This is a genomic window from Streptomyces antarcticus (assembly GCF_026627255.1).
GTDB lineage: Bacteria > Actinomycetota > Actinomycetes > Streptomycetales > Streptomycetaceae > Streptomyces > Streptomyces antarcticus.
This window is the reverse complement of record NZ_JAPNLM010000033.1, coordinates 1-55,253: the sequence shown is the minus strand read 5'-3', so window position 1 is coordinate 55,253 and position 55,253 is coordinate 1. Positions and strand designations below refer to the sequence as shown.

At 72.0% G+C, this 55,253-nt stretch carries 55 protein-coding genes and 4 pseudogenes; 33 read left to right on the top strand and 26 right to left on the bottom strand.

The window, feature by feature from the left end; translation table 11 throughout:
• Positions 1-471: 471 nt before the first annotated feature.
• Both OTB16_RS33760 and OTB16_RS33755 read left to right on the top strand, forming a co-directional pair.
• Positions 472-2,007, top strand: coding sequence for a glutamate-cysteine ligase family protein (locus tag OTB16_RS33760; protein WP_267725975.1), 1,536 nt, complete (start codon positions 472-474; stop codon positions 2,005-2,007).
• 88 nt (positions 2,008-2,095) lie between these two features.
• The gene (locus OTB16_RS33755; protein WP_420717849.1) at positions 2,096-2,917 is read left to right on the top strand and encodes a CPBP family intramembrane glutamic endopeptidase; all 822 of its coding nucleotides are present in this window, start codon (positions 2,096-2,098) and stop codon (positions 2,915-2,917) included.
• A 124-nt stretch (positions 2,918-3,041) separates the two neighbouring features.
• Here the strand turns inward: OTB16_RS33755 and OTB16_RS33750 are convergent, their stop codons facing one another.
• Both OTB16_RS33750 and OTB16_RS33745 read right to left on the bottom strand, forming a co-directional pair.
• A complete protein-coding gene (locus OTB16_RS33750) occupies positions 3,042-3,863 on the bottom strand; it encodes a PhzF family phenazine biosynthesis protein (RefSeq protein ID WP_267725972.1) in 822 nt (273 codons plus the stop codon).
• A 243-nt stretch (positions 3,864-4,106) separates the two neighbouring features.
• Positions 4,107-5,153 (bottom strand): S66 family peptidase, encoded by a 1,047-nt coding sequence (locus tag OTB16_RS33745; protein ID WP_267725971.1) that lies wholly within the window; start codon positions 5,151-5,153, stop codon positions 4,107-4,109.
• A 216-nt stretch (positions 5,154-5,369) separates the two neighbouring features.
• Here OTB16_RS33745 and OTB16_RS33740 point away from each other — a divergent pair, with 216 nt between their 5' ends.
• Positions 5,370-5,993, top strand: a complete 624-nt coding sequence (locus tag OTB16_RS33740) for a PadR family transcriptional regulator (RefSeq protein WP_267725969.1) — start codon at positions 5,370-5,372, stop codon at positions 5,991-5,993.
• Between the two features lie 120 nt (positions 5,994-6,113).
• Here the strand turns inward: OTB16_RS33740 and OTB16_RS33735 are convergent, their stop codons facing one another.
• Positions 6,114-6,542 (bottom strand): type II toxin-antitoxin system Rv0910 family toxin, encoded by a 429-nt coding sequence (locus OTB16_RS33735; protein ID WP_267725968.1) that lies wholly within the window; start codon positions 6,540-6,542, stop codon positions 6,114-6,116.
• A gap of 173 nt (positions 6,543-6,715) precedes the next feature.
• Here OTB16_RS33735 and OTB16_RS33730 point away from each other — a divergent pair, with 173 nt between their 5' ends.
• Positions 6,716-7,672 carry an EamA family transporter gene (locus tag OTB16_RS33730; protein ID WP_267725966.1) on the top strand — a complete coding sequence of 319 codons (957 nt, stop codon included), beginning with the start codon at positions 6,716-6,718 and terminating at the stop codon, positions 7,670-7,672.
• Positions 7,673-7,837: 165 nt separating this feature from the next.
• Complete coding sequence (locus OTB16_RS33725; protein WP_267725964.1) at positions 7,838-8,872, top strand: DMT family transporter; 1,035 nt, start codon at positions 7,838-7,840, stop codon at positions 8,870-8,872.
• Here the strand turns inward: OTB16_RS33725 and OTB16_RS33720 are convergent.
• The gene (locus OTB16_RS33720; protein ID WP_267726018.1) at positions 8,854-9,549 is read right to left on the bottom strand and encodes a pyridoxamine 5'-phosphate oxidase family protein; all 696 of its coding nucleotides are present in this window, start codon (positions 9,547-9,549) and stop codon (positions 8,854-8,856) included. The two genes, OTB16_RS33725 and OTB16_RS33720, sit on opposite strands and share 19 nt — an antisense overlap.
• A 70-nt stretch (positions 9,550-9,619) precedes the next feature.
• Between OTB16_RS33720 and OTB16_RS33715 the strand changes: the two genes are divergently transcribed.
• Complete coding sequence (locus tag OTB16_RS33715) at positions 9,620-10,954, top strand: aminotransferase class I/II-fold pyridoxal phosphate-dependent enzyme (RefSeq protein WP_267725962.1); 1,335 nt, start codon at positions 9,620-9,622, stop codon at positions 10,952-10,954.
• A 57-nt stretch (positions 10,955-11,011) separates the two neighbouring features.
• Here the strand turns inward: OTB16_RS33715 and OTB16_RS33710 are convergent, their stop codons facing one another.
• Positions 11,012-12,049: a DMT family transporter gene (locus OTB16_RS33710; RefSeq protein ID WP_267725960.1), complete on the bottom strand. Its 1,038-nt coding sequence runs from the start codon at positions 12,047-12,049 to the stop codon at positions 11,012-11,014.
• A 74-nt stretch (positions 12,050-12,123) separates the two neighbouring features.
• Here OTB16_RS33710 and OTB16_RS33705 point away from each other — a divergent pair, with 74 nt between their 5' ends.
• The gene (locus tag OTB16_RS33705; RefSeq protein WP_267725959.1) at positions 12,124-13,023 is read left to right on the top strand and encodes a LysR family transcriptional regulator; all 900 of its coding nucleotides are present in this window, start codon (positions 12,124-12,126) and stop codon (positions 13,021-13,023) included.
• Positions 13,024-13,336: 313 nt separating this feature from the next.
• Here the strand turns inward: OTB16_RS33705 and OTB16_RS33700 are convergent, their stop codons facing one another.
• The gene (locus tag OTB16_RS33700; protein ID WP_267726016.1) at positions 13,337-13,762 is read right to left on the bottom strand and encodes a pyridoxamine 5'-phosphate oxidase family protein; all 426 of its coding nucleotides are present in this window, start codon (positions 13,760-13,762) and stop codon (positions 13,337-13,339) included.
• A 172-nt stretch (positions 13,763-13,934) separates the two neighbouring features.
• On the opposite strand from OTB16_RS33700, the gene OTB16_RS33695 reads away from it, so the two are divergent.
• From OTB16_RS33695 to OTB16_RS33660, 8 genes are all read left to right on the top strand, one after another.
• On the top strand, positions 13,935-14,570 hold the full coding sequence (locus tag OTB16_RS33695; protein ID WP_267725957.1) for an isochorismatase family protein: 636 nt from the start codon (positions 13,935-13,937) through the stop codon (positions 14,568-14,570).
• 197 nt (positions 14,571-14,767) lie between these two features.
• Positions 14,768-15,607, top strand: a complete 840-nt coding sequence (locus OTB16_RS33690) for a HipA family kinase (protein ID WP_267725955.1) — start codon at positions 14,768-14,770, stop codon at positions 15,605-15,607.
• Positions 15,604-15,987: a DUF3037 domain-containing protein gene (locus OTB16_RS33685; protein WP_267725953.1), complete on the top strand. Its 384-nt coding sequence runs from the start codon at positions 15,604-15,606 to the stop codon at positions 15,985-15,987. Before OTB16_RS33690 ends, OTB16_RS33685 begins: the two co-directional genes overlap by 4 nt.
• 173 nt (positions 15,988-16,160) lie before the next feature.
• Positions 16,161-16,922: a 3-oxoacyl-ACP reductase FabG gene (fabG, locus tag OTB16_RS33680; RefSeq protein WP_267725951.1), complete on the top strand. Its 762-nt coding sequence runs from the start codon at positions 16,161-16,163 to the stop codon at positions 16,920-16,922.
• A 20-nt stretch (positions 16,923-16,942) separates the two neighbouring features.
• The gene (locus OTB16_RS33675; RefSeq protein WP_267725949.1) at positions 16,943-17,704 is read left to right on the top strand and encodes an SDR family oxidoreductase; all 762 of its coding nucleotides are present in this window, start codon (positions 16,943-16,945) and stop codon (positions 17,702-17,704) included.
• 152 nt (positions 17,705-17,856) lie between these two features.
• Positions 17,857-19,440, top strand: a complete 1,584-nt coding sequence (locus tag OTB16_RS33670) for an ABC transporter substrate-binding protein (protein WP_267725948.1) — start codon at positions 17,857-17,859, stop codon at positions 19,438-19,440.
• A gap of 134 nt (positions 19,441-19,574) precedes the next feature.
• Positions 19,575-20,243 (top strand): uracil-DNA glycosylase, encoded by a 669-nt coding sequence (ung, locus tag OTB16_RS33665; RefSeq protein ID WP_267726014.1) that lies wholly within the window; start codon positions 19,575-19,577, stop codon positions 20,241-20,243.
• Between the two features lie 95 nt (positions 20,244-20,338).
• Entirely contained in the window at positions 20,339-20,887 is a 549-nt protein-coding gene (locus OTB16_RS33660) for a hypothetical protein (RefSeq protein ID WP_267726013.1), read from the top strand.
• 40 nt (positions 20,888-20,927) lie between these two features.
• Here the strand turns inward: OTB16_RS33660 and OTB16_RS33655 are convergent, their stop codons facing one another.
• Together OTB16_RS33655 and OTB16_RS33650 are read right to left on the bottom strand one after the other, a co-directional pair.
• Complete coding sequence (locus OTB16_RS33655; RefSeq protein WP_267725946.1) at positions 20,928-21,458, bottom strand: hypothetical protein; 531 nt, start codon at positions 21,456-21,458, stop codon at positions 20,928-20,930.
• A gap of 96 nt (positions 21,459-21,554) precedes the next feature.
• The gene (locus tag OTB16_RS33650) at positions 21,555-22,076 is read right to left on the bottom strand and encodes a DinB family protein (RefSeq protein ID WP_267725944.1); all 522 of its coding nucleotides are present in this window, start codon (positions 22,074-22,076) and stop codon (positions 21,555-21,557) included.
• An 81-nt stretch (positions 22,077-22,157) separates the two neighbouring features.
• Between OTB16_RS33650 and OTB16_RS33645 the strand changes: the two genes are divergently transcribed.
• Positions 22,158-23,063, top strand: coding sequence for a Gfo/Idh/MocA family protein (locus OTB16_RS33645; protein WP_267725942.1), 906 nt, complete (start codon positions 22,158-22,160; stop codon positions 23,061-23,063).
• On the opposite strand, the gene lnt is transcribed toward OTB16_RS33645, so the two are convergent.
• From lnt to OTB16_RS33620, 5 genes are all read right to left on the bottom strand, one after another.
• On the bottom strand, positions 23,008-24,546 hold the full coding sequence (lnt, locus tag OTB16_RS33640; RefSeq protein ID WP_267725940.1) for an apolipoprotein N-acyltransferase: 1,539 nt from the start codon (positions 24,544-24,546) through the stop codon (positions 23,008-23,010). The two genes, OTB16_RS33645 and lnt, sit on opposite strands and share 56 nt — an antisense overlap.
• A gap of 57 nt (positions 24,547-24,603) precedes the next feature.
• Positions 24,604-25,071, bottom strand: a complete 468-nt coding sequence (locus OTB16_RS33635) for a nuclear transport factor 2 family protein (protein ID WP_267725938.1) — start codon at positions 25,069-25,071, stop codon at positions 24,604-24,606.
• Positions 25,072-25,141: 70 nt separating this feature from the next.
• Positions 25,142-25,318, bottom strand: a complete 177-nt coding sequence (locus OTB16_RS33630; RefSeq protein ID WP_267725936.1) for a hypothetical protein — start codon at positions 25,316-25,318, stop codon at positions 25,142-25,144.
• 113 nt (positions 25,319-25,431) lie between these two features.
• Positions 25,432-26,310, bottom strand: a complete 879-nt coding sequence (locus OTB16_RS33625) for an undecaprenyl-diphosphate phosphatase (RefSeq protein ID WP_267725934.1) — start codon at positions 26,308-26,310, stop codon at positions 25,432-25,434.
• Between the two features lie 48 nt (positions 26,311-26,358).
• Entirely contained in the window at positions 26,359-27,087 is a 729-nt protein-coding gene (locus tag OTB16_RS33620; protein ID WP_267725932.1) for a TVP38/TMEM64 family protein, read from the bottom strand.
• A gap of 49 nt (positions 27,088-27,136) precedes the next feature.
• Here OTB16_RS33620 and OTB16_RS33615 point away from each other — a divergent pair, with 49 nt between their 5' ends.
• The 4 genes from OTB16_RS33615 to OTB16_RS33600 all read left to right on the top strand — a co-directional run bounded on the left by OTB16_RS33615 (position 27,137) and on the right by OTB16_RS33600 (position 31,215).
• Positions 27,137-27,853 (top strand): DNA alkylation repair protein, encoded by a 717-nt coding sequence (locus tag OTB16_RS33615; RefSeq protein WP_267725930.1) that lies wholly within the window; start codon positions 27,137-27,139, stop codon positions 27,851-27,853.
• Between the two features lie 267 nt (positions 27,854-28,120).
• Complete coding sequence (gene tuf / locus OTB16_RS33610; protein WP_267725928.1) at positions 28,121-29,302, top strand: elongation factor Tu; 1,182 nt, start codon at positions 28,121-28,123, stop codon at positions 29,300-29,302.
• A 121-nt stretch (positions 29,303-29,423) separates the two neighbouring features.
• The gene (locus tag OTB16_RS33605; RefSeq protein WP_267725926.1) at positions 29,424-30,269 is read left to right on the top strand and encodes a patatin-like phospholipase family protein; all 846 of its coding nucleotides are present in this window, start codon (positions 29,424-29,426) and stop codon (positions 30,267-30,269) included.
• Between the two features lie 154 nt (positions 30,270-30,423).
• Positions 30,424-31,215: a spermidine synthase gene (locus OTB16_RS33600; RefSeq protein WP_267726012.1), complete on the top strand. Its 792-nt coding sequence runs from the start codon at positions 30,424-30,426 to the stop codon at positions 31,213-31,215.
• Here OTB16_RS33600 and OTB16_RS33595 read toward each other — a convergent pair.
• Entirely contained in the window at positions 31,202-32,509 is a 1,308-nt protein-coding gene (locus OTB16_RS33595) for an MFS transporter (protein ID WP_267725924.1), read from the bottom strand. The genes OTB16_RS33600 and OTB16_RS33595 overlap by 14 nt on opposite strands.
• A gap of 70 nt (positions 32,510-32,579) precedes the next feature.
• Positions 32,580-33,605 (bottom strand): DUF8017 domain-containing protein, encoded by a 1,026-nt coding sequence (locus tag OTB16_RS33590; RefSeq protein WP_267725922.1) that lies wholly within the window; start codon positions 33,603-33,605, stop codon positions 32,580-32,582.
• 111 nt (positions 33,606-33,716) lie between these two features.
• Between OTB16_RS33590 and OTB16_RS33585 the strand changes: the two genes are divergently transcribed.
• Positions 33,717-34,154, top strand: a complete 438-nt coding sequence (locus OTB16_RS33585) for a DUF4442 domain-containing protein (protein WP_267726011.1) — start codon at positions 33,717-33,719, stop codon at positions 34,152-34,154.
• A 76-nt stretch (positions 34,155-34,230) separates the two neighbouring features.
• On the opposite strand, the gene OTB16_RS33580 is transcribed toward OTB16_RS33585, so the two are convergent.
• Positions 34,231-35,118 carry a hypothetical protein gene (locus tag OTB16_RS33580; RefSeq protein ID WP_267725920.1) on the bottom strand — a complete coding sequence of 296 codons (888 nt, stop codon included), beginning with the start codon at positions 35,116-35,118 and terminating at the stop codon, positions 34,231-34,233.
• A gap of 183 nt (positions 35,119-35,301) precedes the next feature.
• Between OTB16_RS33580 and OTB16_RS33575 the strand changes: the two genes are divergently transcribed.
• The 3 genes from OTB16_RS33575 to OTB16_RS33565 all read left to right on the top strand — a co-directional run bounded on the left by OTB16_RS33575 (position 35,302) and on the right by OTB16_RS33565 (position 38,866).
• Positions 35,302-35,502 carry a type II toxin-antitoxin system VapB family antitoxin gene (locus OTB16_RS33575; RefSeq protein WP_267725918.1) on the top strand — a complete coding sequence of 67 codons (201 nt, stop codon included), beginning with the start codon at positions 35,302-35,304 and terminating at the stop codon, positions 35,500-35,502.
• A 117-nt stretch (positions 35,503-35,619) separates the two neighbouring features.
• Positions 35,620-38,142 carry a beta-glucosidase family protein gene (locus OTB16_RS33570; protein ID WP_267725916.1) on the top strand — a complete coding sequence of 841 codons (2,523 nt, stop codon included), beginning with the start codon at positions 35,620-35,622 and terminating at the stop codon, positions 38,140-38,142.
• A gap of 58 nt (positions 38,143-38,200) precedes the next feature.
• Entirely contained in the window at positions 38,201-38,866 is a 666-nt protein-coding gene (locus OTB16_RS33565) for a DedA family protein (RefSeq protein WP_267725914.1), read from the top strand.
• Between the two features lie 36 nt (positions 38,867-38,902).
• Here OTB16_RS33565 and OTB16_RS33560 read toward each other — a convergent pair whose 3' ends face one another.
• Positions 38,903-39,442: a gamma carbonic anhydrase family protein gene (locus tag OTB16_RS33560; RefSeq protein ID WP_267725912.1), complete on the bottom strand. Its 540-nt coding sequence runs from the start codon at positions 39,440-39,442 to the stop codon at positions 38,903-38,905.
• Positions 39,443-39,608: 166 nt separating this feature from the next.
• On the opposite strand from OTB16_RS33560, the gene OTB16_RS33555 reads away from it, so the two are divergent.
• Positions 39,609-40,406, top strand: a complete 798-nt coding sequence (locus tag OTB16_RS33555; protein ID WP_267725910.1) for an acyltransferase — start codon at positions 39,609-39,611, stop codon at positions 40,404-40,406.
• A 15-nt stretch (positions 40,407-40,421) separates the two neighbouring features.
• Here the strand turns inward: OTB16_RS33555 and OTB16_RS33550 are convergent, their stop codons facing one another.
• Positions 40,422-41,288, bottom strand: a complete 867-nt coding sequence (locus OTB16_RS33550; RefSeq protein ID WP_267725908.1) for a DMT family transporter — start codon at positions 41,286-41,288, stop codon at positions 40,422-40,424.
• 107 nt (positions 41,289-41,395) lie between these two features.
• On the opposite strand from OTB16_RS33550, the gene OTB16_RS33545 reads away from it, so the two are divergent.
• Positions 41,396-42,010, top strand: a complete 615-nt coding sequence (locus OTB16_RS33545; protein WP_267725907.1) for a helix-turn-helix domain-containing protein — start codon at positions 41,396-41,398, stop codon at positions 42,008-42,010.
• 101 nt (positions 42,011-42,111) lie between these two features.
• Here OTB16_RS33545 and OTB16_RS33540 read toward each other — a convergent pair whose 3' ends face one another.
• Positions 42,112-42,516 carry a CoA-binding protein gene (locus OTB16_RS33540; protein ID WP_267725905.1) on the bottom strand — a complete coding sequence of 135 codons (405 nt, stop codon included), beginning with the start codon at positions 42,514-42,516 and terminating at the stop codon, positions 42,112-42,114.
• A gap of 97 nt (positions 42,517-42,613) precedes the next feature.
• On the opposite strand from OTB16_RS33540, the gene OTB16_RS33535 reads away from it, so the two are divergent.
• The gene (locus tag OTB16_RS33535) at positions 42,614-43,240 is read left to right on the top strand and encodes a YigZ family protein (RefSeq protein WP_267725903.1); all 627 of its coding nucleotides are present in this window, start codon (positions 42,614-42,616) and stop codon (positions 43,238-43,240) included.
• A gap of 634 nt (positions 43,241-43,874) precedes the next feature.
• Here OTB16_RS33535 and OTB16_RS33530 read toward each other — a convergent pair.
• Together OTB16_RS33530 and OTB16_RS33525 are read right to left on the bottom strand one after the other, a co-directional pair.
• A pseudogene (locus OTB16_RS33530) lies at positions 43,875-44,033 on the bottom strand (undecaprenyl-diphosphatase); the annotation flags it as partial.
• Between the two features lie 41 nt (positions 44,034-44,074).
• Entirely contained in the window at positions 44,075-44,248 is a 174-nt protein-coding gene (locus OTB16_RS33525) for a hypothetical protein (RefSeq protein ID WP_267725901.1), read from the bottom strand.
• 558 nt (positions 44,249-44,806) lie between these two features.
• Between OTB16_RS33525 and OTB16_RS33520 the strand changes: the two genes are divergently transcribed.
• Together OTB16_RS33520 and OTB16_RS33515 are read left to right on the top strand one after the other, a co-directional pair.
• Positions 44,807-45,061 (top strand): hypothetical protein, encoded by a 255-nt coding sequence (locus OTB16_RS33520; protein ID WP_267725899.1) that lies wholly within the window; start codon positions 44,807-44,809, stop codon positions 45,059-45,061.
• A gap of 405 nt (positions 45,062-45,466) precedes the next feature.
• Positions 45,467-45,916, top strand: coding sequence for a hypothetical protein (locus OTB16_RS33515; RefSeq protein ID WP_267725897.1), 450 nt, complete (start codon positions 45,467-45,469; stop codon positions 45,914-45,916).
• Positions 45,917-45,998: 82 nt separating this feature from the next.
• Here OTB16_RS33515 and OTB16_RS33510 read toward each other — a convergent pair whose 3' ends face one another.
• The 5 genes and pseudogenes from OTB16_RS33510 to OTB16_RS33490 all read right to left on the bottom strand — a co-directional run bounded on the left by OTB16_RS33510 (position 45,999) and on the right by OTB16_RS33490 (position 51,846).
• Positions 45,999-46,385 carry a hypothetical protein gene (locus tag OTB16_RS33510; protein WP_267725895.1) on the bottom strand — a complete coding sequence of 129 codons (387 nt, stop codon included), beginning with the start codon at positions 46,383-46,385 and terminating at the stop codon, positions 45,999-46,001.
• A 211-nt stretch (positions 46,386-46,596) separates the two neighbouring features.
• Complete coding sequence (locus OTB16_RS33505) at positions 46,597-48,279, bottom strand: hypothetical protein (RefSeq protein WP_267725892.1); 1,683 nt, start codon at positions 48,277-48,279, stop codon at positions 46,597-46,599.
• On the bottom strand, positions 48,234-48,866 hold the full coding sequence (locus OTB16_RS33500) for a hypothetical protein (RefSeq protein WP_267725889.1): 633 nt from the start codon (positions 48,864-48,866) through the stop codon (positions 48,234-48,236). Before OTB16_RS33500 ends, OTB16_RS33505 begins: the two co-directional genes overlap by 46 nt.
• A gap of 113 nt (positions 48,867-48,979) precedes the next feature.
• Positions 48,980-49,114: a hypothetical protein gene (locus OTB16_RS33495; protein ID WP_267725886.1), complete on the bottom strand. Its 135-nt coding sequence runs from the start codon at positions 49,112-49,114 to the stop codon at positions 48,980-48,982.
• A gap of 1,596 nt (positions 49,115-50,710) precedes the next feature.
• Positions 50,711-51,846 (bottom strand): annotated as a pseudogene (locus tag OTB16_RS33490) (IS3 family transposase).
• Positions 51,847-51,923: 77 nt separating this feature from the next.
• On the opposite strand from OTB16_RS33490, the pseudogene OTB16_RS33485 reads away from it, so the two are divergent.
• The 4 genes and pseudogenes from OTB16_RS33485 to OTB16_RS33470 all read left to right on the top strand — a co-directional run.
• Positions 51,924-52,267, top strand: a pseudogene (locus tag OTB16_RS33485) (MFS transporter); the annotation flags it as partial.
• Positions 52,268-52,483: 216 nt separating this feature from the next.
• On the top strand, positions 52,484-53,545 hold the full coding sequence (locus OTB16_RS33480) for a PucR family transcriptional regulator (RefSeq protein ID WP_267725883.1): 1,062 nt from the start codon (positions 52,484-52,486) through the stop codon (positions 53,543-53,545).
• A gap of 718 nt (positions 53,546-54,263) precedes the next feature.
• Positions 54,264-54,869, top strand: coding sequence for a hypothetical protein (locus tag OTB16_RS33475; RefSeq protein WP_267725879.1), 606 nt, complete (start codon positions 54,264-54,266; stop codon positions 54,867-54,869).
• Between the two features lie 64 nt (positions 54,870-54,933).
• Positions 54,934-55,253: pseudogene (locus OTB16_RS33470) on the top strand (flotillin family protein); the annotation flags it as partial.

The following is a 55,253-nucleotide window of genomic DNA, read 5'->3' as shown; positions in this document are numbered from 1 at the left end:
AGACCGGTGGAACGGGGGCAGGTGCGGACGGCGCTGTCGCATTCTGGGGCCAGAGGGGGGCTGAGGGGCAATGGCCGCGCGCCAACTCTCTGCCTCGTTTGCGGAGTTTATACGACATGTGTTCACGCAATGTTTCGCCTAGCTGTCCCGGCTATTGCGGGCAAGTCGCTTACCGGACCCGCTGACATGGCATTCATGCCGGACGTGCGCGAACATGTCGCCCTGACCTCGGAGGTTACCGGAAGAGGGCTCGGCTGAAAAGCGCCGGTAATCCGGAACTGGCAAAGTCGACGCGGAATTTGCATACGACGACATGCCAGGTGAATGTGCCGAAGCGCCCGTCGGCCAAACCGGCGCGCGCTCCTCGCCACTCGCGCCCCCGCCGCGTTATGGATCACGCTGCCGGGGCATCATCGACCGTAACGCGGGCCGGGTGTGCCGGGCCAGGCCCACTCGAGGAGGGACGCTTTGATGGGGGAGAAGGTCGTGGCAGGCGGATTCGACCTGTCCGATCGGCAGCGGTATCGAAGGAAGCTTCACGAGTGCCTGGAGGGGCTGGAGCGGCTTCTGGCGGAGAAGAGGTTCGATCGCCCCAAGAACATGATGGGGCTGGAGATCGAACTGAATCTCGCGGGTGCCGACGGTTTGCCGAGAATGGTGAATGCGCAGGTGCTGGAGCGGATTGCGAGCCCGGATTTCCAGACGGAACTCGGAATGTTCAACCTGGAGGTGAACGTCCTTCCCCACCGTCTCGGCGGCCGGGTATTCGACCAGCTCGCAGAGGAACTCAGTGCGGGGCTGGGCTATGCCCACCGGCAGGCCGCGGAGATCGATGCGGGCGTGGTGATGATCGGAATCCTGCCGACGATCTCCCGCGCCGACCTGGTCACCGCCAACCTCTCGGCGGTGGACCGCTACTCGCTGCTGAACGAGCAGATCCTCATGATGCGCGGGGAGGACTTCACCCTCGACATCGACGGCGTCGAGCGGCTGACCTGGACCTCCGGGTCGATCGTGGCCGAAGCCGCCTGTACGTCGGTACAGCTGCACCTCCAGGTGACCCCGGGCCGGTTCGCGGACGTGTGGAACGCCGCCCAGGCGGTGGCCGCCGTACAGATAGCCGTCGGCGCGAACTCCCCCTTCCTGTTCGGGCGGGAGCTGTGGCGCGAATCGCGGCCGCCGCTCTTCCAGCAGGCCACCGACACCCGGCCGCCCGAGCTCCAGGCGCAGGGAGTGAGGCCGCGGACCTGGTTCGGGGAGCGTTGGGTGGACTCCGCGTACGAACTCTTCGCCGAGAACGTCCGCTACTTCCCCTCCCTGCTGCCGATCTGCGACGAGGAGGAGCCGCTGCGGGTGCTCGCCGAGGGCGGCGTGCCGCGGCTCCAGGAACTGGTCCTGCACAACGGGACCGTCTACCGCTGGAACCGGCCCGTGTACGGGGTCGCCGACGGCGTGCCTCACCTGCGGGTCGAGAACCGGGTCCTGCCGGCCGGGCCCACCGTCGCCGACGTCGTCGCGAACGCCGCGTTCTACTACGGGCTCGTACGCACCCTCGCCGACGAGCAGCGCCCGGTGTGGACCCGGCTGCCGTTCGCCGAGGCGGAGGCCAACTTCGAGGCGGCCTGCCGGTACGGCATCGACGCCCGGCTGCGCTGGCCGCGCCGCGGCCGCGGCGGGGGCCTGGCGAGCGTGCCCGCCGTACGGCTGGTCCTGGACGAGCTGCTGCCCATGGCGGCGGCCGGCCTGGACGCCTGGGGGATCGAGCCCGCCGACCGGGACCACTACCTCGGCATCATCGAGGAACGCTGCCGGAGGCGCGTGAACGGTGCGACCTGGCAGGTGGATACCTACCACCGGGTGCTCGCGGCCGGCCTGGAGCGCCATGAGGCGCTCGCCGCGACGACCCGGCGCTACAGCGAGCTGATGCACCGGGGCGAACCCGTGCACACCTGGCCCGTGGGGCTCGCGGAGGAGGAGGTGAGCGCCACGCTGCCGGCCGGGCGGTGAGCCCCGCGCGCCCGCGCTGCGTCCGGTGATCCCGGCACGATGATCCGCCCGGCCCGCCGAGGAGGCAGTATGGGGTGGTCGGAACGGGATGGCGGGACGGGAGTCGGGCGTGCGGGCGGAGCCGGAGCCGGTGGTCGTGGAGCTGGGCGAGGACGGGCGGCGGGGCGTGCTGCGCACCGAGACGCTGCTCGTCCTGGCGCTGTCGCTGGGCGCGAGCGGGGTGTCCGCGCTGATCAGCTTCATCGGCTCGCTCACCAAGCCCGGCGGGCTGAAGGACCAGGCCGCCACCCTGAACGGCTCGTACGCCCCCGGGCGGCCCTGGCTGGACCTGGCCTGGCAGCTGTTCGGGATCGCGAGCGCGCTCGTTCCCGTCCTGCTGGTGGCGCACCTGCTGACCCGCGAGGGCGCGCCGGGCCTGCGCGTCCTCGGCTTCGACCGCACCAGGCCCTGGTGGGACCTGGGCCGGGGAGCCCTCGTCGCGGCCGGGATCGGCAGCGCGGGGCTGGCGTTCTACCTGGGGGCGCGGGCGACCGGCTTCAACCTCACGGTGGTGCCGGAGGCGCTGCCCGACGTGTGGTGGAAGTTCCCCGTGCTGATCCTCTCCGCGGTGCAGAACTCCGTGGTGGAGGAGGTCATTGTGCTGGCCTACCTGCTGCGCCGGCTCGACCAGCTGGGCTGGTCGCCGCTGGGCGCGCTCGTGGCCAGTTCGGTGCTGCGCGGCTCCTACCACCTCTACCAGGGCATCGGCGGGTTCATCGGCAACGTGGTGATGGGCGCCGTCTTCGTGCTCGCCTACCGCCGCTGGGGCCGGGTGGGGCCGCTGGTCGTCGCGCACGCGCTGCTCGACATCGTGGCCTTCGGCGGGTACGCGCTGCTCGCGGGCAAGGTGGGCTGGCTGCCGACGCCGTGAGCGGGCGCCGTGACCCGACGCCGTGACCGGGTGCCGTGAGCGGGCGCCGTGACCGGGCGCTGGCCCGATGCTGACCAGACGCCGTGACCGGGCGGGCCCCGGCACGGCGCGCGCGGCGGTTGGCTCAGGGAGCGGTGAGGAGCTCCCCGTCGAGGACCGTCACCGCGTGACCGCCCAGCAGGGTGCGCTCGCCCGCCAGGGTGACCCGTACGAGCCCTTGGCGGGCCCCGCCCTGGAGGCCGGTCAGCTCGGTGCGGCCCAGGCGCCGTGCCCAGAAGGGGGCGAGCGCGGTGTGCGCGCTGCCGGTGACCGGGTCCTCGTCGATGCCGAACGCCGGGAAGAAGCCGCGGGAGACGAAGTCGTACCCGCGGGAGGGATCCTCGGCGGCCGCGGTGACGATCACCCCGCGCCTGGCGAAGGCCCGCAGGGCGGCGTGGTCCGGCTCCAGCTCCCGGACGGTCTTCTCGTCGGCCAGCTCGATGAGGAGGTCGCCGATGTGGGCGGCGGTGTCGTGGACGGAGAGGATCGGGGCCCCGCCGAGCGCGTGGTCCACGGAGGCCGGTGCGACGACGGGGGTCAGGGAGGACGTCGGGAAGTCCATGGTGACCGAGCCGTCCGCGGCGTTCTCGGCCGTCAGGACGCCGCAGCGGGCGGCGAACCGGATCAGCCCCGTGGCCAGCCCGCTCGACGCCAGGACGTGGGCGGTGGCGAGCGTGGCGTGGCCGCACATGTCGACCTCGGCGGCCGGGGTGAACCAGCGCAGCGCCCAGTCGGCGTCCCCGCCGGGCGGCAGGGGGTGGGCGAAGGCGGTCTCGGAGAGGTTCATCTCGGAGGCGACCTGCTGGAGCCAGGTGTCCGGGGGGAATCCCGCGTCGAGGAGCAGGACGGCCGCGGGGTTCCCGTGGAAGGGGCGGTCGGTGAAGGCGTCGACGATTCGGATGCGCATGGTCCGACGGTAGGGCTCCGTCGCGGCGGCGGACAAAGGCCAATCCGGTGTGCCTGGCCGTCCCGTCTCGGCCGATTCCAGCAGCAGCCTCCGTCCGGTGGACGCCGCGGGCCGCTGTGGGAGGCGCGACGGCTGTCCGACGGTCAGGCGGAACCCGTGTACGGGGTGGTGCGCTCGCCGCGCGAGGACTCCGGCGGGCGCTCTCCGGCGGGGGTCGGCCCGTCGGCCCGTCCGGCCGTCGCCTCAGTAGGTGACGAGGATCCGGCGGGCCGGCCCGTCCACCCGGATGCGTCCGCCGATGGGGATCACGAGCTGCGGGTCGGTGTGTCCGAGGTCGACGTCGAACACCGCCATGGTGTCGGGGGCGTACTGCTCGAGGGCCCGCAGGACGGCCTCCCGCTGGAGTCGGCGGAAGTCCGCCTTGGCCCGGGCGTCGAACCGGTTCTCGAACGACCAGCTCTTGGCGCGGCCCATGAGCAGCGCGGGGAACTGTCGCAGCAGCCCGCGCTCTCCCACGGAGCGAAGGATCCGGTAGACCTCTTCGGCACGCGGCATGTCCTCGGAGGTTTCCAGGAAGAGCACGTCGCCGGTGTAGGCGCCGGGGGGCTGAACCAGGCGGTCGGCCATCAGCAGCCAGGAGAGGACCTCCAGGTTGCCGCCCCAGCCGTTCCCTTCGACCACGCGGTCGGCGTGGTGCCAGGACCAGCCGTCGGAGGGTTCCATGGCCGGTTCGGAGGTGAGGGTGCGCGGGTCCTCCCAGGGGGCGTTGACGTCGCCGTAGGCGTCCGAGGGGGTGAGTTCGTACTCGCCCGAGGTGAACAGTGCGGCCCTCAGGGAGGCCGCGGTCGCCGGGTGCATCGCACCGGGCCGCCCGAGCTCGACCATCACCGATCCGCCGTGGTACCCGACGATGCCCAGGTTCCGCAGGAACAGCAGCAGGTTGGTGTTGTCGCTGTAGCCGAAGAACGGCTTGGGGTGGGCGCGCAGCAGATCAGGGTCGAGGTGCGGGAGCACGGTGATCTGGTCGTCACCCCCGATGCTGGCGATCACCGCCCTGATGCCGGGGTCCGCGAACGCCGCGTGGAGGTCGGCGGCCCGCTCCTCGGGGGTCGCGCCCATCTTCCGGGTCGTCGGGTACTCGACCGCTTCCAGTCCGAAGTCCTCTCGGAGCCTGCGCAGCCCCAGTTCGTACGGCAGGGGGAAGATCCCGGGCAGGCCGGACGAGGGGGACAGCACGGCGACGCGGTCTCCGGGGCGGGGCTTGGCGGGGTGGCGGGGGTGATCGGTCATCCGCTGATCGTAGAAGCCCGTTGAGCCCGGAGCCTCGGAGTTTCTGTCGCGGTCCGGCCGGCGATCTCGCGGGCCGAAGCTGTTCGGTCAGACAGTTTCCGATATATCGTTGACGCATCGCGATCGGTCAACGATAGTGGAGTCATCGAAGCGTCGAATCATCGAGTCATCCGACAGTCGATGACGACAGGGCACAGTGACGAGAGGAGCGCAGTCATGCGTTCACACGGACAGCACGGACACGACCACGGACATGAGCACGGACGGGGCCACGGCCACTGCGGGCCCGATCGTCGGGAGGAGTTCCAGGGGCACCGCGCCGCCTTCGGACCGTTCGGGCCGCCCTTCGCCGGCGGGCCCTTCGGGGGCCGGGGCGGCGGACGCGGCGGACCGCGGGGCCGGGCCCGGCGCGGTGACGTGCGCGCCTCGATCCTGGCGTTGCTCGCCGACCGGCCGATGCACGGCTACGAGATGATCCAGGAGATCGGCGAGCGCAGCGGCGGGGCCTGGAAGCCCAGCCCGGGGTCGGTGTACCCGACCTTGCAGCTGCTGGAGGACGAGGGCCTCATCACGGCGGAGAGCGAGGGCGGCAAGAAGCTGTTCACGCTCACCGACGCGGGCCGCACCGAGGCCGAGTCGGGACCGGACGCCCCTTGGGCGGATGCCGGGCGCGGCTTCGACTTCGAGGCGATGCAGGAGGTCCGGACGGCCGGTGTCGGCCTGATGGAAGCCTTCGGGCAGGTCTTCAAGACCGGCTCGCCCGAGCAGCGCGAGAAGGCCGTCGCGGTTGTCAACGACGCCCGCAAGAAGCTCTACCTGATCCTGGCCGACGAGCACTGACCGGCCGGCTCCCGCACGGAGCCGTGCCGTACGTGCCATACGCGCCGCACGCGCGGCGGAGCGCCCCGCGAGTCCTCTCGCGGGGTGCTCCGCCGTATCCGCGGGCGGGTCCGGAGGGGGTCAGGCGACCAGGCCGGCGAGCTTGCGCAGCGATTCGTTCAGCGCGGCGGTGGCCGAGTCCTTGAGCTTGCCGGCCATCAGGGACACGGCGGCCCCCGTGAACTCCCCGTCGATGCGAACGGTGGTGGCCCCGCCGTCCGGGATCAGGGTGTACCGGGTCAGGACGGCGACGCCCATCGGTCCCTTGCCGGTGATCGCGAAGAGGCGCTCGTCCTCCAGCTCCGATACGGTCCAGACGACCTCGGCCGGGAAGCCCATCATCTTCATGTTCTCGGCGAAGGTGGAGCCGAGCGCGAGGGTCTCCGGGCCGCCCTTCGGGAAATTGGTGTGGGTCATGCTCCACTGGCCGTACGCGTCCCAGTCCGTCAGCTGCGACCAGAGCTTCGCGGCGGGCGCCTCGATGCGTGATTCCGCGGTGACTTCGGCCATGCGACCACCCCTTCTCGTCGGGCTACGTCCGGCGGAAGGTAGCCCCGGCGACCGGAACATTCAATACTGACGACCTGTCAGATACTGCGGTTGCCGGCCGGCCGGGCCGCCGGTCCCGTCTCAACAGGCGTCACGTCCGTGACGGTACTGACGGGCCCTGCCATGATGGCCCGATGCAAGCGTCAGGGAGACACGCCGGACTGGGCCTCGCCCTCGTCTCGGCGTTCGCGTTCGGTGGTTCCGGAGTGGCGGCGAAGCCGCTGATCGAGGCGGGTCTGGACCCGCTCCACGTGGTCTGGCTCAGGGTGGCCGGGGCGGCGCTCGTCCTGTCGCCGCTCGCCTGGCGCCACCGCGATCTGCTGCGCCGCAAGCCCGCGCTGCTCGCGGGCTTCGGGCTGATCGGCGTCGCGGGCGTGCAGGCCTTCTACTTCGCCTCCCTGTCGCGCATCCCGGTGGGCGTGGCCCTGCTGCTGGAGTACCTGGGCCCGGCGCTGCTGCTCGGCTGGATCCGCTTCGTGCAGCGCAAACCCGTCACGCGGGCGGCCGCCCTCGGCGCCGCCGTGGCCGTCGCGGGCCTGGCCTGTGTGGTCGAGATCTGGGCCGGACTGAGCCTTGACCCCCTCGGGGTGCTGCTCGGCCTCGCCGCGGCCTGCTGCCAGGCCTTCTACTTCGTGTTCGCCGACCAGGGCGCCGACGGGGACGACGTCCCCGACCCGCTGGGCGTGATCGCGTACGGGATGCTCATCGGCACCCTGGTGATGACGTTGATCTCCCGGCCCTGGGAGATGGACTGGGGGGTGCTGGCCGCGGACGCCTCCCTGAACGGGACCATGCTCCCGGCGGGGCTCCTGCTGGGCTGGGTGGTGCTCATCGCGACCGTACTGGCCTACCTGACCGGCGTCGTGTCGGTGCGCCGGCTCTCCCCGCAGGTCGCGGGCGTCGTGGCCTGCCTGGAGGCGGTGATCGCGACCGTGCTGGCCTGGATCCTGCTCGGCGAGTACCTCTCGACCTGGCAGATCGCCGGTGGGGCCCTGGTGCTCGGCGGTGCCTTCATCGCGCAGTCCTCCCGGCCCACCCCGCCCGCGGCGGTCGACCCGGCGGTGCTGGACCGCGAGACCACCAAGGCATAGGGTGCGGACCATGCCCACGACCGTGCTTCCGCCTCCCGCCGCTTAGGCGCGGGCGGCACCTCCACGTACGACAGCCCCGGCCCGGGTGTTCCCGGGCGGGTGCGCGCTGCCCGCGAAGCGATGACCTTTCCCCTCTCATCCTTCACGCATGCGCGGAGACCACACGTGTCGAACCATTCGCCCGCCACCGGGCGCAGTCTGCTGTACCTCGTTCTCGCCGGAGCCGCCTGGGGCACCGCCGGAGCGGCCGCCTCCCTCCTCTTCCTCGCCAGTGACCTCGGCCCGCTCTCGCTGTCCTTCTGGCGCTGCGCGGGCGGGCTCGCCGTGCTGCTGGCCGTCCTCGCCGTACGGCGCCGGCCGCGCTCCGGCGCCCGGCGGCCGCGGCCCTCGGTGCCCTCGCTGATCTCGACCGGGCTGCTGTTCACGCTCTTCCAGGCCGCCTACTTCGCCGCCGTCCGCGAGACCGGTCTCGCCGTCGGCACGGTGGTCACCCTCGGGGCCGGGCCGGTGCTCATCGCGCTCGGCGCCCGCTACTGGATGGCCGAGCGGCTCGGCCGCGGCGGGAGCGCCGCCGTCGTCGGGGCGATGGCCGGGCTGGCCGTGCTGGTCCTGGGCAGCGGGGGCGGCGAGGTGCGGCCGCTCGGCGTCGGCTGGGCCCTGCTGTCCGCCGCCGGGTACGCGGCCATGACCCTGCGGGCCCGGTGGCTCGGGCAGCGCGGGGCGGGCGGCGATCCGCTGGTCACCACCGCCTGGTCGGTTGGGGTGGGCACGGTGTGCCTGCTCCCGCTCGCCGCGCTGGAGGGGCTGCTGCCGCACACCGCCGAACTCGGTCGGGTGCTGTGGCTGCTGGTGTACGTGGCCGTCGTGCCGACGGCGCTGGCGTACGCGCTCTACTTCACCGGGGCCGCCGCCGTACGGGCGGCGACCGTCTCCGTGATCATGCTGATCGAGCCGGTCAGCGCGGCGGTGATCGCCGTCCTGGTGCTCGGGGAGCGGCTGACCGGCGCCGTGGTGCTGGGCACCGTACTGCTGCTGACGGCCGTCGGGGCGCTGATCGGGGCGGAGTCCCGCCGGCCGGCGGTCAGTCCGGCCGGCGGTCCGGGGCCGAACGGGGGTGCGGGGCCGGCCGGCGGTCCGGGCGGTGCTCCGGAACACCGGCCCGGCGCGCCGCGGCGCGGTCCTCAGCGCGCGGCGAGGTAGCCCGGCAGGGCGGTGCCGGGGGCCAGGTCCGCGGCGGGCTCCGGCGTCCCGTACACCGGTGCGACGGGGACCACGCCCGCCCAGTACGGGAGGGCGAGGTCCTCGGCGTCGTCGTTCGGGCCGCCGGTGCGGATCTTCGCGGACACCTCCGTCAGGTCCAGGCGGATCACCGCGGTGGCCGCGAGCTCCCGGGCGTTCGCCGGCCGGGAGTCGGCGGAGCGGCCGGGGACGACGTGGTCGACGAGGGCGTCCAGCGCCAGCCGGCACTCCGCCTCGTCCGTGACCTGGTGGGCGGTGCCGTGGACCAGTACGGAGCGGTAGTTGAGCGAGTGATGGAACGCCGACCGGGCCAGCACCAGGCCGTCGAGGTGGGTCACGGTGACGCACACGGGCAGGCCGGGGTCGCTGCGGCCGGCGGCGAGCAGCGGGCGCGAGCCGGTCGAACCGTGGATGTAGAGGGACTCGCCGACGCGGGCGAAGAGCGTGGGCAGCACCACGGGCGCGCCGTCGCGGACGAAGCCGAGGTGGCAGACGTAGGCCTGGTCGAGGATCGAGTGGACCGTCTCGCGGTCGTAGTGCGCGCGTTCGCGGGACCGGGTGGGGACCGTGCGGTCGGTGGGCTCGTAGGCCCCGGCGGGCGCGGAGCCGGTCGTCTCCGTCGTCTCCGTCGTCTCCATGGTCTCCGTCGTCGAGGTCGATGTGGTGGTCACCGTGCGATCTCCATTGCATTAGTGCATAATGAGCTTTGTGCTAGGAGAGTATCGAATCACAGGTCGGGGCGCATCGGATATCGCGGCCAGCGTCGAAGCGGGGGTGGGCGCGGGCGCGCTCGCGCCCGGAACGCCGCTGCCACCGATGCGGGAGCTGGCCGCCCGGCTCGGGGTCAACCCGAACACCGTGGCCGCCGCCTACCGGACGCTGCGCGAGCGCGGGGTCATCGAGACCGACGGGCGGCGCGGCAGCCGGGTGCGGTCCCGGCCGTCGAGCGCCCCGAGGGACGCGCTGCGGACGGAGGTGCCCGAAGGCGTACGGGACCTCACCGACGGCAATCCGGACGTGGCGTTGCTGCCCCCGCTGGACGGACCGCTGGCCGCGGCCGCCCGGACGTACGCGCGGCGGCCGGCCCTCTACGGCCAGGACCCGGTCGCGCCGGAACTGGCCCGCCTGGCCCGGGCCGGCTTCGACGCGGACGGGGTGCCGGACGGGCCGGTCGCGCTCACCTCGGGCGCCCTCGACGCCATCGAGCGGGTACTGGCCGCGCACCTGCGGCCGGGCGACGCCGTGGCCGTCGAGGACCCGGGCTGGGGGAGCGTGCTGGACCTGGCCCCGGCGCTCGGACTGCGCGTGCTGCCGGTGGCGGTGGACGACGAGGGCCCCCGTACGGACGCGCTGGCGCGGGCCCTGGCGGCCGGGGCCCGGGCGCTGGTGGTGACCTCACGGGCGCAGAACCCGACCGGAGCCGCGGTGAGCGCGGAGCGGGCGGCGGTGCTGCGGGGACTGCTGGCGGACCACCCCGAGGTACTGGTGATCGACGACGACCACGGGCACGGCTTCGTCGACCTGCCGCTGCACCCGCTGGGCGGGGTGACGCGGCACTGGGCGCTGGTCCGCTCCACGGCCAAGGCGTACGGGCCCGACCTGCGGCTCGCGGTGCTCACGGGCGACGCGGTGACGCTGGACCGGGTGCGTGGGCGGCAGCGGCTGGGCCCCGGGTGGGTGAGCCGGCTGCTCCAGTACGCGGTCGTGGAGCTGTGGTCCTCCGGCGCGGTGGACCGGGTGGCGGTGGCGCGCTCGTACGGGGAGCGGCGGAACGCGCTGGTCGCCGCGTTGCGCGAGCGCGGGGTGGCGGCGCACGGGCGGAGCGGGATGAACGTGTGGGTGCCGGTCGCCGACGAGACGGGCGTGGTGACGCGGCTGCTCGCCACGGGCTGGGCGGTGGCCCCCGGGGCCCGGTTCCGCGTCGAGTCGGGACCGGGCGTGCGGCTGACGGTGTCGCGGCTGCGGCCGGCGGAGGTCGCGGCGCTGGCCGACGCCGTGGCGGCGGCGGTCCGGCCGGGGGCGGCCGGGGTCCGCTACGTGTGACCCGCCGCCGCGGCCCGTACCGCCCGCGGGGACGTTCCCCCGGCCGGTACGGGGCCGTCAGGCCGGCTTGCGGGCGGCGGGGCGGGTCTGGGTGAGTGCGGCTCCGGCCAGGACGATCAGGGCGCCGACCGGGGTGTTCCAGTGCAGCTGTTCGCCGAGGACCAGGACGCCCGCCGCCGTGGCGATCACGGGGATGAAGTAGGTGACCATCTGGGCGGTCGTCGGGCCGACCTCCGTCACCAGCCCGTACTGCATCTGGAGGGCAAGTCCGGTGCCCAGGGCCCCCAGCGCGATCACCGCCAGGGTCGGCCAGAGCGGGAACGACGCGGGGGCCGAGGTGAACACGGCGCTGGTCAGGGTCAGCTGGAGCGTGGAGACCAGGAGCTGGGCCCCCGTCATGGCCACCGGGGAGCCCGGGGTGCCGGCCAGCGTGCGGCGGACGTAGATCCAGCCGATGGGGTAGCAGAACGAGGCCAGCAGGGCGAGCGCGGTCCCCTTGCCGTCGACCCCCGAGAAGCCCTGCCAGGCGCCGAGGACGGTGAGGACGCCGAGGAAGCCCAGGCCCAGGCCGGCGAAACGGCGCCGGGTGGGGCGGTCCTCGGACAGGGCCACCATCGACAGCGCCATGCCCCACAGCGGGGAGGTGGCGTTGCAGATGCCGGCCAGGCTGGAGGGGATGCTCAGCTCCGCGAAAGCGAAGAGCGAGAACGGCAGCGTGTTGAGCAGCAGCGCCGCCACCGTCAGGTGGCCCCACGTGCGCAGGCCCCGGGGGAGCGGCTCGCGGCGCACCAGCAGTACGGCGAGCAGCGCGAGCGCGCCGAACAGCACCCGGCCCAGGGCCACCTGGAACGGGGGGTACGCCTCGGTGCCGACCTTGATCAGGAGGAAGCTGAAGCCCCAGACCACCGAGAGGACCGCGAAGCGGACGCGCCAGTCGAGGAGGCGGGCACGGCGGCCGGACGGCAGCCCGGCCGGGTGGGAGGCGGGACCGGCAGCGGGGGCGGCGGGACCGGCGGTCGGCCGGGCGCCCGGGGCGGTGGCCGGGGCGGGAGAGGGTGCCGTGGGGGTGGGACGGGGGGCCGCGGGTGCGCTCATGGCCCTTACTGTGCTCGTATCAACTTCGTAGGACAAGCGAGAGTTGGTCGGGGCGACGTCGTAGCATTGCTTACATGTTGAACCTGGAGCGCCTGCGCACCCTCGACGCACTCGCCCGCCACGGCTCGGTCGGCGGAGCGGCGGGCGGCCTGCACGTCACCACCTCGGCCGTATCGCAGCAGATGGCCAAGCTGGAGCGCGAGGTCGGCCAGCCGCTCCTGGCCAGGAACGGGCGCGGGATCCGGCTCACCGACGCCGGACGGCTCCTCGCCGACCACGCGGCCCGGATCATCTCCCAGGTCGAGCTCGCCCAGGCCGACGTCGAGGCCCAGCGCGGTTGCGCGGTCGGCGAGCTGCGGATCGGCGCCTTCCCGACCGCCATGCGCGGCCTGCTGCCCCGGGCCGTGTCCGCGCTGCGCGCGGACCATCCGGAGCTCCGCGCCCTGGTGCGCGAACAGGAGCCGGAGGAGAGCATGGCCGCGGTGGTGCGCGGGGATCTCGACATGGCGCTGGCCATCGACTGGCACAACAAGCGGATGCCGGTGCCCGCGGAACTCACCCGGACCCACCTGCTCGACGACTCCGTGGACATCGCCGTGCCGGCCGGCCACCGGCTGGCCGACCGCGCGGAGATCTCCCTCGCGGAGTTCGCCGACGACGACTGGATCTCCTGGAACGAGGGCCAGTTCTGCCACGAGTGGCTGGTGTTCACCCTGCGCGGCACGGGCACCGAACCGCGCATCGCGCACATCGCCGAGGAACACCACACCCAGCTGGCCTTCGTGGAGGCCGGGCTCGGGGTGTGCGTGGCGCCCAGGCTGGGCCGCGGCCCGGTGCCGGACGGGGTCCGGCTGCTGCCGGTCTCCGACAGCGTCCGCCGCCACGTGTACGCCGTCTGGCGCGCGGACGCCGGCCGGCGGCCCTCCATCCGGGCCGCGGTCGACGCGCTGCGACAGGCGGCCGACCGGGTCTAGGGGGTGTCGTCAACACTCGTTCCTGCCGTGCCCTGCGGGCGTACGGAACGACTTCGACGACACCCCCTGGTGCTGTGGCCGGAGGGGTCGCCGGGTTGTGGTGTCCGGTGCGTGCGGTGTGTGCGGTGCGGTGCGTGCGGTGCGTCGCAAGGTGGAGGGCCACGCCTCGTACTGGGCGTACGGGTGTGGTCCGACAATGCGGCGAAGTGCCGTGCCGGGCGCCGCGACACCTGAACCTTCCGGTCGCTGCGCTGCAGCCGCCTTGGGCCGCCCGCGCCGCTCTGCCGCCGCGTTCCCGCGTCCCGGCGGCCCCCTAGATCTTGCGGAAGTCCCAGGAGACGACCGAATCGGGGGTGAGGCGTATCCAGGCGTGCCGGCCGTCGTGCGGCATCTCCTCGATCCCGAAGTTCTTGACCGGGAAGATCCGCTCGGCCTCCGCCAGTTCCGGGCACGGCTCTCCCGTGCGCGGGGCCTCGCCCACGAAGACGGCGCTGCCCGACAGTTCCACGCCGCGCAGCTCGTCGTACGCCTCGCCCGAGTCCACGACCACCGAGATCCGGGGGTCCTTGCGCAGGTCGGACCAACGCCGGCTGCGCGTGATCGAGTACAGCCACAAGGAGCGGCCGTCCCAGGCGAACCACAGGGCGCCCACGTGCGGACGCCCGTCGGGGGAGACCGTCGCCACCCGGCAGGTGCGCTGTTCCCGCAGGAAGGCGTCCACCTCCTCCCCGGTCATCATGATGCGGCGGCCCCGCCGCTGCGCTCCGTCCGCGAGCGTCCCGTCCGCGAGCGCTCCGTCCGTGCGTGTCCCGTTCAAGCGTGCGTCGTCGTCCATCCGGCCCGCGCCCCTTCACATCTGACTATGTGTCAGGAATCATGCGGGCTCTTCCGTCGTCACGCCAGGGGGAGCCATGCCGGATCTCGATCCCGCCACCACCGCACTGCTCACCGTCGAGTGCCAGAACGGCGTCGTCGGCAAGGAGAGCGCGCTGCCCGAACTCGCCAAGGAGGCACGGGACTCGGGCGTGCTGGGGCGGGTGGCCGCGCTGGCCGACGCCGCGCGCGGGGCCGGCGTACAAGTGCTGCACGCGGTCGCCGAGCGGCGTCCGGACGGGCTCGGGGCCAACACCAACGCACGGCTGTTCCGGGCCGCCGGGAAACTGCCCGTCCGGCAGCTGACCGGGAGCCGGGCGGTGGAGGTCGCGGCCCCGATCGTGGTGGCCGGGCAGGATCTGGTGGTGCGGCGGCTGCACGGGCTCTCCCCGATGGCCGGTACCGACCTGGACGCCCTGCTGCGCAACCTGGGCATCCGTACGCTCGTCGTCACCGGGGTCTCCTCCAACATCGCGATCCCGAACACCGTCTTCGACGCAGTCAACCTCGGCTATCAGGTCGTGGTCCCGGCCGACGCCATCGCCGGAGTGCCCGCCTCCGTCACCGCCGAGGTCATCCGCAACTCCCTCGCGCTGGTCGCGACCATCACCACGGCCGAAGAGCTCCTCGGGCAGTGGGCACCCGCGACCCGGCCCCCCTCACGCCCCGCGTGAGGGCGGCTCGCCGCCGGGGGCGGCGTCGGCGACGGCCAGGCAGATCGCGGCCTGCGGGGGCGCGGGGCGCAGGGGAGCGGGATGCCCGGCCGGAACTCCCCGGACTCCGCGGGGCCGGTGGTCCGTCTCGCCAGGACGGCCGACGCTTTCACGACCGCCTTGGATCGTGAAGTGCGGTCGCCGGATAGCCTGGCGAAATGCTCACAGAAGTGATCGCGACCCGCTACGTCACGCCCCTGCGTGAGGGCGGCTCGCTCCCGGGGATCGTCGAGGCCGACGACCTCGGTACCTACGTCATGAAGTTCACCGGAGCCGGCCAGGGCCGCAAGACCCTCGTCGCCGAAGTCATCTGCGGGCGCCTCGCCCAGCGTCTGGGCCTGCGGGTCCCGCGGCTCGTGCAGATGCAGCTCGACCCCGTCATCGGGCTCGGCGAGCCCGACCAGGAGGTCCAGGAGCTGCTGAAGGCCAGCGGCGGGCTCAACCTCGGCATGGACTACCTGCCCGGGTCGATCGGCTTCGACCCGCTCGCCTACCAGGTGGACCCGGTCGAGGCCGGGCGCGTGGTCTGGTTCGACGCCCTGATCAACAACGTCGACCGGTCCTGGCGCAACCCCAACATGCTCGTCTGGCACGGCGACCTCTGGCTCATCGACCACGGCGCCACCATGATCTGGCACCACAACTGGCCCACGGCGGGGGCCGCGGCCGCCAAGCCGTACAACGCCTCCGACCACGTCCTGGCCCCCGTCGGACCGGACGTCGCGGCGGCGGCCGCCGCGCTCGCGCCGCTCGTCACCGAACAGCTGCTCACCGAGGTGGCGGCCGACGTTCCCGACGAATGGCTGGTCGACGAGCCCGGCTTCGACACCACCGACGCCCTGCGCCGCGCCTATGTGGAGGTGTTGCTGCCGCGCGCGGCCTCCATCCACGAGAGGATCACGATGGAGGCCGAGGCGAGGCCGCGGTCCGGACCTCCCGGATGGCTCGCCGAGCGTCTTGCCCCCCAGCCCCACCGGAAGAAGAGCGACAGCGAGTGATCAAGCGGGACGTGTTCGAGTACGCGCTGGTACGGGTGGTGCCCCGGATGGAACGGGGCGAGTGCTTCAACGCCGGCGTGATCGTCTACAGCCGGGCCCACGCGTACGTGGCCGCCCGCATCCACCTCGACGAGGCCAAGCTCCTCGCCCTGGACCCGGAGGCCGACGTGGCCGGGGTCCGGGCCGCCCTGCGCGGGGTCGAGGGCGTGTGCGGCGGCGGGGAGGGGGCCGGCCAGGCGGCCGGCGACGACGCGGGCCGCCGGTTCCGCTGGCTGATCGCGCCGCGGAGCACCGTGGTCCAGCCGGGCCCGGTGCACACCGGACTGACGGCCGACCCCGCCGCGGAGGTGGAGCGGCTCCTGGGCCTGCTGGTCCTCTAGGTGGGGGCCGTGTCGTCGGCGGCGTTCCGTCCGCCCGGGGGGCGTCCGCCGGCCCGGGTGGGGCGGACCCCCGTTGACACCGGGTGCCAGGGCTCCTAGCGTCTCCTCAGCTGAAGCTACTAAGCGGTTGCTCACCTCTGGGCGGCCGCCTCTCAAGGGCGAGGAGATCCAGCATGTCCACCACCGAGCAGCGCGTCGCGATCGTGACCGGGGCGGCCCGGGGCATCGGCGCGGCCACCGCCGTGCGCCTGGCCGCCGAGGGCCGGGCGGTCGCCGTACTCGACCTCGACGAGGCGGCCTGCAAGGACACCGTGGAGGCGATCACGGCGGCCGGCGGCACGGCGCTGGCGGTCGGCTGCGACGTCTCCGACGCCGCGCAGGTGGAGGCGGCCGTCGAGCGCGTCGCGAGCACGCTCGGCTCCCCGACCGTCCTCGTGAACAACGCGGGCGTGCTGCGCGACAATCTCCTGTTCAAGATGAGCGAGACGGACTGGGACACGGTCATGAACGTGCACCTGCGCGGTGCGTTCCTGATGTCGAAGGCCTGTCAGAAGTACATGGTCGAGGCCAAGTTCGGCCGTATCGTCAACCTCTCCAGCAGCTCGGCGCTGGGCAACCGGGGTCAGGCCAACTACGCCGCCGCCAAGGCCGGTCTGCAGGGCTTCACCAAGACCCTGGCCATCGAGCTCGGCAAGTTCGGCGTCACGGCCAACGCCGTCGCCCCCGGCTTCATCGTCACCGAGATGACCGCCCAGACGGCCGCGCGCGTGGGCATGGGCTTCGAGGACTTCCAGGCGGCCGCCGCCACCCAGATCCCCGTCCAGCGCGTCGGCCGTCCGGACGACATCGCCAACGCCATCGCGTTCTTCACCGGCGAGGCCGCCGGCTTCGTCTCGGGCCAGGTCATGTACGTGGCCGGCGGCCCGCTCAACTGACGAGAGGCAGGGCGCACGTCATGACGTACGACGGCATCGACAGCGGCAGGGTCGCACTGATCACCGGCGCGAGCCGGGGCATCGGCTACGGCGTCGCCGAGGCGCTGGTCGCCCGCGGCGACCGGCTCTGCATCACCGGGCGCAACGAGGAGGCCCTGAAGGAGGCCGTGGAGCGGCTCGGCGCGGACCGGGTGATCGGGGTCGCGGGGAAGGCCCACGACGAGGCCCACCAGGCCGTCGCCGTGGAGCGGACCATGGAGGCCTTCGGCCGGGTCGACTTCCTGGTGAACAACGCCGGCACGAACCCGGTCTTCGGCCCGATCGCGGACCTCGACCTCGGGGTGGCGCGCAAGGTCTTCGAGACCAACGTGATCTCCGCGCTCGGCTTCGCGCAGCGGACCTGGCACGCCTGGCAGAAGGACAACGGCGGGGCGATCGTGAACATCGCCTCGATCGCCGGCGTCTCGGCCTCGCCCTTCATCGGCGCGTACGGGATGAGCAAGGCCGCCATGATCAACCTGACCCTCCAGCTCGCCCACGAGATGGCACCCGGTGTCCGGGTGAACGCGATCGCCCCCGCGGTGGTCAAGACGAAGTTCGCCCAGGCGCTCTACGAGGGGCGCGAGCAGGAGGCCGCGGCGGCGTACCCGCTCGGCCGGCTCGGGGTTCCGGAGGACATCGGAGGGGCCGCGGCGTTCCTCACATCTGCACAAGCGGAATGGATCACTGGGCAAACTCTCGTCGTTGACGGAGGAATGTTCCTCAATGCCGGCGTGCACTGACCGATAATCGGACGTATTGGCCTCCTAAAGAGAGCCAAATGCATACCGAATATGCACGGAACCGGTCAAGTGCCCCACGAAACCTATCCATTGGATTCGTGGGGCACTGCGGTAGGGTCTGCCGCACCCCTGGCTGATCGAGGAGCGTGCACGTGTTCAACCGGACCAGATGCCTGCAGATCACTGCGGCCCTTGCGTCCATATCCCTGCTCGCCGGATGCGGCCTGCTCTCGGACGACAGCGGTGGCGACCAGAAGAGAATCGTCGTCGGCACGACCAGCGCCCCGAGCACCCTCGATCCGGCGGCCGCATGGGACGGCTCCTGGGAGTTGTACCGGAACGTCTACCAGACCCTGCTGGCCTTCCCGACGGGCTCCACCAAGCCCCAGCCGGACGCCGCCCAGAGCTGCGAGTTCACGGACACGGCGAACGAGTCGTACCGCTGCACCCTGCGCAAGGGCCTGAAGTTCTCCAACGGCGAGGCCCTGGATGCCAAGGCCGTCAAGCACTCCCTCGACCGGATCCGCACCATCGGCCACAAGCTCGGTCCCAAGGACCTCTTCGGCACGCTGGACAAGATCGAGACCCCGGACCCGCTGACCGTCGTCTTCCACCTGAAGACCCCGGACGCGACCTTCCCGTACGTGCTCGGCTCCCCGGCCGCCTCGCTCGTCGCGCCGAAGGACTACCCGGCCGACAAGGTCCGCGAGGACGACAAGATCACCGGCTCCGGCCCGTACGTGCTCGACTCCTACAAGGACGGCGGCGAGGCGGTCCTCAGCCGCAACGCCAGCTACGCGGGCTTCGCCAACCGCCGCAACGACGCCGTCACGATCCGTTACTTCAAGGACTCCGTGAAGATGATCGCGGACCTGAAGGCGAAGGAGATCGACGCCACCTACCGAGGCCTCTCGGCCGCGGAAGTCCGGGCTCTCCAGGCCCCCGACACCCACTCGCAGGGCGTCCAGGTCGTGGAGAACGTCGGCGCCGAGATCCGCTACCTGGTCTTCAACCCGAAGGACGCGCAGGTCAACAAGCTCGCCGTCCGCCAGGCGATCGCCCAGGTCATCGACCGCGGCGCGCTGGTGTCCAAGGTCTACCAGGGCACCGCCGAGCCGCTGTACTCGATGGTTCCCAAGGGGGTCGTCGGCCACAAGACGCCGTTCTTCGACAAGTACGGTCACGCGGACGTCGCCAAGGCCAAGAAGATCCTCAAGGACGCGGGGATCACCCAGCCGGTGGACCTGACCTTCTGGTACACCACCGACCGCTACGGCGCCTCCACCGCGGACGAGTTCACCGAGATCAAGCGGCAGCTCGACGAGAGCAACCTCTTCAGGATCACCCTGCGCGGCCAGCCCTGGAAGACCTTCCAGGAGGGCTACAAGGGCGGGGAGTACCCCATCTTCGGCCGTGGCTGGTTCCCCGACTTCCCGGACCCGGACAACTTCATCGCGCCGTTCGTCGGCAAGGAGAACGCGGTCGGCACCCCGTACGAGCCCGCGCAGATCATCAACGAGCTGCTGCCGAAGTCCCGCCGCGAGGGCGACCGCGCGGCCGGCATCCGCGAGTTCGAGCAGGCCCAGCAGATCTTCGCCGAGGACGTCCGGCTGCTGCCCCTGTGGCAGGGCAAGCTGTACGTCGCCGCGCGCGACGACATCGCGGGCGCCGAGCGGGCGCTCGACCCGCAGACCGCCATGCAGATGTGGGAGCTGTACCGCAAGACCAGCTGGTAGGCGACGGTCGCCGGAGCGGTGCGCGGCCGGGACGGGCGCGCACCGCGGCAGGTGGCCGAGGCGTTGTCGGTGGCCCCCGGTAGGTTCTGGAGCAGTCGCACGAACTTGTACCGGAGGTTTTCGCCGTGACCCAGATGCTGCCCGAGTCCTGGCTCCCCGTCCTCGGCGGGGAGCTGGACCAGCCCTACTTCAGGGAACTCACCGAGTTCGTCGAGAAGGAGCGGGCCAACGGGCCGGTCTATCCGCCGCGCGAGCAGGTCTTCGCGGCCCTGGAGGCCACCCCCTTCGACCGGGTGAAGGTGCTGGTCCTCGGCCAGGACCCCTACCACGGCGCGGGCCAGGGACACGGCCTGTGCTTCTCCGTGCAGCCCGGCGTCAAGACCCCGCCCTCGCTCCGGAACATCTACAAGGAGATGAAGGAGGAACTCGGCCTGCCGGTCCCCGACAACGGGTACCTGATGCCGTGGGCCCGGCAGGGAGTCCTGCTGCTCAACGCGGTGCTCACCGTCCGCGAGGCCGAGCCCAACTCGCACAAGGCCAAGGGTTGGGAGAAGTTCACCGACGCGGTGATCCGCGCCGTGTCCGAGCGTCCCGACCCGGCGGTCTTCGTCCTGTGGGGCGCCTACGCCCAGAAGAAGCTCCCGCTGATCGACGAGGGGCGGCACGCGGTCGTCAAGGGCGCCCACCCGTCCCCGCTGTCGGCCAAGAAGTTCTTCGGCTCCCGCCCCTTCACGCAGATCGACGCGGCCGTCGCCGCCCAGGGCCATGAGCCGATCGACTGGCGCATCCCCGACCTCGGCTGACGTGCCCCCGCGCCTCGGCGCCATTGCCGTTGCCTCCGGCTAGCTTCGTGACGACCGGACCGGAGCAGGTCCGGCGGAGCGAGCCGGAGGCCGCGTTGACGGAGCAGCAGGAGGCGTCGGAGGACGCCGTCATGACCCGGATCGGCCAGGCCGTCATCCTGCTGCACGCCGGGGACCGCGAGGAGGCCCGCAACCGGCTCGGCGAGATCTGGTCCGAGATCGGCGAGGAGGGGGACTCCCTCCACCGGTGCACGCTCGCGCACTACATGGCCGACGCGCAGGACGACCCCGCCGACGAGCTGGCCTGGGACCTGCGGGCCCTGACCGCGGCCAACGCGCCCGCCACCGGGGCCGCCCCGGGCGAGGGGATCCCGGCCGGGCGGACCCCGCACCACGAACCGCGGCTCGCGATGCGGGTGTTCTACCCGTCCCTCCACCTCAGCCTCGCCGCCGACTACGTCAAACTGCGCCGCCCCGAGGCGGCCCGGGTCCACCTGGCGCGGGCACGCGCCGCCACCGGAGCGCTGTCCGACGACGGGTACGGCAACGGCGTACGGGCCGCCATCGCCCGCCTGGAGCGGCGCCTCGCCGGGGAGCAGGGCCGGGAACATGGGCCGGGGCCGTTTCCGGAGCAGGGCCCGTAGGCATGCACCCGTGTACGGCCGCCCGGGGCCCCGGGCGCGGTCAGCCGCCCTGGACGCCCGCGCAGACGCGGGCCTCCGGGCTGTCCGGGTGCCAGCGGCCGTGCCGCCGGCCCAGCGCGCACACGTCGGCGGGGCGCACCGGCAGCTCCCGTACCAGTTTCCGCCCGGCCTCGGCGTCGGGCCGCGCCCGGTGCCCGCGGCCGCCCTGCCGCTCCGTGAGGGGCTCGGCGGTCTTCGCGGGCTCTGGGATGCCGGGTACGGGCGGCACGGCCCGGGGGAGCCCGCCTGCGGCCTCCGGGGCTGTGCGCTGCGCGGACCGGGGAGCCTGGGCGGACGCCGCGGGGCGCGCGGGCTGCTCGGGGACGGTCTCCAGGGCCTCCAGAGCGGGCGCCCGGACGACCACCGGGGCGGCTCCCGGCCCGCCGCGCGGCTCGTGGCGCGGCGGCACCCCCGCGGCGGGCGGGACCGCGGGCCTCGCGGGAGCGGGGTTCACGCTCACACAGCCGGACACCGCCGAGACGGCACAGGCCACTCCGAGCAGCAGGGTTGTCGTGGTTCGGGTTGGATGCACTCGCGCAACTCTGCTGCGCGAGGACCCCGTTGCGAAAACCCGGAGCCGATACTCACCCCGCACGGGTGACGGGGAGACGGTGTCCGGCGGAAGGACCTACTCGCCGGTGGCGCCGTCGATGTGCTCGCGCAGCAGGTCGGCGTGGCCGTTGTGGCGCGCGTACTCCTCGATCATGTGGGTGTAGACCCAGCGGAGGCTGAACACCTCGCCTCGGTGGTGGACGGCCGCGTCCGACACCAGGTCCAGGGAACGGCCCGCCGACGCCTGCCGGGCCAGCTCGATCTCGGTCTGCCAGACCCGCTCCGAGTCGGCCCAGGTGTCCCCGTCGGTGAAGTGGAAGTCCCCGTCGGGCTCCTCCTGGGAGCAGTACAGCTCCGGGAGGTCCTCGCCCAGCATGATCTCCCGGAACCAGTACCGCTCTACCTCCGCCATGTGCCGTACGAGGCCCAGCAGGCTCAGCTCGGAGGGCTTCAAGGGCGTCAGGCGGAGCTGTTCGTCGCCCAGGCCCTCGCACTTCCAGGCGAGCGTGGAGCGGTGGTAGTCGAGCCAGCCGTCCAGCATCTCCCGCTCGTCGGCGGTGGTGGCGGGCTCGGGGCGATGTGATCCATTGGAATTCATGGCCTCATCCTGGGCGAACCCGGCCCCCGCCACCAGGGATTAAGCTGCGGGAATACCTACGGAACGAACCTGGAGGCCCCGGTGAAGGTCGGCTGCATCGGACTCGGCGACATCGCCCAGAAGGCGTACCTGCCCGTCCTCACCACCCGCCCGGGAATCGAGCTGCACCTGCAGACCCGGACCCCCGCCACGCTGGAGCGGGTCGGAGAACTCCACCACGTCCCGGCCGGGCGCCGGCACACCGACCTCGAGTCCCTGCTGGCGCAGGGGCTCGACGCCGCCTTCGTGCACGCCCCGACCGCCGCCCACCCCGAGATCGTCACCCGCCTCCTCGAGGCGGGCGTGCCGACGTACGTGGACAAGCCGCTCGCCTACGAGTTCGCCCGGTCGCGACGGCTGGTGGAACTGGCCGAGGAGCGCGGGGTCTCCCTCGCCGTCGGCTTCAACCGCCGCCACGCGCCCGGCTACACGCAGTGCGCCGAGCACCCGCGCGAGCTGATCGTCCTGCAGAAGAACCGCGTCGGACTGCCCGAGGACCCGCGCACCCTGGTGCTGGACGACTTCATCCACGTCGTCGACACCCTGCGCTTCCTGCTGCCCGCCGAGGCCGACCACATCGACGTGCGGGCCGTGGTGCGCGAGGGCCTGATGCACCAGGTGGTGCTCCAGATGTCCGGCGAGGGCTTCACCGCGCTCGGCATCATGAACCGGCGCTCCGGGTCCGCCGAGGAGGTCCTGGAGGTGTCCGGACAGGACACCAAGCGGCAGGTCGTCAACCTCGCGGAGGTCATCGACCACAAGGGCCAGCCGACGGTCCGCCGTCGCGGGGACTGGGTTCCGGTTGCCCGCCAGCGCGGCGTCGAGCAGGTCGTGGACGCCTTCCTGGAGGCCGTCGCGGCGGGCCGTACGCTCAGCGCCCGGGACGCGCTCCTCACCCACGAGCTGTGCGAGCGGGTGGTGAGCTCGGCCCTCGAGCAGGCCTCCTGAGGGAACGGGACCCCGCCGCCGCGCAGTACGCCGCCAGTACGGCGAGGGCCGCCGCGACCGGCCAGTCCCCGAAGCGGACGTAGAGCGTCGTGCCCCGGGCCGTCGGCACCTCGTACACGGCCGCCGTGCTCGCCGCGGTCGGCAGCGCCCCGCCGATCCGCTCCCCGGACGGGCCGTGCACCGCGCTGATCCCGGTCAGGGTGGCGTGCACCATGGGGCGGCCGGTCTCGGCGGCGCGCAGCGCGGCCAGCGAGGCGTGCTGCGCGGGGGCCCAGCTGCCCTGGAAGGTGCTGGTCGACGACTGGGCGACCAGGAGGCCGGCGCCGCCGCGGACCAGGTGGCGGCTCATGTCGGGGAACGCCGACTCGAAGCAGACCAGCGGGCCGACACGGACGCCCCCGGGCAGGCTCATCACCACCGGGACGTCCCCCGGGACCCGGTCCTCGCCGGCCGCCCTGCCGACCGAGGTGGCCCAGCCGAGGAACGCGCGGGCCGGCACGTACTCGCCGAAGGGGACGAGCCGCATCTTGTCGTACCGGTCGCCGGTCGGGCCGCGGGCGTCCACGAGCACCGCGCTCTTGCGGATCCCGGGCCGGTACGGATGCCGCGCGTCCACGTTCACCAGCAGCGGCGCGCCCGCCTCCGCGGACAGCGCGGCCAGGCGCCGGGCCAGGTCGGGGCGGGCCGCCAGGTCCTCGCCGACGCTGCTCTCGCCCCACACCACCAGGTCGACCGGCCGCCCGGCCGCCGTCCGGGTCAGCCGCTCGCCGACGGCGAACCGCCGCTCCGTGCTGTCCGGGCCGTCCGCCACCGGTCCCGGCTGTACGACGGCCACCCGCAGCCGCCCCGACACCTCGGGCGTCGGCGCCCACAGCCACACCACCCCCGTCAGCATCGCGCACCCCGTCAGCCCGGCCACCGCCGGAGCCCGCGCGCCCGGCACCGCCACCAGCAGCACCACCGCGCAGTTCACCGCCACCACGACGAGCCCGACCAGCCAGACCCCGCCCACCGAGGCCAGCCGCAGCGCCGGCGGCACCTCCCACTGGCTCGCGCCCAGCAGCCCCCAGGGCCCGCCCAGCCCCTGCCAGGACCGGACCAGCTCCGACAGCAGCCACCCCGCCGGTACGAGGACCAGCGCGGCGCCCGCCCGGCCGGCCGAGGGGGCGCCGCCGAGCAGCCGCCGCACCAGCAGCGCCCAGGGGATCCACAGCAGGCCCAGCAGCGCGGCCACCGGCACCAGGAACACGTGCAGGCTGGGCAGCAGCCAGTGGTGGACGGCCACGATGAAGGCGGCGCCGCCCAGCCAGCCCTCCAGGGCCGCCCGCCGCCCGGTGGGGGCCGACCTCAGCAGCAGCATCCAGGGCACGAGGGCCACGTGGGCGAACCACCACAGCGCGGGCGCGGGGAAGGCGAGGGCGGGCAGCGCCCCGGCGAGGACCGCGGCGGCGATCCGCCGGCCCGGGATCCGGGCACCGCTCATCGGGACCATGGCATGCCTCCGCCTCCAGTGTGGATCAGCCGCCGGGGCGGGGCCCGGTCAGGCGCTCGTGTGGCGCCACTTCTCGTGGACCGTGACGCCGGTCAGCCGCCAGCCGTCGCGGGTGCGGGCCAGCTCGAAGGCGTAGCGCCCGGCCGCGACGAAGTTGGGCGCGGTGACGGTCCCGTCGAACTCGGGCCCCGCCAGCCGCATCGGGTTGAGGAAGTCGGCCTGCACCCGGGCGGTGTCGCCGGGCGAGCCGCCCAGGTCCTCGACGCGGATCAGCCGGTTCACGATGAGGTGCTGACGCACCGGGAAGAGCTTCATGGTCTCGGCGAGCCAGTCCGCGACCTCCCCGGCCGGCCCCTCGACACCGCCCGCCGAGCTGTAGTCGGCCCGCCCGCCCGCGGCGAACAGGGCGCGGTACGCGGCCCAGTCGCCGTCGTCGACGGCCACCGCGTACCCCGAGACCACCTCGTCGATCGCCAGCCGGTCCATTACCGTCGCGAGGTCCACACGCTGCGTCATCGGGACAGTGTGGGGCTGGCGGGGTGCGAGGCCAAGGGGCACGCGCCCGCCGGATCCCCCCCGCAGGCGGTCAGTGACCGGAACACACCTCCCGCTGCCGCACCACGACGAGGAACGCGTCGCTGTCCAGGTCCATCACCACCTCGGCCTGCACCCCCTCGCGCAGGCGCTGCGCCGCGTACTCCTCGGCCGGCCAGCTCCCCCTCGGACTTCCGGCCGGAAACCGCTCCAACACCACTCGACCCATGGGACGCCCCCTGTTGCTTGCCTTCAGGTCTCTCAGGCACAACGACGCGGAGGCCGCCCGGGAACGTTCCCGAGCGGCCTCCGGTTCACGCGAAGCGGTGAGCGGGGTCGCCGCTACGAGCCGGACTCGCCCGCGTGCGGGCTCAGCACACCCGTGCCGATCAGGATGAACAGGGCGATGCCCAGCAGGATCCGGTAGATCACGAACGGCATGAAGCTCTTGGTGGAGATGAACTTCATGAACCACGCGATGACGACGTAGCCCACGAAGAAGGCGATGACCGTCGCGAAGACCGTCGGCCCCCACGAGATGTGGCCCGGCTCCTCGACCACGTCCAGGATCTCGAACGCGCCCGACGCCAGCACGGCCGGGATCGCGAGGAGGAAGGAGTAGCGGGCGGCCGCCTCACGCGTGAAGCCCAGCAGCAGGCCGCCGGAGATCGTCGCACCGGACCGCGAGACGCCCGGGATCAGGGCCATCGCCTGGCAGAAGCCGAAGACGAGACCGTCCTTGACGCTCAGCTGCCCCAGCGTCTTGCGCTCGCGGATCGCCCGGTGCCGGCCGCCCTCCTCGTCGCGCGCGGCCAGCCGGTCGGCGACGCCGAGCACGATGCCCATCACGATGAGGGTGGTGGCGGTCAGCCGCAGGTCGCGGGCCGGACCCACGATCTGGTCCTTGAAGACGAGGCCGAGGACGCCGATCGGAATCGATCCGACGATCACCAGCCAGCCCATCTTCGCGTCCTGTTCGGAGCGCAGGGCCTTGGTGTAGAGGGAGCGGAACCAGGTGGAGACGATCCGCGCGATGTCCTTGCGGAAGTAGATCAGCACGGCCGCCTCGGTGCCGATCTGGGTGATGGCGGTGAAGGCCGCTCCCGGGTCGTGCCAGCCGGCGAACGCCGCGGTCAGCCGCAGGTGGGCACTGGAGGAGATCGGGAGGAACTCCGTAAGCCCCTGGACGAGACCGAGGATTAGGGATTCGAACCAGCTCATGTCGGGGTGCGCTCGTCCTTGTGATCGTCGGGCAGTTCGCGTCCGATGCTAGGGCCCGTGCGGGGCGGCGCTGACCACCGGGGGGTGCTGGGGCGCCCGTTCGTACGCGGCCCCGAGCGGAAGGGCCGGTGCCAGGCGGTGCCGCTTGCGCCAGGCGACGGCTCCGGCGGCCACCACGGACACCACGATGAAGCCGAACGAGACCAGGAACGCGGGTGAGCCGGGGGAGGAGGCATTGGCCCCCGCGATCACGTACGCCGTGGTGTTCGGTACGACCCCGAGCGCCGTCGCGGACAGGAACGGCACCCAGCCGCAGCGGGAGACCGCGGCGCAGTAGTTGGCCACCACGAACGGCACCCCGGGGAAGAGCCGGACGGCGATCATCGAGCGGAACCCGTGCCGGCTGAGCTGGCCGTCGGCCGCGCGCAGCCAGCGGCCGCGCACGTACGGGCGCAGCGCTTCCTGACCCATGTACCGGCCCAGGCCGAAGGCGATCGCGGCGCCGAGCACGGTCCCGCCGACCGCCGCGAGCAGGCCGAACTGCGTGCCGAAGACGGCTCCGGCGGCCAGGTTCAGCAGCGGGCGCGGCACGAACGCCGCCGCGCACACGCCGTACACGGCCGCGAACAGCAAAACCGCCGTGCCCACCGGAAGCCCCGGGGGCCAGCCCTCCGAGAGGATCCGCTGTGGCTCGTACAGCAGCACGCACACGCCGGCCGCGGCGAGCAGCACGACGAGGAGCGACAGCCGGAGCCACGGCGCGAGGAGGAGGGACATTCCGGGAGACTAACCGACCCGGGGGACCCCGCGCCGTAATCTGGGCCTCATGCAGCGGAACGACCCGCGACCGCCGGGGATACCCCGCAGCGCCCTCGCGGACACCCTCCTGGACCGGCTGACCGGCGCCTACGCGGACGCCGCCGACCCCGTACGGGCCGCGGCGATGGCCGCCTACATGAAGGACGTCTCGCCCTTCCTCGGCATCCCGACCCCGCTGCGCCGCGAGCTGTCGAAGGCGGTGACCAAGGACACCCCGGCCCCGCGGGAAGCGGACTGCGCCGCCCTCGCCCTGCGCTGCTGGACGCTCGCGGAGCGCGAGTACCGTTACTTCGCCGTGGACTACCTCCGCCGGCACGTCTCCCGCTGCTCCTCCGCCCTCCTGCCGGTGGTCCGGCACCTCGTCGTGACCGACCCCTGGTGGGACACCGTCGACCTGCTCGCCGCGCACACGGTGGGCCCGCTGGTGGCCGCCGACCCGGCGCTGAAGGCCGTCATGGACGAGTGGATCGGGGACGAGGACCTCTGGCTCGCCCGCACCGCCCTCCTGCACCAGCTGCGCCACAAGGACGCCACGGACACCGGCCGGCTCTTCGGCTACTGCCGCCGCCAGGCCGCCCACCCGGACTTCTTCATCCGCAAGGCCATCGGCTGGAGCCTGCGGGAGTACGCGAGGACCGACCCGGACGCGGTCCGCGCCTTCGTGGAGGCCGAACGCTCCCGGCTGTCTCCGCTGTCCGTGCGCGAGGCGCTCAAGAACCTCTGACCGCGAGCACGTTCGCGCGTGAAAACCATTCGACGCCGCGGGGGCCGTCCGGCAGGATCAGGGGCATGTCCCGGTACGCCTTCCCCGCAGCGCCGTCCGCAGTCGCGGACGCGCCGAAGGCTGCCGCAGGCGCGGAAGCACTCCCCCTCGCCGCATTCGACGGCGCACGAAGCTGACCCTTCCCGGACAGTCCGGCGGACCCCGCAGGGGGAGGGTCGGCCCGGCTCCGGGGTCCCGTTCCAGCTTCGAGACACGGGAAAGACCATCATGGCCAAGACGGCCTTCGTGCGGACCAAGCCGCACCTCAACATCGGCACCATGGGTCACGTCGACCACGGCAAGACCACCCTCACCGCCGCCATCACCAAGGTCCTCGCCGAGCGCGGCGGCGCCTCCTACGTGCCCTTCGACCGGATCGACCGGACCCCGGAGGAGGCCCGGCGCGGGATCACCATCAACCTCACCCACGTCGAGTACGAGACCGGCACCCGCCACTACGCCCACGTGGACATGCCCGGCCACGCCGACTTCATCAAGAACATGGTGACCGGAGCCGCGCAGCTCGACGGGGCGATCCTCGTCGTCTCCGCGCTCGACGGGGTCATGCCCCAGACCGCCGAGCACGTGCTGCTCGCCCGGCAGGTCGGCGTCGACCACATCGTCGTCGCCCTGAACAAGGCCGACGCCGGCGACCCCGAGCTCACCGACCTGGTCGAGCTGGAGGTCCGCGAGCTGCTCACCGCGCACGGATACGGAGGCGACGCGGCGCCCGTCGTACGGGTCTCCGGACTCGGGGCGCTGGAGGGCGACCCGCGGTGGACCGGGGCGGTCGAGGCGCTGCTGGACGCGGTGGACACCTACGTGCCGATGCCCGTGCGGTACACCGGCGCGCCCTTCCTGCTGCCGGTGGAGAACGTGCTCACCATCACCGGGCGCGGGACCGTCGTCACCGGCGCCATCGAGCGGGGCGGCGTACGGATCGGCGACCGGGTGAGCGTGCTCGGCGGCGACGGCGAGCCGGTCGAGACGGTCGTCACCGGCCTGGAGACCTTCGGGAAACCGATGGAGTCCGCCGAGGCCGGCGACAACGTCGCGCTGCTGCTGCGCGGGGTCCCGCGCGACGGCGTGCGCCGCGGCCACGTGGTGGCCGCGCCCGGCAGCGTCGTGCCCAGGCGGCGGTTCACGGCGCGGGTGTACGTGCTGTCGGGGCGCGAGGGCGGCCGGACGACCCCGGTCGCCAGCGGCTACCGGCCGCAGTTCTACATCCGCACCGCCGACGTGGTCGGCGACGTGGACCTGGGCGCGGCGGGCACGGCGCGGCCGGGGGAGACGGTCGAGATGACCGTGGAGCTCGGGCGGGACGTACCGCTGGAGCCGGGCCTCGGCTTCGCGATCCGCGAGGGCGGCCGCACGGTCGGCGCGGGCACCGTGACGGCCGTACTGGAGTGACCCGGCCGCACTGATTCCGGCCCCTCCGTGGTGGCGGCGGGCAGGCTGCGCCAGACTGCCTGTCGTCACCGCGGGCGGCCGCGGGACGTACGGGACGTACGGGAACGAGGGGCGGGCGGCGATGGGCGGCGACACGGCACTGGTGCTGGGCGGCGGGGGACTGACCGGCGTCGGCTGGGAGTGCGGGATCCTGTACGGGCTCGCCCGCGCCGGAGTCGACCTCACCACCGCCGACCTCGTCATCGGCACCTCGGCCGGCTCGGTGGTCGGCGCCCAGCTCACCTCGGGACTGCTCACCCCGCAAGAGCTGTACGAGCGCCAGCTCGGCGACCCGCGCGGCGAGCTCCCGGCGCGGCTCGGGGCGGGCCTCATCGCCCGCTACGCCCTCGCGATGGCGCGCTCGCGGGACGTGAAGGCCTACCGGCGGCGGGTCGGCGCGCTCGCGCTGGCCGCGGACACCGGGACCGAGGCCGAGCGGCGCACGGTGCTGGCGGCCCGGCTGGTCTCGCACGAGTGGCCCGAACGGCGCCTCGTCGTCACCGCCGTCGACGCGCTGAGCGGCGAGCTCAAGGCCTTCGACCGGGACGGTGGGGGCGGCCTGCTCGACGCCGTCTCGGCGAGCTGCGCGGTGCCCGGGGTGTGGCCGCCGGTGACGGTCGGCGGACGCCGGTTCATCGACGGCGGCATCCGCTCCGCGACCAACGCCGACCTGGCCGCCGGTTACGCGCGGGTGGTGGTCATCGCGCCGATGGCCATGGGCGCCGGGCTGATCCCCTCGCCGGCCGCGCAGGCGGACCGGCTGCGCGCGGCGGGCACCCGGGTGCTGCTGATCACCCCGTCGGCGGCGGCCCGCAAGGTCTTCGGCCGCAACGTCCTGGACCCGGCCCGGCGCGACCCGGCCGCGCGGGCGGGCCTCGACCAGGCCGCCGGACACGCCGCCGAAGCGCGGGCGGTCTGGTCGGGCTGAGGCCGGGCGGCCCGGGGCCCCGGCGGTTTCGGCGGGGTGCGGACGGTCCCGGCGGGCGGCGGTCAGGCCCGGCCGGGGGCGGGCCGACAATGGTGGGGTGAGCGACGAACAGATACCGGTCATCCGGGACGTGGACCAAGGCGCCGCCAAGCTGATGCCGGACGTGGACCGGGAGCGGGCGTGGCTGCTGACCGTCGACGGGGCGCCGCAGTCGTACGTGGACCTGGACGAGCCGGAGCACCTGGAGTTCGAGTACGTACGCCGCCTCGCGCACGTCCTGGACTGCGCCGCGGACCCGGGGCTCGCGCTGGACCTGCTGCACCTCGGCGGCGGCGCGCTCACCCTGCCGCGGTACGCCGCGGTGACCCGGCCGGGGTCGCGGCAGGCGGTCGTCGAGTTCGACGCGGGCCTGGTGGAGCTGGTCGCCGAGTACCTGCCGCTGCCGGCCGACGCCGGGGTCACGGTGCACGCCGCCGACGCCCGGGCCTGGCTGGAGGCGGCGCCCCCGGCGAGCGCGGACGTCGTGGTGGCCGACGTGTTCGGCGGCTCCCGGGTGCCGGCCCGGCTGACGTCCGTGGAGTACGCGCGGGAGGCGGCGCGGGTGCTGCGGCCCGGGGGGCTGTACGCGGCCAACCTGGCCGACGGGGCGCCGTTCGGCTTCCTCCGGGCGCAGCTGGCCACCTTCGGGGCGGTGTTCGGGGAGCTGGCCCTGCTCGCGGAGCCGGCGGTGCTGCGGGGACGCCGGTTCGGCAACGCGGTGCTGCTGGCGTCGGACGGCGGGCTGCCTGTGGCGGAGCTCGCCCGGCGCTGCGCCTCCGACGCCTTCCCCGCCCGGGTGGAGTTCGGGGCGGGACTGACCCGGTTCGTACGGGGGGCCCGGCCGGTCGGCGACGCGGAGGCGGTGGCCTCGCCGGAGCCGCCGGAGGGCGCGTTCAGCCTGGGGTGAGCGAGCCGGCCGGCTGCGCGTCGGGCGCCGGGGCCGGGCGGGACGGTGCGGGCTTGCGGGTGATCCGGCGTACGTCCGGCACCAGCAGCACCGCCGCCGTGGGGATCAGGACCAGCGCCGCGCAGCCCCACAGGGCGGAGGAGCGGCCGAAGGCCGACTCGGCGGGACCCGCGAGGGCGGTGGCCAGCGGCGTCATCGACAGGGAGCCGAACCAGTCGTAGGCGGACACCCGGGAGAACTTCTCCTCGGGGATCTCCTGGTGCATCGTCGTCATCCAGTTGACGCCGAACACCTCGATCGAGATCCCGCTGACGAACATCACCCCGCACAGCGCCCACACGGACAGCGGGATCGCCAGCCCCGCCGAGGGCAGGGCCATCGGGAACACACAGAGCGTGCCGACGAGCAGGAGCCGGCGCGGCTTCCAGACCATCATCAGCACGGCCCCGCCGATGGTGCCGACGCCGAAGCAGGCCAGGGCCAGACCCCACGGGGCCGCCCCGCCCAGCTGGTCCCGGGCGACCAGGGGCCCGTACACCGCCTGCGCGGCGCTGATCACGCCGACAACGACGGCGAACTGGAGCACGATGCTCCACAGCCACGGCCGGGTCCGGAACTCCACCCAGCCCTCGCGCAGGTCGGACAGCAGCCCTCCGCCCGGCGCCCGTTCGGGGATGTGGCTGACGTCGAGGAAGGCGCGCAGCGCGCCCGCCACGGCGAAGGCGGCCGCGTCGACGGCGAGCACCCAGCCCGCGCCGAACGCGGCGATCATGGCGCCGCCGAGCGCGGCGCCGCCGATCCCGGCGCCGTTCATGGACATCCGGAAGAGGGCGAACGCGCGGTTGGAGTGCTCGCCGGAGACGGTGGACAGGAGCATGCCCTCGGCGGCCGGGTTGAAGAAGGCGGTACCGGTTCCGCACAGGGCGGTCAGCAGCATCATCTGCCACAGCTGCGGGTCTCCGGCCAGGACCAGCAGCGCGAAGGCGGCCTGCGAGACGCAGTTGAGGGTGTTCGCGGCGACCATCACGCGGTGCCGGGGCAGCCGGTCGGCAATCGCCCCGCCGACGAGCAGGAAGAGGACGAGCGGGAGCGTACGGGCGGCCGTGACCAGGCCGACGTCCCAGCCGGAGCCGCCGGTCTCCAGGACCGCGAACGAGGCGGCGATCAGGGCCCCGTGGCTGCCGAGGTTCGTGACGACCGCGGCGCCCGTCAGCAGGCTGTAGTTCCGGCCGGCCCACTCGGGTCGGCGGCGGCGCGCGGGCGCACGGGGCGGGAGGGCGGGGGTAGGGCTCACCCCCGGACTATCCACGGACCGGGCCGGGAATCCAAACGAATTGCGAGCCCGGGCCGTGGACGGAGGGAGATCAGCCCGCGGAGAGTCGGACCGTGCTCAGGATCTTCTCGAGCGTCGCCTGGGGGACCTCGTCCGGAACCCCGGCGGCGCTGTAGAGGATCCAGCTGGAGAAGTCACCGTTGGCGGTCTTGAAGCTGAAGGCGATGGACTTGCCGTCGGAGGAGCACTTGTTCTCCTTGGCGATGCCCGGCGCGGTGGCGGTCGCCATGTGGCCCTTGAGCCCGGAGGAGGTGGTGTACTCCTTCGGGTCGGAGACCTTCACGGTGCCCTGCGGCGCCTTCTGCGCGTATCCGGCGAACACCCAGTTGCCGGCCTCGTTGCGCACGGCCTCGGCGGTGTCCTTGGCGCCCTGGCCGCCCTTGGTGCCGGTGCCGGCCAGCGAGGTCGTCTCCTCACTGCCGTTCTTGTCGGAGTCGACCTTGCACCAGTCCTCCTTGAGGTAGGCGGGTCCCGACATCATCACGACCGGGCCGCCGTCCTTCTTCACGTCGTCCTCGAACCCGATCGACATGCCCGAGCCCAGGACGTTCCACTCCGGCGGGACGTCGAAGGCAGTGCCGTACTTCGGATTGAGGACCACCTTCCAGCCCGCGATCAGCGGCTTGACGTCGCCGCCGGCCCGCGGGTTCGGGGTGGTGCCCGCCGGGGCGGGCGCGGAGGACGGCGGGGCTGAGGAGGAGGCCGCCGGCTTGCCGTCCGCCCGGTTCGTCTTGTCGTCCCGGGTCAGGACGAAGGCGCCGGTGGCGGCGGCCGCCACCACGACGGCCGAGGCGGCCACGATGGCCACGGTCTTGGTGGAGTAGGGGCTGCCGCCGCCCGGCGGCTGCGGTTCCGGAGCCTGCTGGGTCTGTCCCCAGGGCTGGACCGGTGGCGGCGTCTGGTGCCCCGGCTGCGGGTACCCGTAGCCGGGCTGCTGCTCACCGTATCCGGGCTGCTGGTACGGGTTCGGCTGCCCCGGCTGCTGCTGGTACGGGTTCTTTTGCGCGTCCTGAGGGTTCTGCTCGCCCCCGGGCGGCTGCTGCTGTCCTGGCCACATGGCCGGTAACCCTAGTGGGAGTGGTGCCCGGAGGCCACGGCCGCCCCCGGTCCGGCTCTGGCCATCCGCATCTACTCACGGGTAACATGCCGCTGCATGAGCGCAGACCAGATGAACGTGGGCGAACTGCTCGCCGCGACGGTGCCGATGGCACGGACCCTGAACCTCCAGTTCCTGGAGACCACCCCCGAGCGCGCGGTCGTCCGGCTTCCGGACCAGCCCGACTTCCACAACCACGTCGGCGGCCCGCACGCCGGTGCCATGTTCACCCTCGCCGAGTCCGCGAGCGGTGCGATCGTCCTGGCCGCCTTCGGCGACCAGCTCTCGCGTGCGGTGCCGCTGGCCGTGAAGGCCGAGATCGGCTACAAGAAGCTCGCCAAGGGCGTCGTCACGGCCACCGCCACCCTCGGCCGCCCGGTCGCGGACGTCGTCGCCGAGCTCGACGCGGGCGGCCGCCCCGAGTTCCCCGTCACCATCGCCATCCAGCGCGAGGACGAGGCCGTGACGGGCGAGATGACCGTCGTCTGGACCCTGCGCCCCAACGCGTAGCACTCCCGCCCGGTCGAGGCGCCGGACAGCCGCGAGGCCCCCACCCCAGCCGGGCGGGGGCCTCGCGCCGTCCGCCCTAGCTCTTGCGCCAGCGGTTGCGCCCGTCGGAGGCGGGTCCGCAGACGAGCGGGGTGCCGGCGGAGGTGACGGCGGTGGAACCGGCCGGCGCGCAGAACGAACCCGCGCGCTTCACCGGCGCACCGCCGCCGTCGTTGTCACCGGAGCTGCCGGAGCTGCCGGAGCCGCTCGATCCGCCGGAAGTGCCCGAACCGCCGGAGCCGCCCGAACCGCCGGTGGATGAGGAGGATCCGCCGCTGCCGGAGGAGTCGTCCTGCGGGGGAGCCGGTGTGCGCGTGGGCTCGGGGGCCGGCCGGGGGCGCAGGTCCGTGCCTTCCCGGGCCGGGCACGCGGTCCCGCCGGCTACGAGGTGGACGGCCGGGGCGGCGAGCCCGGCCGATATCGGGGATCCGGTCGGCAGGCCCTGGAAGCAGACGGTCCAGTCGGAGTGGCTCGCGGGGAGCACGACGTCGCGGTAGGCGCTGTGGGCGGTCAGTCCGGTCCCGCCCAGGTCCCGTACGGCCTTCTCGGCCTGGGCGAACGCCTTCCCCACCACGGCCGGCATCCGCGGCTCGGCGGACGGGGACGGAGTGGGCGGCGGGGCCGGGCTGGAGGAAGGGGGAGCCTGCGGCGTCGGCGTGACCGTCCCGGCGGCAACCGGCACGGACTTGGCGTCGTCCGTCTTCTCCGGCGGGTCCGACACGAGGAACAGCAGGAACCAGAGACCGCCGAGCACGGTCGCGACGATCTTCTTCGCCTGGCTCCAACGGCTGGTCCACGCCAGCACGATGCCGGCCGGCGGCAGGAGGACCAGGGCCGCGATGATCAGCGCGGGGTGCTGCCACCAGCGCCGGGAGGGCGGCGCCGGGGTGAAGCCGTAAGTGTGGGTGTGCGGCGGTGGGTACACGGCGCTCCAGTGCGGGCGGGATGGTGTCGGACGCACGCGTACCCGAGGTGGCAAAACGTGCCGGTGGGGGTGTGCGTAGGGAGACCGTAGTGGGAGCGGCCGGGGGCCGTTGGGGGAACCGGGGAATCCGCGGCGGGCTGCGGCTAGAGTCCCTCGCACGACGACCGTAAGAAGGGGGTACCCGTGGCCAAGGTCAACATCAGCCTCGACGCCGAACTCGTGGTGGAGGTGATGGTCCTCGCCGGGGTCGGCTCTCCGCAGGACGCGGTGGAAGCAGTCGTACGGGACTACATCGCGCGCGGGCACCGCACCGAGGCGCGGGTCCAGCGGCAGGACGAGCCCCGGCGGATCGCCGACACCGCGGAGCAGCCGCCGCAGGGCTGAACCTCGGTGCCCCGGTGGCGCGTCTGAACCGGCCCCGCGGGGCGTGCGGCGCACAGTGGGCGGCGGGAGCGGTCCGGCGCGGGCCACTCCCGCCGCCCGACGCCGCAGGGAGCGCCCATGAGCGAGGCCGTGTCCAGACGTTCCGCGATCCGGCTGCTCGCGGGGGCGGGCGCCGCGCTCGGTGCGGCCGGCTGCGCGCCCTCCGTACCGCCGGGCGCGGGGCGGGGCACGGCGCCGCCCGCACCCCCGGCGCCCGCCGCCGGAGCCCCCGGGGCCGACGCGGCCGATGGCGCCGCCCGCGTGGACTCCCTGCTGGAGCGGCTCACCCTCGAGGAGAAGACCGCCCTGCTGCACGGCGCCCGCGACCCGGCCCCCCTCGGGCAGGCCGGATACGTGCCCGGCGTTCCCCGCCTCGGCATCCCGGCGCTGCGGCTCGCCGACGGGCCCGCCGGGGTACGGGTCGCCACACCGGCCACCGCGCTGCCCGCGCCGGTCCTGCTCGCCTCCGCCTTCGACCCGGCACTGGCCCGCGAGTACGGCAGGGTCCTCGGACGGGAGGGCCGCGCGCTCGGCCTGGACGTCCTGCTCGCCCCCATGGCGAACCTCATCCGCACCCCGTACGCCGGGCGCAACTTCGAGACCTTCGCCGAGGACCCGCGCCTCACCGCCGACCTGGTGGCCGAGGTGATCCGCGGCATCCAGGACGAGGGGCTCATCGCCGCCGTCAAGCACTTCGCCCTCTACAACCAGGAGAAGGGCCGCGACACCGTCGACGTGATCGCCGCCGAACGGACCCTGCACGAGACCGAACTGCGCGGCTTCGAGGCGGCCGTGGCCGCCGGTGCGGGCGCCGTGGTGGGCGCGTACAACAAGGTCAACGGCGTGTACGCCTGCGAGAGCGGGCCGCTGCTCGGAGAAGTGCTGCGCGGGGCCTGGGGGTTCGACGGCTGGGTGATCTCCGACCGGGAGGCCGTCCACAGCACCGTCGCCGCCATCAGCGCGGGCCTCGACGTGGAGATGCCCGGCGCGACCCACTTCGGGGCGCCGCTGCGCGAGGCGGTGCGCGGCGGCTCCGTCTCCCAGGACACCGTCGACCTCGCCGTGCACCGCGTCCTGAGCACCCTGGACCGATTCGGGCTGCTGACGGACCGTCCCGCGGCGCGGCCCGCCCGCGACGCCGCTGCCGGGGCCCGGACCGCCCGCAAGGTCGCCGCCGCCGGGGCGGTGCTGCTGCGCAACGAACGCGGCACGCTGCCCCTGGCGGGGGCCGCCGCCCGCTCGATCGCCGTCATCGGGCCCACCGGGCAGGTGCCCTTCGTCAGCGGCGGCGGCAGCGCGCACGTCGTCCCCGACGCGGCCGCCGCCCCGCTCGCCGCGATCCGGCAGCGCGCGGGCAACGGCTCCACCGTGCGCCACGCCCTCGGCGAGGACCTGTACGGGCGCCCCCTCCCGCCGGTGCTCCTCAGGCCCCCCGCCGACCTCGACGACCGCAGGCTGGAGGCCGGGCGGACCTGGAGCCACCAGGGCACCTTCACGCTCACCGCCGCCGACGAGTGGACCCTGCTCGTCCACTACACCGGGCAACGGCCGAGCGTGCGCCTCGACGGGGAGGAGCTGTTCCCCGTCCGGCAGGGCGTGGCGGAGCAGTTCGCCGGCGGGCTGCTGGGCACCGCCCCCGACGGGATGGCGGTCCGCCGCCGCACCCTCGCCCTCAAGGCGGGTGCCCACCGGCTCGCCGTGTCCGCCCGGGGCGGGGCCGCGGGCCAGCGGTTCCGGCTGCGGCTCACGACGCGGGCGAGCCGGGCGGCGGACCTCGCCGAGGCGGTGAAGGCGGCCAAAGCGGCCCGCAGCGTGGTCCTGTTCGCCTACGAGGACGCCACCGAGGGCACCGACCGGACCTCGCTGGCGCTCCCGGGCGGGCAGGAACGGCTGATCGAGGCGGTCGCCGCCGCGAACCCGAGGACCACCGTCGTGCTGAACACCTCCTCCAGTACGACCATGCCCTGGCTCTCCCGTACCGGAGCCGTCCTCCAGACGTACTACCCCGGGCAGGAGGGCGCCGGGGCCACCGCCGACATCCTCTTCGGGGACGTGGACCCGGGCGGCCGCCTCACCCAGACCTTCCCCGCCGACGAGGACGCGACCCCGTTCGGCGGGAACCCGCTGCGCTACCCGGGGGTGGGCGGCCGGCAGGAGCACACCGAGGGCGTGTACGTCGGCCACCGCTGGTACGACGCGCAGCGGACGGCCCCGCTGTTCCCGTTCGGGCACGGGCTCTCGTACACGACGTGGCAGTACGAGAAGCTCGTGGTCCGGCCGGAACACGGCGGGCTGCGGGTGGAGTTCACTGTCCGCAACACCGGGCGCCGCAAGGGCACGGAGGTGGCCCAGGTGTACGTCGGCCCGTCGCCGGAGCTGAAGCTCGACCAGCCGGTGCGCGCGCTGGCCGGATACCGGCGGCTCACCCTCGCGCCGGGCCAGGCGCAGCGGGTCACCGTCACCATCGACCCGAGGTCCCTGTCCTCCTGGGACCCCGAACGGCACGCGTGGGTGCTGGGCGGCGGCCGCCGCGAGGTGTTCGCGGGCCGCTCGTCGCGCGAACTGCCACTGAGGTCAAAGGCGGTGGTGAGGAGCCGGTAGGCTGCCCGCTCGGCGTGCCACAGGGGGTGCGCCGGAGTCGACTCGGGAGGACGTACCGGTGCACATCCAGGAATGGCTGGAGACGATTCCGGCGGTCAGCGTCTATCTCCTGGTGGGCCTGGTCATCGGGCTGGAGAGCCTCGGCATTCCGCTGCCGGGAGAGATCGTCCTCGTCAGCTCGGCGCTGCTGGCCTCGCAGCACGGCGACATCGACCCGGTGGTGCTCGGTGCCTGCGCGATCACCGGGGCGATCGTCGGCGACTCGATCGGCTACGCGATCGGGCGCCGGGGCGGCAAGCCGCTGCTGGCGAAACTGGGCAGGCGCTTCCCCAAGCACTTCGGGCCCGAGCACGTGGCCCTCGCGGAACGCTCCTTCGAGAAGTGGGGCATGTGGGCCGTCTTCTTCGGGCGGTTCGTGGCGCTGCTGCGGATCTTCGCCGGGCCGCTGGCGGGCGTGCTGCACATGCCGTACTGGAAGTTCCTGATCGCCAACGTATTCGGCGGAATCCTCTGGGCGGGCGGCACCACGGCCGTCATCTACTCGGTCGGGATCGTCGCGGAGCCCTGGCTCAAGCGGTTCTCCTGGGCGGCGCTGCTGCTCGCGGTGCTGTTCGGGCTCGCCGTGACGCTGGTGGTGCGCAGCCGGATGAAGAAGGCGGCCGCGGAGGTCCGCACCGCCGCCGCGCAGGCGTCCGAGCCGGTCCCGGTGGGCGTCGCCGACTGACACCGCGCGGCGACGCTCCCCCGGGCGACGACACCCCTAGGGGGTCACCGCGGCGCGGTGCTGCTTCGCCAGCTCCAGGTACATCGCGGCGTTGAGTTTGAGGCCCTCGCGCTCCTCCTCGGTCAGCTCGCGCCGCACCTTGGCCGGGACGCCGGCGACCAGCGACCCGGGCGGAACCACCATCCCCTGCGGGACCAGCGCCTGCGCGGCCACGAGGGAACCGGCGCCGATCACCGCGCCGTTGAGGACGGTCGCGCCCATGCCGATGAGGCAGTCGTCCTCGACGGTGCAGCCGTGCACCACGGCGTTGTGGCCGATGGAGACCCGCTCGCCGATCGACACCGGGAACCCGGGGTCCACGTGCACCGTGCAGTTGTCCTGGACGTTGCTGTCCGCGCCGAGCGTGATCGGCCCGCAGTCGGCGCGCAGCACCGCCGAGTACCAGACGCTCGCTCCGGCCGCCAGGGTGACGTCGCCGATCACGACGGAGGTGGGCGCCGTGAAGGCCGTGGGGTCGACGACGGGGCTCTTCCCGCCCACGCCCGCCACGAGTGCCCGGACCGACTGCTGCGTCATGTGCTCTTCCTCTGACTTCGCTTGTCCCGCCCGTACGTCTTCGTCCGTACGGGTTCCCGCCGCGCTACCGGCACCGTAGGGCACGCGCCCGTACGCCCCCGCGATGGGGTGAACATCACAGGTCCGCCGCCCGGACGCCCGCCGCCGCGCCCACTACCGTGGCCGGGTGCCGAAGAACCAGAACACGTTCTCATCCCTCGCGGCCCTGCGCCGCGGGCTGGCGAACCGCGCGGTCCACGCCGGCTGGCGCTGGATGCAGCGGGCCGGCGCGGTCACCGCGCAGACCCCGGGGCGGCTGCGCTTCGGCGCGATCGGGCACGGCACCCGGCTCGCCTTCCCGCAGGGCACGGTCTTCGGCGAGCGCTGGATCCGGCTGGGCGACCACTGCATCATCGGGGAGCAGGTCACCCTCACCGCCGGGATGATGCCGGACCTCGACCTGGGCGCGGAGCCGATGCTGGTCCTCGGCAACGGGGTGGTGATCGGCCGGGACAGCCACGTCATCGCCGACACCCGGATCACCATCGGCGACGACACGTTCTGCGGCCCCGGGGTGTACATCACGTCCACGAACCACAGCTACGACGACCCGCACCAGCCCGTCGGCCGCCAGTGGCCGCGCAGCGCACCGGTCGAGATCGGACCCGGCTGCTGGCTCGGCACCGGGGCGGTGGTCCTGCCGGGCGCGCGGCTCGGGCGCAACGTCGTGGTGGCGGCGGGCGCCGTCGTACGGGGCGAGGTGCCGGACCACGCCGTCGTGGCCGGGGCTCCGGCGCGCGTCGTACGGCGCTGGGAGCCGGAGACGGGCTGGCAGCCGCCGCTGCGCACACCGGCCCCGGTGCCGATCCCCGACGGGATGACCCCGGAACAGCTGCGCGGGCTGGCGGAGCTCGCGGAGGCACAGGCCCGTCAGGATGGTCCGACAACGCGGCGAGGTACCGTGCCGGGCGCCGCGACACGGTGAACCCCGGTCGCAGCATTAGCCCGCGGCCAGCAGGACCGTGCCCGCCAGGGCCAGGCCGGCGCCCGCCGCCTGGACGGTGCGCAGGCGTTCCTTGAGCACCGCGAAGGCGGCGAGTGCGGTGATCACCGGGTAGAGCGAGGACAGTACGGCGGCGACGGTGACCGGGCCGCTCTGGGCGGCGACGGAGTAGGTGCCGTTCGCCGCGACGTCCGCGAGGCCGACGAAGGCGAGGGCGGGCAGCAGGCCCCACAGGACGCGCGGTCCGGTGCCCGAGGGGAGGGCCGGGACGCCGCGCCGGACCTGGACCCAGAGCGCGGCGCCGCCCACGGCGACGTTGGTGACCCGCTGGACGAACAGCGCGAGGAACAGGCCGGTGAGGGTGGTGGAGGCGTGCGAGATCAGGGCCATCACCGCGCCGAAGCCGAAGGCGGCGACCAGGGTGAGGACGACGGCCCGCCGCTGGACGGGCGCGCCGCGCAGTTCCGGTCCGCCCGCCAGGACGATGCCGGCGACGGCCACCGCGATCCCGGCGAACTGGCCGGGGCCGGGCCGCTCGCCCAGCGCCAGACCGGCCGCGACGGGCACCACCACGCCCACGGAGCCCAGCGGCGAGACCACGCCCATGGGCCCGAGCGCCAAGGCCTTGTAGAAGCTGAGCATCGCCACCGGCCCGACGACCCCGGCGGCCACCGCGAACCAGAGCCCCGGCCCGGCCTCGTGCCAGGCGCCGGTGGCCAGGACGACCGAGCCGAGCACCACGACGGCGACGATCTGCGAGACGACGACCACCGTGAGGGCCGGGATGCGGCGGGTGAGCAGCCCGCCGCCGAAGTCGGCGAGACCCCACAGCACCGCTGTGGCCAGGGCGAAGAGGGCGGTCATGGTGGGAACCTCGCAGTACAGTGCATTGAACGTTCGAGTACAGGGCACGGTAGTTCACTCTGCTGCACTCTGTCATCCACGATATTGGACTGAAGGGTGATGGGTCCTTGTCCGACCTCGAAAAGCTCACGCAGTCGCTGGCCGCGAACCTCAAGCGCTGGCGAGGTGAGCGCGGCTTCACGCTCGATGCGCTCGCGGCCCGGGCGGGCGTCAGCAGGGGCATGATCATCCAGATCGAGCAGGCCCGTACGAACCCCAGCGTCGGCACGACCGTCCGGCTGGCCGACGCCCTGGGCGTCAGCATCTCCGCGCTCCTGGACTACGACCGCGGCCCGCAGGTCCGCATCGTCGCGCCACAGAAGTCCGTGCGGATCTGGACGAGCGAGGCGGGCAGCTCCACGACCATGCTGATCGGCACCGACGAGCGCGGGCCGATGGAGCTGTGGACCTGGCACCTGGTTCCCGGGGAGGGCACCGATTCGGCCCCGCACCCCTCCGGGACCATCGAGATGCTGCACGTCACGGCGGGGGAGCTGACGCTCGTGGTCGGCGAGGAGGAGTTCCGGGTGCCGGTCGGGGCCGCGGCCACCTTCGAGGCCAACCTCGCGCACTCCTACCGCAACGACGGCTCCGTCCCGATGGAGATGACGCTCGCGGTGTCGGTCCCGCCCGTGTCGGCGCCGGTCCCCGCGCCGGCCAGGAAGGCCGGCGCGGCGCACTGAGGCGCACTGAGGCGCACTGAGACGCACTGAAGGCGCGCGCGGCGCCGCGCGGTGCGCCGAGGGCACACCGGGGCGGCGCCGTCCACGGGCCGGCCGCCGGGCTACAGGGCCGGGATCTCGATGGCCGGGCAGCGGTCCATGACCATCGTCAGACCGGCCTCGCGGGTGCGCGCGAAAGCGGCCTCGTCGATCACGCCCAGCTGGAACCAGACGGCCTCGGCCCCCATGGCCGCCGCCTGGTCGGCGACCGGCCCCGCCAGCGCGCTGTTCACGAAGACGTCCACCACGTCCACCTTGAACGGGATCGCCTCCAGCGAGGGGTACCCGGGCTCCCCGTGCACGGTCTCGGCCTTCGGGTGCACGGGGACCACGCGTTTGCCGAAGCGCTGGAGGACGCGGGCCACCCCGTAGGCCGCGCGGTCCTGGTTGTTCGAGAGGCCCACCACGGCCCAGGTGTCGCCGACTTCGGTGAGGATCTTTCGGATGGTTGCCGGATCGCCGTACACGCGCGCCGCCTCCTGATGCTCTGGACTGAGTTCCGGGTCTGCCGTACTGCCTGATCAACCGAAAGGACACATGTCCGATTCCCCGTAGGGTGGAGCGGTGAAGGCAGACCAGTACGCGACGGTGGCCCGCGAGGGCGAGCACGAGGCGGAGATCAACCGCTCGCGCTTCCTGTGCGCGCTCGCACCCGCCGCGACGGAGCGGGAGGCCCAGGAGTTCGTCGCGCGGATCCGCAAGGAGCACCCCGCCGCCTCGCATCACTGCTACGCCTACGTGATCGGCGCCGACGCCTCCGTCCAGCGGGCCAGCGACGACGGCGAGCCCGGCGGCACCGCCGGGGTGCCCATGCTCCAGATGCTGATGCGCCGGGACGTCCGCTACGCGGTCGCCGTGGTCACCCGCTACTACGGCGGCGTGAAACTCGGCGCCGGCGGTCTGATCCGCGCCTACGGGGGAGTCGTCGGCGAGGCCCTCGACACCCTCGGCACCGTCACCCGCCGCCGCTACCGGCTGGCCACCGTCACCGTCGACCACCAGCGCGCCGGCAAGACCCAGAACGACCTGCGCTCCACCGGCCGGACCGTCGTGGACCTGCGCTACGGGGCCGCGGTGGAGATCGAGGTCGCCGTCCCGGAGGCCGACCTGCCCGGCTTCGAGGCCTGGCTCGCCGACAGTACGGCGGGCAGTGCCACCCTCACCCTCGGCGGAGAGACGTACGCGCCCTGAGGGACGCGTTAGCGTAGAGGGGTTCAGGAACGGCGAGCGGGGCGACCAGGGGGAGACGGCATGTGCGGCGGGACCGGCGAGTGAAGTTCCTGCACACCTTTTTGGCGGATCCCTTAGCATGAATGATCCTATGAGTACAAACATGCAGGTCAAGCGCTTGGGCCTCGCCTCTAGGTGGGGCCCTCCTGCATCCCCGTGCTGACCTGGTGCTGACCTCTCATCACCCGTCATCACCCCTGAGAACCTCAACCGTGCTGGGTTGGTGCTGACTTGGACAAGCCTTGATGGCTTGGGAAGCGTGTCGCCGAGCGGAGCGTCCACTACGTAAGCCGGCCACCGCGGATCGATGCGGTCCGATACCTGCGGGAGTGGAATACCTGGGTGGCGCGGTTCGTGTGGATTCGGGCCGCGCATCTTCCGGACCGGAGCTGTGTAGCCGGTGCACGCACCGAGTAGCCCGCTGGCGATTGAGTTTCGGGCGGCGCAAGGAGTATCCCGCCGGGAACGATATCTAGAGTGAGCGTCTGAACCCGGCCAGTGGCGCGGCATCGTCACTCGCTATGACAAGACCGCCACCGTCTACCAGGCCGCCCTCCACCTCGCGGCCATCCACATTTGGGCTGCGAGGTGATCGCTAAGAAACGACCTGGGAGCCGGACTCACCCGCGTGCGGGCTCAGCACGTCCGTGCCGATCAGCACGAACAGGAGGATGCCCAGGAGGATCCGGTAGATCACGAACCGGTAGATCACGAAGGGCATGAAGCTCTTGGTCGAGATGAACTTCATGAACCAGTGCATGTGTCGAGGTCCTGAGCGGCCTTGACCTGCTGTTTCTACCACTCTTCAAGATCGAATGGGAGAGCGCTGGGAGATGGCACCTTCCAGTGCTCTCCCTCGCTGGCCACGAAGCGCAGCCACCTGGTTTGCAGCGAATCGGCAATCTCCTGCTCCATGCTCAGGGTAACGTGCGAGTAGAGACCTTCCACGCCGGCGACCTCGTGGCCCATGCGGGTCTCCACGGCGATGCGACTGTGTCGATCTTCGTCGAGCCACTCCTTGCCGCCGTGGCGAAGCAGGTACAGCCGCTTCCCGGCGTACGCGGTCGCAGGGACCTCTGGAAGGGGGGCGGCGGGAGATGGCCAGCGGGGGCTGGCCCAGGCGAATCCTCGCGAACTCCTCGGAGGCTGGTCGCCCGCGCGAGACCGGCCGCCAGTAGGAGTAGCTGAAGTTTGTGTTGGCCAGCAGCCCGCCGCTGATCGCTGGGAACAGGTACTCGTGGTCATGGGTGGCGAGGAGCGCCGTGTGCAGCTCCGCGATGAATCCGGGGAGGGAGAGATTTCGATGGGATTCGTACTTTGGTGGGAAGAGCTTCACCGGCCCCTTGCCGAACTCGCGTTGGAACTGCCACTGGACGCGCAGCGCGGGCAGTGCCGTTGGCCCGTAGCGCTCCAGGGCTTCTTTCCGCCGTTCAAGGTCGGGGTCTGAGGTCGGCCAGTTCGGGTGGCAGAACTCGCGGCGCAGAGTGTAGAGCTCGGCAGGCCGCATGGTCGTGAACATCCCTTGCTGTGTCCGACGCCATCACCCACTACCGCCAGCTGCGCGAGCTGACCATCGACGAGCTGGCCTACGTGCTCTTGATGCTCGATCATCCGATCTCAGCCGACGCCCTCGCGGAGATGGAGCGATGTGCTCGCCCCGTGACCGTCGACGATCTCGTCGCGATCGCCTATGTGCTCGACACGACCCGCGGTGCTGCTGTCGCACATCCCTATCGACATGCCGGAACCCGAGGGGCCTTTCGCCACCGGGCTCCCGAGTGACGTCGACCCAACCGAGCTTCGTGCCTGGATCGAGGGGAAGACCAGGCTCGACCGCGAGTCGCGGGTGCGCGGGTGGGAAGAGCGGGCTGGCCGCCTCAGGGTCAGGTCGGCACACCACGAGGAACAGCTGCAGGGAGCGTACGCAGAGCTGCGTGAACTCGGCGACCTGGCAGTCCAAGAAGCAGACGCCCCGCCCGTGCAGCGTCTGCAGTGGCGCATACAGGACGGCGAACACGCGCTCAATCAGGCCGAGGTCGCGCTAGCGCTGACTGAGCATCGGCTCGACAACCTCCGAGAAGGCACCCGACAGACCGGTCCCGGTCCGCCGAAGTCACCTATCCATAGGTTATTTTGACTGGCCTTCTGTCTCGAACCGACTTCTATAACGAATGAAGGGAGAACGCCATGAGGATCACCAGCGCTGTACGTAGGACGCGGGCCAAGATGACCGTGTCCATCGCGGCCCTGGCCGCGGGCTCACTCATACTCACGGCCTGCAGCGGAAGCAGCGACGGCGCCAGCAAGCTCGACGGTACCTATTACATCAAGGACGTCAACCGCACGTCCAACCTCGGCCAGCTGGTCGTCAAGGGCAACAACGTCTCGCATCATGAGTACAACTGCGATGGTGTCTACGAGAAGCCGGGTGTGACCAGCACCGGTGAGTTCAACAAGGATCAGTCCCAGATCATCTGGACGGTCGCCGGAGACGACAGCCGCAACAAGCGGACCGGCAGCGAGTCCATCTCAACCAGCGAAACCTCGATCAGCATCAGCGGTAGCGCGTACGTGCGTGACAACTCGGATGCCGGCAAGGCTCTGCTGGACGGCTACAAGACCAAGTGCGGGACGTAGCGTCGACGTCCCGCTCGGCCGGTTAAGCAGCGCAGAACCCCGTGGGCATCGCGTCCACGGGGTTCTGTCCTTCCTCGGCTGGTCAAGCCTCTGACGTCCACTCCTGAAGCTGCAGCGCCCGGTATTCCTCGATCGTCTCGGGCGGCCGGCCGTATTTCGGGGCATGCCGCTCGACGAAATCGAGCTCGGCCCATGCCTCTGGCCTCCGAATCCGCGACTGGGCCACCACGACGAACACCACGGCGGTGACGCCGATGTTGGACAGACACCACCCCGTCAGCAGCACCATCAGCACCACAGGCAGATCATTCTCGATCTCCATGGTGCCCAAAACGCCCAAGCCTGCGCCGTTGACCAGAAGGCCCGACACGTACCCCTCGAACGAGCCGACCAGACGCGCCAGGATCCTCGGCTCGTCACGATGCCGCACGGCGCGCACCATCTCGCCGACGAACACTACGGTAGCCACAGCCGCCGCAGTACTCAGTGCCGGCTCACGGATCCCGGTGACCCACCATCGCGCCGAGCTCCACCAGCCACGCGGGAACTCGCCGCGAAGCCTCGATCCGAGCCTCATGCCCCCTCCTTCTCCTCACGTTGCTCAAAGGGCGACGCACCCGGTGAGGGTGATCGTTCTCACCGGGTGCGTCAGGCCTCCACGCTCGCCCTCGATCGGACGATCAGTCCTCCTCGCGCCGGCCTCGGCGGGGGCCACCGGCCGGCCGCTGCTGCGGCTCCGGGGTCCCCACGCTCTGAGGGGTCGGATCGGCAACCTGAGGCGGACGCGGAACCGGAGCCTGCCGCGGCGCAGGAGCCGGTGCAGGAGCTGGCGGCCGCGGAGCATGAGCCGACGGGGCGGGCGTCTGACGCGGCGGCGACGCCTGGATCGAACCCGGCCGATGCGCTGCATGTGTCCGAGCCGGAGTCCGCGCACCAGGCGCAGCCGGAGTCTGACCCACAGCCGGAGCACCGGCCCCGGGCTGCCTCGGAGCCGAGGCGCCGTCGCCGCGGGCGTTGATGACGGGCAGCGGCCGGTCACGGTTCGCCTGCGCCACGGCCTGCTCCTGCCGTGCCGGCGGCCGGACGGGGGTCCGGGCCTGAGCCGGGGCAGGGGTGTCCTGAGCGGAGCGTGTCGCACGCGTGCTCGGCGCACCCGACTGCGTCGGAGCCTGAGCCGGGGCAGGGGTGGCGCCCTGAGCGGAGCGTGTCGGACGCGTGCTCGGCGCACCCGAGTGCGTCGGAGCAGGATCCGGGGCAGGCACAGCGTCGCCGCTGAAGCGCTGCGGTGCAGCCTGCTGGTTGCCGCCCTGTTGGTTCTGCGCACCCTGTGAACCCGTGCCGAACTGCGTCGGTTCCGTCTGACCGGCGACAGCCTTACCGTTTCCGCTGGTCGGGACAGAACCTGCGCCGCCGGCGCCGCTCTGGCCCTGAGCACCACCACGAGAACTCGACGGCTCCGTCGACGAGGAAAGTACCTCACCGCGGATGACCTTGTGGCCGTCCGCGCTGTACCCGAGGTTCGACAGGCCACCCTGGTTGCTCAGACCCTGCGCCGTCTGCTTGTCCGAGCGCGAGCTGCCCGCTCTGCCACTCGTCAGCTGCAGCGGACCACCCTTGTCGGCGTGTCCGTCGCGACCGGGCGTGCCCAGAACACCGGCGGGACCGATGCCGCCCGGCAGAGCCTTGACGCCGTCACTGCCGCCGCCGGAGCCACTACCACCAGGACCACCATCCAGCGCCGGACTGTCCGGGCCATCCGGTCCATCCTGCCCGCCACCCTCGAGGGCCAGCTGCTGCTTACCGGACGTCAACTCCATCGCGTCACCGTTCGTGCCGCCGGCGTTCGTCGACGCCGTCTTGCCCGTGGGCTTGCCCGTGCTCGGGGACGGGGACGCCGGACCGCTGGTCTTGCTGTTGAACCCGTTGGCGAGCTTGTTGCCCATAGCCATACCCGCGCCAGCCCCCGCACCCGAGGCCAGAGCAGGCATCAGCCCACCCTTGTCCGGCTTCGGCGTGTTGTTCGTCTCGAGGAACTTGTCCACGAGCTTGGTGACCACCTCGTCCATCGCCTGCAGCACAGTCTTGCGCACCCGTAGCAGGGCGAAGGTGATGCCCATGATCACCAGCGACGAGATCAGGGTCAGGACCACCACGATGATCCCGCCGAGCGCAGCGCTGCCCCACAAGCCACCCGGGCTCATGAAGCTCGACACGGGGCCGGCCAAGATGTCCGGGACCGAGATCAGGAACTCCGAGGCGAACTGGTAGACGAATAGCGTGACGAGGACTTCCAGGATCATCGCCGTGGAGTAGACGATCACTTTGGCGATCGCCTGCATGGCGCCCAGCGTCGCGAACGGCACGGCGGCCACCAGAAGGTCCGCTTGATCGCCCCGGCCAGCATGCCGATGGCGTACCAGAAGCCGAGCAGGACGATGGAGCCCAGGACCGTGGCCGAGTTGCTCCAGTACATGAACTTGGCCGGCCCCGTGCCCACCTGGCTGACGGCCATGTGGTTCTCGCGGGTGAACCCGCTGGTGGCGTTGTTCGATGAGTACATGGCCAGTGAGCTGGGGTTGAACCCGGTGTTGAGGTAGTTGTACGCCGCCAGGGGAGACAGGTTGCATGAGGAGGGTGTCTTACCCACCGTAAAGCCACAGCCACCCTTCGTCCCCGTCGTGGTGAAGACCGTCGAATCCTTACCGGGATGAGAGGAGGTCAAGCCCGTGCCGTCGGTCGAGATCACCGGGTGATCGACCGGCTTGGGCCCCTCTTCCTCACCGAACTCCTTCACGTCGCCGTAGCTGTCCTTGTCGACAAACCAGCTCTTCTTGGCATCCGAGCTCTCGTCAAGTTGCGTGATCGAGCTCTTGATCCCCGACTCGAAGTCGGAGGCTGCGATCTCGTTGCTCGCGATGTACTTGCCGATGATCCCGAAGGTCGAGAACACCGCTTTGAAGTCGTCCGAGGCACGCCCTCCGGTGACGGAGACGGTGCCGTCCTTCCAAGCCGACTCGGCGTCGTTGGCCTTCGTCCCGATGTTGATGCCGTTGAACGTCGCCCCTACTTCAGGGCCAGTGTGATGCTGACCGTCCCCTCGTAGGCGCCGGATGCGATGGCCTCCGGAGCGGACGGGCCGATTTCCAGCTGCATGGAGATGGACGCACCGGGCAGGACTCCGTCGAACAGGTCATCCACGGCGAAGACGGTCTCCTTCTCGGACAGCTCGCAACCGGCACTCGCGCGGCGCGGCGGGGGGCAGCCTGCTTGGCCGCGAGCGGTGCCAGCTTCGGGCGGTCGGCCAGCCGTACAGCGATGTTCTGGTCCGCGCTGTCTGGCAGGTTCCTGAGCAGGCGCCCCGTGCCGTCCTTCCTGCGGCGGAGATCGCCTCGTGCGGGACATCGGCGCGGGGCGCCGGCGGTTGTCCGCTGGGGTGTCCGGTGGTTAATCCCAGGCGTGTTGACCGATGAACAATGGGCACGGATCGAGCCGTTGTTGCCGGACCGCGCGCCCCGACGGGGACGGAAGGTGGCAGGGACAGGAACACGGCTTCGCTCAGCGTCAGTCGCGGCGCACCCTGACCAGCCGCCGCGCTCCGCACCATCTGGGTGGCGTCCGCAGGGGCAAGACCCTTCTCGCATGCCGTCCGGCGGGAGCGGTTACGCCCTTCGAGGCACGGTTGACACGGGAGTAGTTCGCCGCGCGTGGCTGCGGCATCGACTGGGGGAACGGCGCCTGTGGCCTACGGAGCAAAGATCACAGCGACCTTGTGAAGTGATCACCGGTAGTGAGCACCGTCCTCTACTTCGAGCCGATGTGGGTCGAGGGGCGCGCCCCGGGTCGCAGAGGCCACCAAACGTGGTGCGCACCCTGACTCCGTTCCACTGCGCAGGACTGTGGAAGCGTGTACGACGCGGGCGTGCTGCTACGGCCGGCGTCTTTCGGGATGCGGCAAGGATCGACGGCGTGAAAAATTGTCCTCCAATTTTCCGGGGTGATCTTAGGTGAGCGGCGGATCAGGGGCGCCATGCGTTAGCGTGGCAAGCGTTCATGGCGAGCCCCCGTGCTGGTTCGTGCTGGTTTTTAAGGCGCAGTAGGGGTAAACGTGCAGGTCAGGGCGATTTCATGAGGTTCCTGCACACCTTTTTGGCGGATCCCTTAGCATGAATGATCCTATGAGTACAAACATGCAGGTCAAGCGCTTGGGCCTCGCCTCTAGGTGGGGCCCTCCTGCATCCCCGTGCTGACCTGGTGCTGACCTCTCATCACCCGTCATCACCCCTGAGAACCTCAACCGTGCTGGGTTGGTGCTGACTTGGACAAGCCTTGATGGCTTGGGAAGCGTGTCGCCGAGCGGAGCGTCCACTACGTAAGCCGGCCACCGCGGATCGATGCGGTCCGATACCTGCGGGAGTGGAATACCTGGGTGGCGCGGTTCGTGTGGATTCGGGCCGCGCATCTTCCGGACCGGAGCTGTGTAGCCGGTGCACGCACCGAGTAGCCCGCTGGCGATTGAGTTTCGGGCGGCGCAAGGAGTATCCCGCCGGGAACGATATCTAGAGTGAGCGTCTGAACCCGGGCGATATCGAAGAGGCCCTTTCCCTGGCGATGGCCGTGAGTTGATCACGGCCCCTGGGTCGCCGGGTTGATCCCACAAGGGCCCTTTAGATGAACCTGCGTGATGAGTGGTGGGCAGAGTTGAGGTGTGCGAACCGGAGGCGACCAGAAGGAAGTGGGCACCGCCGATTCGGGGAGTGCCCACGGGTCTGCTGCAGGTTAGGGTGACAGGTCGGGTCACGCGGCTTGGAGGGCCGGTGTGGTCATGACGGTCTCGAATTCGACGGGGGTCAGTCGGCCGAGTGCGGCCTGCCTGCGGCGGCGGTGGTAGGTCCGCTCGATCCAGGTCACGATGGCGATCCTTAGCTCCTGACGGGTGGCCCACTTCCGGCGATCGAGGACGTTCTTCTGCAGCAGGCTGAAGAAGGACTCCATGGCCGCGTTGTCACCGGCTGCCCCGACTCTCCCTATCGAGCCGGCCATCCGGTGGCGGTCGAGAGCCCGGACGAACTTCCGGGACCGAGAATTGCGAGCCGCGATCGCTGTGCAGGATGCATCCGGCGACACTTTCGCGCCGGGCCACAGTGTTGTCCAGGGCGGTCACGGCCAGGCGGGACTTCATCCGCGCGTCGATGGAGTAGCCCACGATCCTGTTGCTGAAGACATCCTTGATCGCGCAGAGATACAGCTTTCCGTCGCCGGTGGCATGCTCGGTGAGGTCGGTGAGCCACAGCCGGTTCGGGCCGGTCGCGGTGAAGTCACGACGGACGAGATCGTCATGCACCGGCGGGCCGGCCTTCTTGGTCCGGCCGCGCTTCTTCCCGAACACGCTCCACCAGCGGTTGTCCCGGCAGATCCGCCACGCGGTCCGGTCCGCCATGGCGGCCCCGGTGTTGCGGGCCTCATCGGCCAGGAATCGGTAGCCGAACTCCGGGTCCTCACGATGAGCACCGAACAGCGCGTTCGCACGATACGCCTCCGCGAGCACGGCTTCGCCCACCGGCTGGTCGAGCCAGCGATAGTAGGGCTCTCTGGCGAGCTTGAGCACCCGGCACGTCACCGTGACGGGCACCCCGTCCCCGGCCAGCTCCTTCACGAGCGGGCAGACCCTTTTCCCGGCAGATGCGCCTGCGACAGGTAGCCCGCGGTCCGACGCAGGACCTCGTTCTCCTGCTCCAGCAGCCCGCGCTCTCCTGGCCGGACGTTCCGGGCTTGGACCCATCGTCGATGTCCGCTCGGCGCATCCACTTCCACAACGTCATCGGATGGACGCCGAAGTCGGTGGCCACCTGCTCGACCGTCACACCTGGACCGCGGTTCCTCGCGACCCGCACGACGTCCTGGCGGAACTCTTCCGGATAAGGCTTGGGCACAGCGACACCCTTCCCACCTGCCCCATAAGGCAAGCCAGTTCAGATGTCACCCGATCGTGCGGCAGACCCACCTGGCCATCTTCACGGTGGGCTGGATGCTCGCAGAAGTGGCCATGGCCGCCACCTTCTACCCGCCCGCCCGCCCGCCTTCGCCGCACTCACCCGCTGGTGGGGACCCGGCCGTGTCCGGGCCCTGACCATCGTCACCCTCGCGGGCGGTCTCGCCTCCACCGTCTTCGCCCCCCTGACCGCGGTCCTCGCCGAGCACCTGAGCTGGCGGGCGACGTACGCGGTCCTCGCCGTGATCCTGGCCGCTGTCACCATTCCCGCGCACGCCCTGGCCCTATGCGCGCCCTGGCCGCCCGCACCACCAGCGCCACCCGTCATCGACCGCACCCCGGTCACCCGCAGCCGCCCCTTCTCGGGGCACGTGGTGCTGCTCGGGTTGGGCAAGATCGGTACGCGTGTCCTGGCCCGACTGCGGGAGATGGAGATCCCGGTGGTGTGCGTCGAGTCCGACCCGGCCCGCGGCCTTTTCTACGTCGTCTTGATGCCGATGACGGGGTCCCGCTCAGCACGTGTCACCCTGGTTCCCGGGTAAAGGGCGCGTCAGCAGGCGTGAGATCGGGGGAGCGGCGTGGTCGAGGCAGCAGCGCCAACAGGGCACGTGGCCGGGTGTGCTGAGATTCTGCTTGACGCCTGCGCCACGGGGCGTCGGCTCACCCGCGACGAGGTGGAGTCCCGGAGGGCTCAGGGCGCGCGGGCAGCGGAGGCGGGGCTGGCGCTGCGTGGCCTCATCCGGGACCATCTGGCGGCGGCGCGGGAGGTACATCCCCGGTTGCCGTCCGGGTCGATGGGGCCGCTGCTGGCCGCCGTCGAACAGGCGGTGGACGCTTTCGCCGAAGGATACGAGCGGGCGCAGCATCAGGCGGTGCGGCAGGAGGAGGCCGCGCGCCGGGAGTTCGTCGACGACCTGCTGTACGGGCGCAGTGACCTGGGCAGGCTCGCTGAGCGGGCCGAGCGGTTCGGGCTGCGGCTGTCGCAGGCCCACGCGGTAGCGGTGGCCCAGGGACCGGAGCCGTACGGCGATGGGTACCCCGTGGCTCGGGGTATCGAGGAGACCGTCCTGGCCCGGTTCGGCAACCGGCAGATCCTGCTGACCACGAAGGACGGCAGGCTGATCTGCGTGGCTCCCGGCGACCAGCCGGACGTCCTGGCGTACTTCGCCAAGCAGGCGTACGCGGCCACGGACGGCGGACGCGTCGCGATAAGCCGGTCACACTCCGGTGCGGGAGGCGTCGTGCACGCGTACGAGGAGGCGCTCAACGCTCTCGACCTCGCGGAACGGATGGGGCTGGAAGGGCCCGTGCTGCACTCCGCTGACCTGCTGGTCTATCCGGTCCTGACCCGGGACCGGCAGGCCATGGCCGACCTGGTGGAAAGCGTCCTCGGCCCGCTGCGGCAAGCCCGCGGTGGCGCCCAGCCTCTTTTGGACACGCTCACCGCGTACTTCGACAGCGGTTGCGTGGCGACCGAGGCGGCGCGGCGGCTCTCCCTGAGCGTGCGCGCGCTCACATACCGATTGGAGCGCATCCACACCCTCACCGCCGCCGACCCGGCGGATCCCCACAACCGTTACACCCTGCAGACCGCGGTGATCGGCGCTCGCCTACTGGGCTGGCCGGATACGGTGGCGTGACAGCGAGCGTCGAGCGAGGTGGCCATTCCGGTCGTACGGGCGCGAGGCATCCAGGCGGCGCCGGTCAGTAGATGGTTCGCCGACTGACCGGTGGGGGGCGGCTCGCGGCGCATCCCACCGCATGGTGCTGGCGAGGACCTCGGCATGCAGGCCACGTGTCAGTAGCATTCAACGACAGGCACACCTGGGAATCCGATCCTGGAGGCCTTACGTACCGGCTGTGCGCGGCGTCGCACCCCACGAGCCAGTCAGCCTGCTCCTCACTGTCGCCGGGCGGAGAAGGACCTGGTCCCGCTCCTGACACTCGTCCAGCAACTCGCGACCCCATGTGACTACGGCCTAGCTGGGTCAGCCGGTGCCGGGGCCGGTCTCGATCTCTGGTGCACGAGCAGGTCCGGCCTGGGCACCGGCTTCGTGGGCTGTCCCACCCGGAGTCGCAGCAACGGCCTGCCGTCGGCGTGCGCGCCGACGTGCGCGATCCGCACTGATCGCTCGGGCCGGTTGCCGAGGGCCCCGAGGTCACTGTCACCTTTCGTTGGTCACTAGCAGGAGTTTGGTGCTGCCCCCAATGCCTGTCGTCGCACCCTCGGGCGGTGTCAAAGTCGCGTAAAGACTGCCGGTGATCGGCAATGTGGGACGGGCTGTCGACAGGGCAGGATGGCCCGAAGCCGGACGGGCTCACGCACCTGATGCCGGGTGTCGGAAGGGAGGGGGACGCGTGGACGAGTTCATCAATGCCGTTCTCGGTTTTCCCACCGTGCTGTTCAGCGCGGCCCTGGTCGTCGTCCTCGGCTTCTGGCTGCTCGTGCTGTGCGGGGCCGCGGACCATGAGGGTGTCGGCTCCGATGCCGACAGCGGTGCTCTGGGTCTCGGGGGTGTGCCCGTCACCGTGTCCGCCTCGCTGCTGATCGCCGTGGCCTGGTTCGCGAGTTTTTCCGGGTCTGTTCTTCTTGCCCGTACGGGTTGGCCAGACGCCCCGGTCCATCTTCTCGGCGCTGTCCTGCTGTTCGCTTCGCCGTTCTTGTCGTGGCGCGTGACGCGCGTGCTCGTACGGCCCCTGACGAAGCTCTTCCCTGACGAACCGGGGCCGTCCCGGCTGGACTTCGTGGGCCTGACCTGCGTCATCCGCACGGGACGGGTGGACGCGGAGTTCGGCCAGGCGGAGGTCGCGGCGGGGGACGGCTCCACCGCGGTCGTCCAGGTCCGCCAGCTCGGCAGTGATCCGCTGATGCTCGGCAGTACCGCGCTGCTCTACGCGTACGACGAGGCCGGCGAGTTCTTCTGGGTCGCGCCCTTCGACGCGGCGCTCGACCCGCGCGGCTGATCCGCCGCCCTTCTTCTCAGCCTTCCAGGCTTCTCAGCTTCGACTTCTCACGTGGGGATTCCTCATGGATGCCATCTCATTGGGCCTCGGCACGCTCGTCATCGTCGTTCTCGTCCTCGTGGTCGCCGCACTGCTTGTCGTGACCCGGCTGTTCCGCAAGGTCGAGCAGGGCAAGGCTCTGATCGTCTCCAAGATGCGGAAGGTCGATGTGACCTTCACCGGGCAGGTCGTGCTGCCCGTGCTGCACAAGGCCGAGATCATGGACATCTCGGTGAAGACCATCGAGATCTCCCGGACCGGCCGCGACGGTCTGATCTGCAAGGACAACATCCGCGCCGACATCCGCATCTCGTTCTTCGTACGCGTCAACAAGACCGTCGAGGA

What these genes read in the sequence shown, in the direction of transcription:
- OTB16_RS33760 (WP_267725975.1), top strand. Translation starts at nt 472, where the DNA reads ATGGGGGAGAAGGTCGTGGCAGGCGGATTCGACCTGTCCGATCGGCAG.
- OTB16_RS33755 (WP_420717849.1), top strand. Translation starts at nt 2,096, where the DNA reads ATGGCGGGACGGGAGTCGGGCGTGCGGGCGGAGCCGGAGCCGGTGGTC.
- OTB16_RS33750 (WP_267725972.1), bottom strand. Translation starts at nt 3,863, where the DNA reads ATGCGCATCCGAATCGTCGACGCCTTCACCGACCGCCCCTTCCACGGG.
- OTB16_RS33745 (WP_267725971.1), bottom strand. Translation starts at nt 5,153, where the DNA reads ATGACCGATCACCCCCGCCACCCCGCCAAGCCCCGCCCCGGAGACCGC.
- OTB16_RS33740 (WP_267725969.1), top strand. Translation starts at nt 5,370, where the DNA reads ATGCGTTCACACGGACAGCACGGACACGACCACGGACATGAGCACGGA.
- OTB16_RS33735 (WP_267725968.1), bottom strand. Translation starts at nt 6,542, where the DNA reads ATGGCCGAAGTCACCGCGGAATCACGCATCGAGGCGCCCGCCGCGAAG.
- OTB16_RS33730 (WP_267725966.1), top strand. Translation starts at nt 6,716, where the DNA reads ATGCAAGCGTCAGGGAGACACGCCGGACTGGGCCTCGCCCTCGTCTCG.
- OTB16_RS33720 (WP_267726018.1), bottom strand. Translation starts at nt 9,549, where the DNA reads ATGGAGACGACGGAGACGACGGAGACGACCGGCTCCGCGCCCGCCGGG.
- OTB16_RS33710 (WP_267725960.1), bottom strand. Translation starts at nt 12,049, where the DNA reads ATGAGCGCACCCGCGGCCCCCCGTCCCACCCCCACGGCACCCTCTCCC.
- OTB16_RS33705 (WP_267725959.1), top strand. Translation starts at nt 12,124, where the DNA reads ATGTTGAACCTGGAGCGCCTGCGCACCCTCGACGCACTCGCCCGCCAC.
- OTB16_RS33700 (WP_267726016.1), bottom strand. Translation starts at nt 13,762, where the DNA reads ATGATGACCGGGGAGGAGGTGGACGCCTTCCTGCGGGAACAGCGCACC.
- OTB16_RS33695 (WP_267725957.1), top strand. Translation starts at nt 13,935, where the DNA reads ATGCCGGATCTCGATCCCGCCACCACCGCACTGCTCACCGTCGAGTGC.
- OTB16_RS33690 (WP_267725955.1), top strand. Translation starts at nt 14,768, where the DNA reads ATGCTCACAGAAGTGATCGCGACCCGCTACGTCACGCCCCTGCGTGAG.
- fabG (WP_267725951.1), top strand. Translation starts at nt 16,161, where the DNA reads ATGTCCACCACCGAGCAGCGCGTCGCGATCGTGACCGGGGCGGCCCGG.
- OTB16_RS33675 (WP_267725949.1), top strand. Translation starts at nt 16,943, where the DNA reads ATGACGTACGACGGCATCGACAGCGGCAGGGTCGCACTGATCACCGGC.
- ung (WP_267726014.1), top strand. Translation starts at nt 19,575, where the DNA reads ATGCTGCCCGAGTCCTGGCTCCCCGTCCTCGGCGGGGAGCTGGACCAG.
- OTB16_RS33650 (WP_267725944.1), bottom strand. Translation starts at nt 22,076, where the DNA reads ATGAATTCCAATGGATCACATCGCCCCGAGCCCGCCACCACCGCCGAC.
- lnt (WP_267725940.1), bottom strand. Translation starts at nt 24,546, where the DNA reads ATGAGCGGTGCCCGGATCCCGGGCCGGCGGATCGCCGCCGCGGTCCTC.
- OTB16_RS33635 (WP_267725938.1), bottom strand. Translation starts at nt 25,071, where the DNA reads ATGACGCAGCGTGTGGACCTCGCGACGGTAATGGACCGGCTGGCGATC.
- OTB16_RS33630 (WP_267725936.1), bottom strand. Translation starts at nt 25,318, where the DNA reads ATGGGTCGAGTGGTGTTGGAGCGGTTTCCGGCCGGAAGTCCGAGGGGG.
- OTB16_RS33625 (WP_267725934.1), bottom strand. Translation starts at nt 26,310, where the DNA reads ATGAGCTGGTTCGAATCCCTAATCCTCGGTCTCGTCCAGGGGCTTACG.
- OTB16_RS33620 (WP_267725932.1), bottom strand. Translation starts at nt 27,087, where the DNA reads ATGTCCCTCCTCCTCGCGCCGTGGCTCCGGCTGTCGCTCCTCGTCGTG.
- OTB16_RS33615 (WP_267725930.1), top strand. Translation starts at nt 27,137, where the DNA reads ATGCAGCGGAACGACCCGCGACCGCCGGGGATACCCCGCAGCGCCCTC.
- tuf (WP_267725928.1), top strand. Translation starts at nt 28,121, where the DNA reads ATGGCCAAGACGGCCTTCGTGCGGACCAAGCCGCACCTCAACATCGGC.
- OTB16_RS33605 (WP_267725926.1), top strand. Translation starts at nt 29,424, where the DNA reads ATGGGCGGCGACACGGCACTGGTGCTGGGCGGCGGGGGACTGACCGGC.
- OTB16_RS33600 (WP_267726012.1), top strand. Translation starts at nt 30,424, where the DNA reads ATGCCGGACGTGGACCGGGAGCGGGCGTGGCTGCTGACCGTCGACGGG.
- OTB16_RS33590 (WP_267725922.1), bottom strand. Translation starts at nt 33,605, where the DNA reads ATGTGGCCAGGACAGCAGCAGCCGCCCGGGGGCGAGCAGAACCCTCAG.
- OTB16_RS33585 (WP_267726011.1), top strand. Translation starts at nt 33,717, where the DNA reads ATGAACGTGGGCGAACTGCTCGCCGCGACGGTGCCGATGGCACGGACC.
- OTB16_RS33570 (WP_267725916.1), top strand. Translation starts at nt 35,620, where the DNA reads ATGAGCGAGGCCGTGTCCAGACGTTCCGCGATCCGGCTGCTCGCGGGG.
- OTB16_RS33560 (WP_267725912.1), bottom strand. Translation starts at nt 39,442, where the DNA reads ATGACGCAGCAGTCGGTCCGGGCACTCGTGGCGGGCGTGGGCGGGAAG.
- OTB16_RS33550 (WP_267725908.1), bottom strand. Translation starts at nt 41,288, where the DNA reads ATGACCGCCCTCTTCGCCCTGGCCACAGCGGTGCTGTGGGGTCTCGCC.
- OTB16_RS33525 (WP_267725901.1), bottom strand. Translation starts at nt 44,248, where the DNA reads ATGGGCCACGAGGTCGCCGGCGTGGAAGGTCTCTACTCGCACGTTACC.
- OTB16_RS33515 (WP_267725897.1), top strand. Translation starts at nt 45,467, where the DNA reads ATGAGGATCACCAGCGCTGTACGTAGGACGCGGGCCAAGATGACCGTG.